Raw genomic sequence first — 55,423 nt, forward strand, 5'->3', positions numbered from 1 at the left:
CCGGGGTGTTGTCGCCGGCGTACGCATAGGCTTATTCGCATGACACGCGCGACTTTGGACAAGCAGCCGCACGAGGTGGCGGCGATGTTTGACGGCGTCGCGGCGCACTACGACCGTACGAACACGGTCCTGGCCTTCTCCATTGACAAGGCGTGGCGCCGGGCCACCCGGCGGGCGCTGGGGTTGAGCAGCACCGACCGCTGCCTGGACGTGGCGGCTGGTACGGCGGTTTCCACCCAGGAGCTGGCGCTGTCCGGCGCCGACGTGGTCGCCTGCGACTTCTCGCTCGGCATGCTGCGGGCCGGCCAGCACCGCGGCCTGCCGTTGATCGCCGGCGACGCGCTGCGGCTGCCGTTCGCGGATGCCTCCTTCGACGCGGTGACGATCTCGTTCGGCCTACGGAACGTGGCCGACGTGAACGCGGCGCTCACCGAATTCGCCCGGGTGACCAAGCCCGGCGGGCGGCTGGTGGTCTGTGAGTTCAGCCACCCCACCTGGGCGCCCTTCCGGACGGTCTACAACGAATACCTGATGCGTGCCTTGCCGTCGGTCGCTCGGATGGTCAGCAGCAACCCGGACGCGTACGTCTACCTGGCCGAATCCATTCCCGCGTGGCCGAACCAGGAGGACCTGGCGAACCGGATTTCGGCCGCCGGTTGGGGCCAGGTGGCGTGGCGCTCGCTGACCGGCGGGATCGTCGCCCTGCACCGGGCCGTACGCCCCGCCGAGTAGCCGGGCCGCTGCCACTGGGGTAGGCAGGGAAGGGACCCCGAAGCCTGCCCGAGGAGTCCGTTGATCGTGTCAACGCGTCGCGCCACCGCTCCGGCTCTGCCTGAACCGGCCCCACCAGCGCCGATCTCCCCTGCGCCCGTTTCGCCAGCCCCCCTGCCCAACGAGCCGGTCCCGCCGTCGCCCATCTCGCCGATGCCGCTGCCCAACGACCCGCTGCCGCCAGCTCCGGTATCGCCGGTGCCGTTCACGCCCGAGCCGCTGCATCCGATCCCGGCCTACCCGGACGAGCCCGAGCACGATCCCAGCGGCCCGCTGATCCCTGACCCACCCAAGCCCCCAGTCCGCTGACACCTCGCGGGTCAGAGGTCGCAGATTTCGGTGATCTGGGATTGCAGTGTGCGGAAAGGGCGAGGGGCGACGGCTTCACGTACGACGGTGCCCAGGAGATAGGAGAAGAGTGCGTCGGCGCGGCGTGCTGGGTTGTCCACCTCGACCGCCGCCAACAGCTCGGTGAAGATCGCGGTCACCGTCGAGTGCATGCTTTCGATGGCGGCGAGGCGGTTTTTGGTGGTGGCCGAGATCCAGTAGCCGAACCACAGCGTGGCCACGCTCGGCCGCTCCTGGAAGGTGTTCAGGTAGTCGCGTACGACCGCCCAGAACCGATCCGCTGGCTGCTCATGCTTGTCCGCGGCGGTCCTTAGGGTGCGTACGAACGCGTCGATATGCCCGGCCATCGCCCGGTCCACCAGGTCGTCCATGTCGGCGAAGTAGTAGTGGATCGCGCTCTTGGTCAGCGGGCTCGCGTCCGCCACCGCCCGGGCCGTACACCCAGCGAGTCCATCTCGGGCCAGCACCACGCGGGCGGCCTCGATGATTTGCTGCTGCTTCTCGAGCTGGTTGGGCGAGAGCGCCTTGGTCGCCGAGCCGGGGTGCGTCACGAGCCACAGGTTAATCCGCCGCTCGCCATTTCTGTCGCACCCACCGAGGACCCTTGAATTCGGGGGACCCCGTTTTTTGGATCCCCCGAATTCAAGGATCCGTGGGGTGGGCCGACAGTTCCGGGCCGTACGGTCCCTGGCAATGTCAGGACGAGTGGCCTATGATTCAGGACGGTTGTCCTAACCATATAAGGAGCTGAATCTCGTGAGTGCGCCCTTCATGTTCTTCGACCTGCGGACCTCGGACGTGCCGACCGCGCGCGACTTCTACACCGGGTTGTTCGGCTGGACGGTCACCGAAGTCCCCGCCGGCGATCAACCGATTTCTTGCTGCTCACCAACGAAAATGGGCCGTGGGGCGGGTTCACCCCGGTGCCGGCCGGTGACCCGAGGCGACCACAGTGGACGCCGTACGCGGCGGTGCAAAACCTTGACAAAGCGGCCGAGCGCGTCCGCGAGCTGGGCGGCAAGATCCTTCGTGAGCGCACCGAAGTGGCTGGCGGCACGCTCGTGGTGGTCGAGGACCCGACCGGCGCCAGTCTGGTCCTTTGGGAAGCTGCTTAGTCTTCGAGCAGCGCGGCTAGTTCCTCGCGGTTGCGGGTGCCGAGCTTGACGTAACCGGAGTAGAGGTGGTTTTCCACCGTACGACGGGAAACCGACAGCTTTTCGGCGATTTGCTGGTTGGTCAGGCCGGCTGCCGCCAACCGGGCGATCTGCCTTTCCCGGGCCGTCAGCGTGGGCGTCGAAACGGCGGTCAAGGCCGGAGTTTTGGCGCCCTGACAGGCATCGGCGAGGGTGCCGGCCGGCCCGGCCTGCGGCGGCCTGTCCGGACCGGGTGTCGGAGACCGCCCGAAAGGCCGCGGCCGACTGGGTCATCGCCTCCGCCGCGTGCAGCATCATGCCTAGGCCGGCGAACCGGTCGGACACCGCGCCGAGCGCCACGGCGTCGCCGGCCAGGAGGGCGGTCGCGTGGTCGGCGTAAATGGCCGGGCAGGGGCCTTCTGCCCAGGTGGCGAGCTCGGCCAGCCGGGCGGCGGCGCGGTCGGCGGCGCCGAGCCGGACCAGGTCGTGCAGGGCGATCAGCTCGAAGCTGGTGGCCGAGCAGTCGCGGGCCCGCTCGGCGGCCCGCAGGCCCAGTCGTACGGACTGGTCGTGCTTGCCGCCAGCGGCGGCGACCCAGGGCAGCGCGATCTCCAGCCACAGCCCGTGCACCCGCCACGCCGGCAGCGCCCGCTGCCGGGCCTCGGCGGCCAGCTCGGCGGCCGTCTTGTGGTCGCCCCGCAGGGCAGCGGTGTGCGCGGCCTCGGCGAGGCACACCGCATCCATCCAGCCGCGATGCCGCACTGCGCCGGACCACCGGGATCGCCGGCTGCAGGGCCTGCCAAGCGTCCTCGACGCGGCCCTGCAGCCGGTACGCCTGCGCGCCAGCTACCCCGTACCCGATCAGTCCGAGGTCCCAGCCGGGCCAGCGCCGGGCGGCCTGCTCAGCCGCCGCCCACGGTCGGCGCGGTGTTCCCGACGAACTGCTGCGCCCAGGCCCTGGCCAGCTCGTACGCGGGCAGCGCCCACGGTATCTGCGGGTCGGTGCCACCGCGCGGCGCGCATCGATCAAGCACCGCGAGACTGCTCAGCGGCCGGCCGGCGACGGCCAGCGCGGACGCGTAGCCGACGTCCAGTTGCGTACGCAACGGCTGCCGCTCCAGGCCGGCCGCGATCGCCGCCTCGCCCGCCCGCTCGACGACCGCCGGCAGCCGGGCGGCGACGAAGTCGATGGCCGTACGCAGCACGGTGATCCGCTCAACGGACTCGCGGTCGGTGGCGGTCTTCTCCAGATCGGCCAGCAACTCCTGTGCCTGGTCGGCGCGGCCAAGCCCCATCGCCAGGTTCTGCACCCGCGGGAAGGCCAGCGCTGCACGAGCCGCCGGATCCAGCCCTGGCCACAGATCGGTCAGCAGCTCCTCGGCCTCGGCCGGCCGCAGGTCCAGCAGCAGACTCTCCACCAGAGTGCTGCCGGCGGTGGTCGCACCGGCCGCCAACGCGGCCCGGGACAGCTGCTGCGTGAGCGGCAGGTCGAAGGCCGCGTACGCCTGCCGGGCGGCTCTGACCAGCAGGTCCGCCGGAGCCTGCTCGCCGGCCGCCAACAGCCAGCTCGCGATCCGCACGCTGTCGTCGCTGCGCCGGGCGCCGGTGGCGATGCACGCCGCGGCCAGCTCCCGCATCCGTTGGTACGCCCGCGGCTGCGGGCAGCGAGCCCGCAAAGCGTCCGAATAGACCGGGTGCGCCAGCCGGATGGTGGTCCGCCGGCCGTTCTGGAGGACTCGGATCAGACCGCGTTCTTCCAGGTCCTCGAGCACGCGTACGGGCACAGCGGCCTGCAGAAACGGGGCGCCGAGCGGTTCGCCGAAGGCCAGCAGCTCCATCGCGGTCTGCTCGTGGTCGGTCAGCCGGCCGATCCGCTGCGCCATCAGCTCGGCCAGCCGCGGCCCGGGGGCGGGCCGACCGTACAGCGTCCAGACGCCGTCCTTCTCGGCCAGATCGCCGGTGCTCAGCGCGTTGCGGAGCATCTCGGTGAGCAGGAACAGGTTGCCGTCGGTGGCCTGCCAGAACCGGTCCGCGGTGCCGGCGTCCGGCGGCCCGCCGAGCAGCCCAGCGCGAGCGCGCCGCGGATGCCGTCCCTGGCCAGCGGCCCGAGCTCCATCCGCAGCAGCAGGTCGCTGTGCAGGATCCCGGCCACCGGACCGGCCGTCGCGTCCTCTCGTACGGCAGCAGCAGCACCGCGCCGCGGCGATGTCGTACGACCTGCTCGACCACCGCCGCCGACGCGTCATCGAGCAGGTGCGCGTCGTCAATCGCCAGCACCAGCCGCCGGTCGCCGGCCCGCTCGGCCAGCCGGTCGGTGACCTCCCGCATCAGCGCGCCAGCCGCCGGGCGCGCTGGATCCAGCGGCACCAGCGCTGCGAAAACGCCCAGCGGGATGGCCCGCGCGGAGGTGCTGCCGTACGCCCGCACCACCTCGTACCCAGCAGCGCTCAGCTGGCCGGCGGCCTCGGCGAGCAGCCGGCTCTTCCCGATCCCGGCCGGCCCGACGAGCACCGCGCCACCGCCGGCCACGCTCTTTTGGAGCCGTACGAGCTCGTCCTTCCGCCCCACGAACGGCAGCTCGCCGGCGCCGGATGGAGTCATGATCTGCAGCGTAATCGGCGCCGATCCTGCCCGACCGGGCAGCTACCCAGGTGCGAAAAGGCAGCTGACCCCATTGTTATGAGCAAGCCGGCGGTGCGAGGCGGGCGGGCAGGTCCGCGCGGGTGCCGCCGAGCTTGGCGTAGCCGGCCTGCGGTGTTTTTCCACTGTACGGCGGGAAAGCGCCAGCCGGTCGGCGATCTGCTGATTGGTCAGGCCGGTGGCCGCCAGCCGGGCCACGTCCAGCTCTCGGCGAGTCAGCGTCGGCGCGGTGGCGAGCAGCAGAGCGGGCGTACGGGCGCCTTGGGCAACACGCCGCGAGCCGGGCTGCGATCGCTTGGTAGTCGTGGGACCCGGCCGACTGCCGGTGCAGTTGCGCGGCCTGCGCCGCCGCCTCCGCCGCGTAGAGCGCCAGTCCGAGCGCGGTAAGTCGCTCCGACACCGCGATGAGTGCGGCCGCGTCGCCGTCGACCGATGCCCGCGCGTGGTCGGCGTAGAGCCGCGGACAGGGTCCCTCCGCACTCGCTGCCAGCCGGTCCAGCTCGTCGGCCGCCATTCGCGGCTCGCCCAGCCGGACCAGGTCGTAGAGGGCGTCGATCTGGAAGCCGACGGCGCCCAGAGCGCTGGTCTCCTCGACCGTACGCACCGAAAGTTCCACCCGCGCGGGCCGTGTCGCCGCCGGCCACCGCCACCCAGGGCCGGGCCAGGTCCAGCCAGAACGCGGCCCCGCGCCAGCCGGGCACCGCGCGCTCCTCGCAGTGCGCGAGCAGCGCGGCGGCCCGGTCCGCGTCGCCTAGCAACGCGGCGGCATGGGCGGCTTCGGCGAGGCACGCCACGTGCGCCTCCCATGCGTCCGAGACGCGCAGAACCGCCAGTGCTGGCCGCAAAATCTGGTCCGCATCTCTGCGACCGCGCCAGTCAGCCGGAGCGCCGCCGCGGCCATCGCGCCGAACGCGATGGTGCCGAAATCCCAGTCGAGCCACCGATCCAGGGCGGCTTGGGCAGTCCGCCGGGCCGTCGCCGGCTGGCCCAGCCGCAGCTGCGCCCGGATCCGGATGAGCTGCCTGGACGGACCGACCGGCATCTCGGCGCTGACCTGCGGAGCCCGGCGTTCCAGCTCGGTCAACACTTTCAGCGCCCGCTCGGGCTTTCCCACCCCGGTAAGGCAATCCGCGTAAGCATTGCTGGTCAGCGCGTACGCCGGCCCTGGTTCAGCAGCGCCGGCCAGCAGCGGTTCGGCGGTGCTGATCGCGGTCGGATAGTCACCGGTCATGTAGGCGGCGCCGAACCACAGCGACCCGAGCTGGAACACCAGAGCTGGATCGGTCGCGTACGGCTCAGCCTCGGTCACCAGCAGCAGGGCGTCCGCCGGCCGGGCCAGCCCGACCTGCAGGTTGAAGCCGCGAGTGAGGGTCAGTGCGAGCCGGTCGGCCGGCCCGAGGCCTGGCCAGAGATCGGCCAGCAGCCGCTCGGCGTGGTCGGCCTGCAGGTCGAAAAGCATCGCCGCCGCCAGCGTCACCACGGCTTCCACGCCCGGCCGGTCCGCCAGCGCCCGGCGGGCCAGCCGCTGGGCGAGCGCAAGGTCGGAGGCGCCGTACGCCTGCCGGGCGGCCTCGGCGAACACCTCGGCCGGCGCCGGTTCGCCGCTGTCCAGCGACCACACACCGCCATCCGAAGCACGTCACCGCGTCGGTTCGCGCCGGCCGCGCGGACCTGCTCGGCGAGTTCCCGCCGCAGCCGGTTCGCCCGCAGGGTGCCCAGCTCGGCACGTACGGTCTCGCCGTAAAGCGGATGCGCCAGCCAGACCTGCTCACGCTGGCCGTCTTGCGCCACGCGCACCAGGCCACGCCGCTCCAAAGTCCGCGGCAGGTCGCCGGCGGCAAGCGCTGGCACGCTCAATGGCTCGCCGATGCTGAGCATCTCCAGCACCCCGCGCTCAGCCTCGGACAACCCACCCATCTGGCTTCTGACCAGGTCGTTCAGTCGGGCGGACAGGGCCAGCCCGCCGTCCCACCGCCAACGGCCGGCCCGCCTTTGGAGCGCACCACCGGCCCGGCGGCGGCGGCCGCCAGCTCGCGGACCAGCAGCGGGTTGCCGTCGCTGGCGTGCCAGATCCGGTCGGCGGTGGCTTGCTCGACCGGCCCGTCGAGCGTACGTTTCCAGCAGCTCAGTGGTCTGGTCAGGAGGCAATGGCCGGAGATCCAGCCTGGTTAACGTGTCGTCGAAGGCCGCCTCACCGTCTGTTCGTACCGTCAGCAACACCGCGACTTCCCCGCGCCGTACGAGCTCGTCGACCACGGTCGCCGACGCGCTGTCGAGCAACTGCGCGTCGTCGACGGCCACCACGATCCGCCGGTCGGTGGCCACCAGCGCGGCTGTGAGTTCGTCGACCAGCAGCCGTACGGCCGCACCGCCCTCTGCTCGCAACGCCCGCTCCGGCAGCAGCGCGGCGAAGGCTCCCAGCGGAATCCCAGCTGCCGCATGTGTCCCGTACGCCCGATGCACGGTGAACTGGGCCAAATCCAGCCGATCGACAATTTCGCTGACCAGCCTGGTTTTCCCCACCCCCGCCCCCGCCGGACCCGCGACAACCGCACCGCCGTGGTCGAGGCTGGCCCGTACGGCCGCGATCTCCTTCGCCCGCCCCACAAACGGCAGTTGACCCATCCACGAACCCTACCCACGCCCACGCCTTGATTTCGCGAGATTTGGTGGTTCGTCTCAGTGGATCACTGATAGGGCGGCGCAGGCGGGAAATGTCCTCCGTACGGACCTGGAGGCGGTTGTCGGTGTCGGCGGCTGAGCAGGACGACGATGAGAATGACGATGGCGAGGACGACGATGAGGCAGATCCCGGCGCCGATGAGCCAGGGGATGAGGTTGGGGCCGGGGTTGTCGTTGTTGCCGCTCGTTGGTTGACCGCTACTACCGGTTGCTGTCGAGGGCGTCGTCGTTGGCGTACCGCCGCCGAGTGGGTTTGTGGTGACGGTGGGTACATCTTCAGTCAGTGCCCGGTAGGGAGCCACCGTACCGAATCCGAGGTAGATGCTGCGTTTTTTGTCGGATGGTGGAACAGCGGTTTTGATGAGCCGATTGATGACGTTGTTCGCGTCCATGGAAGGAAACTTCGCCCGAATCAACGCCACACACCCCGACACAATCGCCGTCGCTGAACTTGTGCCAGATGGTTGAGCATAACCAGTGGCATAGACTCGACTGGGTACGGGCGCCACGACGTCCACGGCTGGCGCTGAAATGGCAACTTGCGGGCCGTATGCGGATCCGCTCCAGAAGTTTCCCTTCTTGTCGGCGCCGGATACTGCGACTACACCCGGTAGCCCCGCAAGAACGCTGACTGCCGTTCCGGTTTGGTCGACGTTCCCCGCGGCGGCAACAATGACGATATTTCTGTTCTGGGCATACTGAACCGCAGCTGCGATGGCCGGCGCTAGTCGACCGTTCTCACCTAGTGAGAGGTTGACCACGTTTGCGCCGTTGTCGGCCGCCCATCGAATTGCCTGCGCGAGGTCTTGATCAGAGTACTTTTCCGGGACGGCTATGGGGAGGATTTTCGCTGCTGGGGCGATGCCGAGTTCTACGCTCGTGCTCGTGCCGGTGCCTGCGATGGTTCCTGCCATCGCTGTTCCGTGGTTGGCTTGGCGCTCGTGTCGACTGTGCCGTTCGGGCTTTGCGGGATTCCGAACTGCGTTCCTTGCAGGACCTGCCCTTTGAGAGCGGGTACGGTGGCATCGACCCCGCCGTCGATGACGGCAACGGTTATCCCTTGGCCGCGGCTGATTGTTTGGCTTTGGGGGACACGCAGAGCCGTGAGGTACCATTGCCCGGCTTGAACGTCGGCGGCCACTGCCGGCGACGCTGTACCAGTGAGGAATAGGACTGCGAGAGCAGCGGCGGTTGCTGAGACCAGGTTCCTCCGCCAGCTAGATACGTTATGCAATGACAACCCGACGGCCTCTTGCGGTGGTGTTGGTGTGGTGGCCAATTGCGTGTTCACCGGCCAAGAACCGGAGGCGCCGTACGCCTGCCGGGCGGCCTCCGCCAACAGCTCCGCCGGCGAGTTGCTGTCCAGCAGCCACCCCGCTGTCCGTAGGACGTCGCCCCGGCGCCGGCCGCCGGCCGCGCTGACATCGTCGGCTAGCTCCCGCCGCAGTCGGTTCGCGCGAAGTCGCCCCAGGTCTGCCCGTACGACCTCGCCGTAGAGCGGGTGCGCCAGCCAGACCTGCGAGCGGCGGCCGTCCTGCCGTACGCGCACCAGCTCACGCGCTTGCAGCGTTTCGAGCGGACCGACCGCGGTCACGCTCAGCGGCTCCCCGATGCTGAGCATCTCCAGGACCCCGCGTTCGGCCTGGGACAGCTCACCCATCTGGCTTCTGATCAGGTCAGTCAACCGCGCGGACAGGGCCAGCCGGCCGTCCCACCGCCACCGGCCGGCCTGCTGCTCCAGCGCCCCACCGGCCCGGCCGGCCGCCATCAGCTCATGGACCAGCAGCGGGTTGCCCTCGCTGGCCTGCCAGATCGGGTCGGCGGTGGCTGGCTCGACGGGAACGTCGAGCGTGCGTTCCAGCAGCTCATTGGTTTGGTCTGTCGGCAGTGGAGCCAGATCCGATTGGGGTAGGCCGTGATCGGCGGCAAGCCCGCCACCTGTTCGTACGGTCAGCAGCACAGCCGTCCTTTGGCGTCGTACCAACTGCTCCGGCGCGGCAGTCGAGGCGTTGTCGAGCAGCTGCTCGTCGTCGACAGCCACCACAGTCCGCCGGTCCGTAGCGGTGAGTTCGTCGACGAGCAGCGGTACGGCCGCCCCGCCCTCGACCTGCAGCGCCTTTTCCGGCAGCAGCGCGGGTTATCGATAAGGCGGTCCTGGTGGGAAGCCGGTGCCGTACGGACCGGGAGGCGGCGGTCGGCGTCGGCGGCTGACCAGAACGACGATCAGAATGACGATGGCGAGGACGACGATGAGGCAGATCCCGGCTCCGATGAGCCAGGGGATGAGGTTGGGGCCGGGGTTGTCGGTTGTGGGCTGGCTGTTGTTGCTGCCAGGGGCCGTGGAGGGTGTTGTTGCGGGGGTGCCGCCGAGTGGGTTTGTGGTGACGGTGGGGACGTTTTCGGTGAGTGCACGGTAGGGGGCGACTGTTCCGAATCCGAGGTAGATGCTGCGTTTCTTATCAGACGGTGGAACAGCGGTTTTGATGAGCCGATTGATGACGTTGTTCGCGTCCATGGACGGAAACTTCGCCCGAATCAACGCCACACACCCGGAGGTGACGGCGGTTGCGTCGCTGGTGCCTGATCCGGTGATATATCCCGTCGCGGACACTGACGGAATTGTCGGCCCGACCATGTCAACGGCCGGTGCCGCGACGGCTACCTGTGGTCCATATGAGGAACCGGTCCAGAAGTTCCCTTTCTTGTCTGCACCGGACACCGCGACAACACCAGGCAGTGCAGCAAATAAGCTAACAGGCAAACCGCTCTGCGCGACGTTTCCCGCCCCGGCAACGATGACAACGTCCTTCTCTTGTGCGTATTGGACAGCTGCTGGCACGGAGGCGGCGAGCGGGTGGTTTGCATCGTGGGCAATGGACAGATTGATTACCCGAGCACCATGGTCGGCGGACCAGCTGATGGCTCGCGCGCGATTTCTTCATCGCTATTGGCTGCAATAGGTAGAATTTTAACGCCCGGAGCGACACCTAGCTCCAAGCCGTTATCGGAGCCGATACCAGCGATGATGCCGGCCATTTTCGTCCCGTGGCCGTTGCTGGCGGTGTCCACCGTTCCATATGGGCTTTGAGGCACGCCGAATTGAGTGCCTTGGAGAACTTGGCCTTGAAGCGCAGCGACGCTAGGGTCGACGCCTCCATCAATGACCGCCACTGTGATGCCTTGCCCGCGGGTGATTAGTTGGGCCTTCGGGATGTTGAGGGCAGACAGGTACCACTGGCCTGACTGTACGTCGGTGGCGAGTGCCGGGGAGGGCCCACCGGCTAGTGCGACAGTAGTGAGGACGGTGACGAATTGCGCCACTAATCTCCAGCATGACTGGCCGCGATGGATTCGAGGCATGCGAGTAGGGCTTGAACGCTCTCGGGTGGCGCGCAATTTCGGGTTCACCGGCCGAGAACCGACGGAGGCGTTTCCGTCGCCGCCCCAAGGATCTTCGTCTTCGTAAAGCCAACCGGTCTCAGAATCGTCGTCCTTGCCCTCGGCTTCAGCGGAGCGACCTGCCCTGAGCAGGCTGGTGCCCTTGCGGCTGCTGCTCTGGGCACCACCCCCACCCGCGCCGCCGCGACCGACACCAGCCAATCCTGAATTGGAAGGCGTGACTGGTGCGCCGGCCGAACCTCCACCTGGAAGTCCAGGTGTGCCGGCCGGACCAAACGGTGAGTTACCGGCTACTGAGCCAAGCCCCCCGGTAGCCGATCCGATGCCGCCACCAACGCCACCACCTGCACCGCCTAGGCCGGCGCCGGCCAAGCCGCCGCCACCTAAGCCGGCCAGGCCGCTGCCGGACGGCAACGACGATCCTTTGAGCCCGCTAGACATACCACCGCCCACGGGCGAGAACGGGTCTGTGTTGCCCAGCTTCGATCCGTCAAAAGAACCGGCGCCTGAGTCCGACGGCAACTTTCAGTAGTACCTCCTAAGCCGCGAACTCCGGAACCAGAGGGGAGCCCGCCCGCACTCCCGCCGCCGACTCCCGTTGAACTAGGGGCTCCCGACGCCTGTGGGGTCCCATACGGCGATCCTGCCGGATCGACGTTCGGGTTTGCGGGCGAGGCGGTGATGTTGGGGATGGCGGTGGCTGTTTGGGTGGCGGCGCCGTTTGCGGCGTCGTAGACGCCGGCGGCGATGTGGGCGTATTGGTTGAGGTGGTTGGTGAGCCACTGGGTGGCTTGTTTTACGCCTGGGAGGTTGCTGACTCCGGAGAAGAGTTCGGCGGGCACGTTCGCCATTTGGATGAAGGCGCGTCGGAAGGCTCCTTCGTGGATGGCGTTGTGGTTTTGTCGGGCGTCGACGACGGGTCCGACCATGTTCGCTGGGATGGGCATTTTGCTTTGGTAGTCGGCGAGTTGGCTGGCGGCGGTTTCCAGGGTGGTGCCGATGCCGCCGTTGGCCATGAGCGGTTGCAGGACGGCGTTGTTGTCTGGTCTGAGGCGATGGTGGTGATGTGTTTTTCGTACGCCTCGTACGCTGGCCCGGACCAGACCTTGTCGTTTTTCAGATCGGCCGGATGTTTGGTGAGGGCGATGACCACTTCGTTGAGTCCGCCGGTGACCTGTTTCCACCCCACCCCGGCTTTGCGTACGTCCGCTGGCCAGCCGGCGACAACGACCTGGTTGACCTTTTCCTCCCAGGTGGTGGCATATCCCTGTGCGTTCGTGTCGCCCGAGGCAAGCCCGGACGTGCTGACGTTGCTGGGGAGTTGGCCACTGCTGCCCGAAGGTGAACCGGTGGACGTGGAGCCCCCGGAGGGTTGGGTGTGGTCGTAGCTTCCGCTGCTGCTCGTCATCGCTGCGTCACCCCTGCCCGTCGTATCCACCGCTGGTGGACGTGCCGTCGGAACCCGAACTATTGCTGCTGGTGGACGAGCCGTCGGTACCTGAACTGTTGCTGGAGTCGGGGCTGGACGAGGACGCGCTGGGGAACGTGCTTGCGGAGGCGGTGGCCGAACCCCCCTGGTCGGTGAACAGTTTTTCGATGTCCGCGGCGTTGGCTTTGTTCAATGCCTCGGTGGTCGTGTAGTTCTGCACGATCTGTTGGGTGACAGCGATCGCGGCGGCCACCTGACTGGAAGTGGCATTCAGCTGGCCGTCCAGTGCGATGTACGCCTGTTGTGCCTGCGCATAGACACGATTGGCGCCAGGGTAGGTGCCGGTCGCCTGTACGCCGTCGGTGCCCAGGTCGTTAGCCAGTTGAGGCATCATGCCGTGTAGTCGATCGACGTATTCCTTGATGTTGGTGAGCCAACCAGGAACCTTCGACATCGAGTCAAGGTCCACCTCGAAGCTGTGCGCCGGCGCGGGTGGCTGGTCGGACGGGCCGGTGGTGGAGCCGGTACCAGAACCAGTGCTGCCGGAGACCGGCGGTTGCGGGTCATGCAGCGTGAACCCGCCTTGCCGCAGGGGATGGCCCGGCGGTGCTAAGCCCCGAAAGATCGCTGTTATTGCTCATGACAAAACCCCGTTTACATATCGAAGACGGCTCACATCGACCAAGCCACCCTACCGGGAGTGGTCATGGGGACACAGGCTCTTGTACGTACCCGAATGGTCGACTAGGCACATAAAATTAGGGTCGCCTTACCTAAGTTTTCTTATGGTGGCCGGGAATTCGCCGGTGGCCGGCGGGACAGGGCAAAATGGCGGGACTACACTCAGCCTGATGACATCGTGAAGCCGTTCACAAGCGCACGAGCGAGGGTTGTCAGAGGAACAGCTAGCCGATCCCGCCTAGCAACAAAGAGGACGATGTGAGCACCGCCGAAAGTTCCCCAACAGGGACCGCAGACGTCATCGTCGTAGGCGCCGGACCGTCTGGTTCGACCGCGGCCTTCTATCTGGCGCAGGCCGGGCTCGACGTGTTGGTGCTGGAGAAGACCGAGTTCCCGCGCGAGAAGGTGTGCGGCGACGGGCTCACACTCCGCGGGCGGTCAAAGAGCTCGTCAAAATGGGCATCGACATCGACGAGAACAAGGGCTGGATCCGCAACAAGGGCTTGCGGGTGATTGGCGGTGGCGTGCGGCTTGAGTTGCCGTGGCCGGATCTCGCCAGCTACCCCGACTTCGGGTTGGTACGCACCAGGCTCGACTTCGACGACATTCTCGCGCATAACGCGGTGAAGGCCGGCGCTCGCCTGCAGACCTCCAGCAATGTCACCGGGCCGGTGCTCAACCGGGCCGGTCGGCTGATCGGCGTCAAGGCGAAGATCGGCCCGGACAAGCAGGAAGTCACGTATCACGCACCGCTGGTGATGTCCGGCGAGGGCGTCAGTGGCCGGCTCGCGATCGCGCTGGGTCTGCAAAGGCGAGAAGACCGGCCGATGGGCGTGGCCGTACGCCGTTACTACAACTCGCCGCGGCACGACGACGACTACTTGGAGTCGTGGCTGGAGCTGCGGGATTCCAGCAGTGACAGCGATGTGCTGCTGCCCGGCTACGGCTGGATTTTCGGGGTTGGCGACGGTCGCTCGAATGTCGGTCTCGGGGTGCTGAACTCGTCGTCGTCCTTCCAGGGCACCGACTTTCGCAAGATGATGGTCAGCTGGCTGGACGGGCTGCCGGAGGAGTGGGGCTACACCGAGGAGAACGCGACCGGCCCGATCCGTGGCGCGGCGCTTCCGATGGGCTTCAACCGGACCCCGCACTACACCCGCGGCCTGGTGTTGATGGGCGACTCGGGCGGCATGGTGAACCCGTTCAACGGCGAGGGCATCGCGTACGCGATGGAGTCCGCCGCACTCGCGAGCGACCTCGTCATCCAGGCGCTGGCCCGGCCGGCCGGACCGCAGCGGGAGCGGGTTCTGCAGGCGTACCCGAAAGTTCTCAAAGACACGTACGGCGGCTATTACCGGCTGGGCAAGATTTTCGTTGACCTGCTCGGTTATCCAGCGACCATGAAACTCGCGACCAAGTACGGCATGCCGCGGCCGGTGTTGATGCGGTTCGTGCTGAAGCTGCTCGCGAACCTGACCGATCCGCACGCGACCGACACCTCCGACCGGATCATCAACGCGCTCAAGAAGATGGCTCCGGCGGTATGAGCGCCACCCCGATGATCACCCCTGTGACCAGCGGTCATAGGCTCCGAAATCGACTTCGTTCCACCATGCTGAAGGGGCGCGTGGCATGTCGCTGACGCCGTACCTCCCGATCGCAGTGCTTTTCGTGCTGTCGTTCGGATTCGCACTGCTCTCGGTCTACGGCATCTCCACCATGACCGGCCCGAAGCGCTACAACCGGGCCAAGTACGAGCCGTACGAGTGTGGCATCGAGCCGACGCCGCAGCCGGTCGGCGGCGGCAAGTTCCCGATCAAGTTCTATCTGACCGCCATGCTGTTCATCGTTTTCGACATCGAGATCATCTTCCTCTACCCGTGGGCGGTGGCGAACAAGTCGCTGGGCGTCTTCGGTTTCGTCGAGATGGTGCTTTTCATCGTCACGGTCCTCGTCGCTTACGCGTACGTGTGGCGCCGTGGCGGCCTGGACTGGGACTGATCCGAGGTAGGGACGGGAAACGGTTTTCCATTATGGGAATTGAAGACAAACTGCCGAGCGGATTCCTGCTCACCAACCTCGAGAAGCTGGTCAACTGGGGCCGTAAGAGCTCGATGTGGCCGGCCACCTTCGGGTTGGCCTGCTGCGCGATCGAGATGATGGCTGTGGGTGGCTCGCGGCACGACATCGCCCGGCTCGGGATGGAGCGGTTCTCCGCGACCCCGCGCCAGGCCGACCTGATGATCGTGGCCGGCCGGGTCAGCCAGAAGATGGCGCCCGTGCTGCGGCAGATCTACGACCAGATGCCGGATCCCAAGTGGGTCCTGTCGATGGGGGTGTCTGCGCGTCGAGCGGCGGCATGTTCAACAACTACGCGATCGTCCAGGGCGTCGACCACGTGGTGCCGGTGGACATGTATCTGCCCGGCTGCCCACCGCGGCCGGAGATGTTGCTGGACGCGATCCTGAAGCTGCACGAGAAGGTCATGCACGAGCCACTCGGGCCCAAGCGCAAGGCCGAGCAGGCCGAGCAGCGCGCGGCCGGAACCCTTGAGCGGTACGGCACGATGCCGTCCTCGTTCCGCTTCGACAAGGTCAAGAAGAAGCAGTGGCTGGAAGCCGCGGCTGAGGGTCGCGAGGAACAGTTGCGGATCGAGAGCGAGTACAGCCGGTGACCGAAGAGAATTCCGACCGGCTCCCGGTGCCGCACGGCATCGGCCTCCCGGACGGCGAGAACATCGTGTCCTCAGGGCAGGGCATGTTCGGCGTCACCGGCAGCGGTGACACCTCCGGGTTCGGTGGCCTGGTGCGTACGCGCGCGGTCCTGCCACCGGCGGAGCGTCCTTATGGCGGCTTCTTCGACGAGGTCGTCGACGCCCTGACGGAGTCATATCCCGCCTTCGCGGATGCCGTGCTCAGGGTCGAGATCGACCGTGACGAACTGACCATTCACGTACGCCCGGAAAAGGTCGCCGAGGTCTGCCAGGTGATGCGCGACGACGAGTCGCTGCGCTTCGAGCTGTGCTCCTCGGTCTCCGGTGTCGACTACGGCCCAGCTGAGCCCGACCGGTTGCACGTCGTGTACCAGCTCACCTCGATGACCTACCGGCGGCGCGTACGCCTGGAGGCCTCGGTCGGGACCGAGAACCCCCATGTCGCGTCCGTGACGGCCGTCTACCCGACGGCTGACTGGCAGGAACGCGAGACCTGGGACCTGTTCGGCGTCATCTTCGACGGCCATCCCGGCCTCACCCGGATCCTGATGCCGGACGACTGGGAAGGCCACCCGCAGCGCAAGGACTACCCGCTCGGCGGCATTCCGGTGGAGTACAAGGGCGCCGAGATCCCCGCCGCCGGACGAACGGAGGGCGTACCGATGAGCACCCCGACATCAACTGACCCGTACGCAGCGTCCGCGCGGGAGACCACCGAAGGCCGCGTCTACACGATCACCGGTGGCGACTGGGACGACACCACCGCCAGCCAGTTCGAGGACGAGCGCCTGGTCCTGAACATGGGCCCGCAGCACCCGTCCACGCACGGCGTGTTGCGGCTGGTCCTGGAGCTGGAAGGCGAGACGGTCACCGAGGCCACCGCGGTCGTCGGCTACCTGCACACCGGCATCGAGAAGAACCTCGAATACCGCACCTGGACGCAGGGCACCACGTTCGTCACCCGTGCCGACTACCTGTCGCCGATCTTCAACGAGACGGCTTATTGCCTCGCGGTGGAGAAGCTCCTTGGCGTCGAGGTGCCCGAGCGGGCCACCCTGATCCGGGTCATCATGATGGAGCTGAACCGGATCTCCTCGCACCTGGTGTGGCTTGCCACCGGCGCTAACGAGCTCGGCGCGACGACGCCGATGACCGACGGCTTCCTGGACCGCGAATACATCCTGGACATCTTCGAGAAGGTGTCCGGGCTGCGGATGAACATGGCCTACATCCGGCCAGGTGGCGTGGCGCAGGACTTCCCGCCCGGCACCGAGGAACAGATCCGCGACCTGTGCAAGCACCTGCGCAAGCGGGTCGACTGGTATCACGGGCTGCTCACCGGCCAGCCGGTTTTCCAGGCCCGGATGAAAAACGTGGCCTACCTGGACGTGCAGGGCTGCGTGGCGCTGGGGGTCACCGGGCCGATGATCCGGGCTGCCGGGCTGGCCTGGGACCTGCGCAAGACAATGCCGTACTGCGGCTATGAGACGTACGACTTCGAGGTCGCGACACACACACCGACGCGGACTGCTGGGCGCGGTATCTCGTACGCATGGACGAGATGCGCGAGTCGACGAAGATCATCGACCAGGCGCTGGACCGGCTCGCGCCGGGACCCGTGGTGGTCGGCGACAAGAAGATCGCGTGGCCGGCACAGCTCGCGGTGGGCATGGACGGGATGGGCAACTCGCTCGATCACGTCCGCAAGATCATGGGCCAGTCGATGGAGGCCCTGATCCACCACTTCAAGCTGGTCACCGAGGGCTTCCGGGTGCCGGCCGGGCAGGTCTACACCCGCGGTCGAGTCGCCCCGCGGCGAGCTCGGCGTGCACGCGGTGTCCGACGGCGGTACGCGACCTTTCCGCGTCCACCTGCGCGAGCCCAGTTTCATTAACCTGCAAGCCATTCCGGCCCTCACCGAGGGCGGCCTGCTCGGCGACGCGGTGGTTGCGGTCGCCTCTCTGGATCCCGTCATGGGTGGGTGTGATCGCTGATGCCGTTGACCGACCAAACCCGCGAGAAGGCCCGCGCGATCATCGCGCGGTATCCGAAATCGCGCTCTCGCGCTGCTGCCGATGCTGCACCTGGTGCAGGCCGAAGAGGGGTACGTGAGCCCCGAGGGCATCACGTTGTGCGCCGAGGAGCTGGGTCTGACCAAGGCCGAGGTTTCCGCGGTGGCGACCTTCTACACCATGTACAACAAGCGCCGCCCGGTCGGCGACTACCTGGTGAGCGTCTGTACGAACACACCATGTGCGGTGTGCTCGGCGGCGACAAGGCGTACGAAGCGGTGTCCGAGCACCTTGGCGTTGGCCATGACGAGACCACCGAGGACGGCAAGTTCACCCTTGAGCACGCCGAGTGCCTCGCGGCCTGCGACTACGCGCCGGTCATGACGATCAACTACGAGTTCTACGACCAGGTCGACGCTGACGCGGCGGTGGACATCGTGCGCCGGCTGCAGAGTGGTACGAGCCCGCTGCCCAGTCGCGGCGCCCGGCTCTGCACGTTCAAGCAGATCGAGATGCAGCTGGCCGGTTTCCAGGATGATCGTCCCTCGACCACCGGCGAGGGGCCGGCTGGCACGCCGACGCTCGCCGGGGTCCGGCTCGCCGACTCGGTGGGCGTGAGCGTCCCCGGTTATGACCCGAACACCCCGATCCCGGCCGTACGGCCGAAAGATCCGCCCCCGGCACCTGCGAAGAAGAACGAGAAGGGGGCCAAGTAGGTGAGCGCCATCTCCGTGGCACAGGACGTGCTGACCCCGGTGCTGACCAAGCGCTGGCTGACCTCGGACGCCTGGACGATCGACACGTACGAGCTGCTCGACGGCTACCGGGGGCTGCGTAAGGCCTTCACCGCGACGCCGGACGAGTTGATTCAGCTGGTCAAGGACTCGGGCCTGCGCGGCCGTGGCGGCGCCGGCTTCCCGACTGGGCTGAAGTGGTCCTTCATCCCGCAGGGCGACGGCAAGCCGCACTACCTGGTGGTCAACGCCGATGAGGGCGAGCCGGGTACGTGCAAGGACGTGCCGCTGATGATGGCCGATCCGCATTCGCTGATCGAGGGCATCATCATCACCTGCTACGCGATCCGCTCGAACTTCGCCGCGATCTACATCCGCGGTGAGGTCGTGCACGCGATCCGGCGGGTGCAGAACGCGGTCCGTGAGGCGTACGCGAAGGGCTATCTCGGCAAGAACATCCTCGGCAAGGGCTTCGACCTGGACGTGGTCGTGCATGCCGGCGCCGGCGCGTACATCTGCGGCGAGGAGACGGCGCTGCTGGATTCGCTGGAGGGCTACCGCGGCCAGCCGCGGCTCAAACCCCCGTTCCCGGCGACCAACGGGCTCTACTCCAGCCCGACCGTCGTCAACAACGTCGAGACCATCGCGAGCGTGCCGTTCATCGTGCTCGGCGGCGCCGACTGGTGGAAGTCGATGGGCACCGAGAAGTCGCCCGGCCCGAAGATCTACTCGATCTCCGGCCGGGTCAACCGCCCCGGCCAGTACGAGTGTGGCCTCGGTACGACGTTGCGGCAGCTGATCGAGCTGGCCGGTGGCATGAAAGAGGGCCACCAGCTGAAGTTCTGGACGCCCGGTGGCTCGTCGACGCCGATGCTGACGGCCGAGCACCTGGACGTGCCGCTGGACTTCGAGGGCGCGGCGGCCGCCGGTTCGATGCTCGGTACGACCGCCGTGATGCTTCAGCGACCAGGACGACCCGGTCTACGCGGCCTACCGGTTCACTGAGTTCTACGCCCACGAGTCGTGCGGCAAATGCACGCCGTGCCGCGAGGGGACGTACTGGATGGTGCGTACGCTGCACCGTATTCTCGCTGGTCAGGGCGTCGACAAAGACGTGGACACGTTGCTGGACACCTCCGACAACATCTTCGGCCGGTCGTTCTGCGCGCTCGGCGACGGCGCGGTCAGCCCGATCATCTCCAGCATCAAGTACTTCGAGCAGGACTACCGCGACTACATCTCCGGAGTGAAGGCGCCTTTCTTCACCGGTGCCGCGGCCGAGCTGGCGGGAGCTCACTAGTGACCATGGCCCCTGAGAAAGTCGACACTGTCACGTGCAGCATCGACGGTATCGACGTGACGGTCCCCAAGGGGACGTTGGTGATCCGCGCGGCCGAGCAGATCGGTGTGCAGATCCCGCGGTTCTGCGACCACCCGCTGCTGGAGCCGGCCGGGCGCGTGCCGGCAGTGCATGGTGGAGGTGTCAGTTGGTGGCCGTCCGATGCCCAAGCCGCAGGCGTCCTGCACACTGGCCTGCTCCGACGGCATGGTGGTCAAGACCCAGCTGACCAGCCCGGTCGCCGAGAAGGCGCAGCGCGGCACGCTGGAGATGCTGCTGATCAACCACCCGCTGGACTGCCCGATCTGCGACAAGGGCGGCGAGTGCCCGCTGCAGAACCAGACGCTCGCCAACGGCGACTCGGACTCCCGGTTCCTGGAGCAGAAGCGCACCTTCCCGAAGCCGATCGCGATTTCCTCGCAGGTGCTGCTGGACCGCGAGCGCTGCGTACTTTGCCAGCGTTGTACGCGATTCAGCGACCAGATCGCCGGCGACAAGTTCATCGACCTGCTGGAGCGCGGCGCGAACCAGCAGATCGGCATCGACCAGCGCGAGCCCTTCCAGTCGTACTTCAGCGGCAACACCGTGCAGATCTGCCCGGTCGGCGCGCTGACCGGTGCCGCGTACCGGTTCCGGGCCCGGCCGTTCGACCTGGTGAGTACGGACAGTGTCTGCGAACACTGTTCCGGCGGTTGTGCGCAGCGCACCGACTGGCGGCGCAACAAGGTGACTCGTCGGCTTGCCGGGGACGACCCGGAGGTCAACGAGGAATGGAACTGCGACAAGGGCCGGTGGGCGTTCACTTATGCCACCGCCGACGATCGCCTCACGTCTCCGTTGGTACGCAACGAAAAGGGCGAGCTCGTCGCTGCCTCCTGGACCGAGGCCTTTGAGAAGGCGGCCGAGGGACTGCGGGAAGCGCGGGACAACGGCCGTGGCGTGGGGGTCCTCACCGGCGGCCGCCTGACGTACGAAGATTCGTACGCGTACTCGAAATTCGCCCGTGCCGTGCTCGGCACGAACGACATCGACTTCCGAACGGGCGCCCATTCGGACGAGGAGCTCTCGTTCCTGGCCACCCGGGTTTTGGGTGTGACACCGGAAAACGGCGGGGTGACCTACCGCAAGGTGGAGAGCGCGCCGGCGGTGCTGCTGGTTGGCCTGGAGGCCGAGGAGGAATCGCCGATCCTGTTCCTGCGGCTGCGCAAGGCGTGGCGCAAGAAGGGCCTGCGGCTGTTCTCGGTGGCGCCGTACCGGACCCGCGGCCTCGCGAAGGCCGGCGGCACGCTGCTGGAAGCCGTTCCCGGTGCCGAGCCGCTGGTGCTGAACGCGCTGGCCGGCGGCAAGACTGGTGCACACGACCTGGTCGGACAGGCTTCGGAGGCCCTTCGGGAGCCCGGCGCGATCATCCTGGTCGGGGCTCGGCTGGCCGCTTCGCCCGGTGCGTTGACGGCGGCCGCCCGGCTGGCCACCGCGACCGGCGCGCAGCTCGCGTGGGTGGCCCGGCGGGCCGGCGACCGCGGGGCCGTGCAGGCCGGCGCGCTGCCGACCCTGCTGCCCGGTGGCGCGGCGGGTTTCCGACGACGACGCGCGCGCTGAGCTGGAACGTACGTGGGGCTGGGACGCGGGCGCGCTGCCCGGCGCGAGTGGGCGCTCAACCGTACAAATCATCGACGCGCTGCACGAGGGCGCGCTGTCCGGCGTGATCGTGGCCGGCGTGGACACCGCCGACCTGCCCGACCCGGCGGCCGCCGAGGCGGCCCTGGAAGCGGCCGGGTTCGTGGTCAGCCTGGAGCTTCGCGAGTCCGCGGTGACCCGGCGCGCCGACGTGGTCTTCCCGGTCGCCGCGGCCGCCGAGAAGGCCGGCACCTTCCTGAACTGGGAGGGGCGTAGCCGCCCGTTCCCGGCCACCCTGCCGGCCGCTGGCACCCTGCCGGACGCGGCTGTGCTGGACGAACTGGCCGAAGAGCTGATCGGCGAGGCCGCCCCATTGGACCTGGCGAACCTGCAAACCCTGCGAGCCCAGCTGACCGCCCTGCCCGAGCCCGGGCCGCGCGCGGTCACGGTGCCCAAGGCGGTCGAGACGGCGGCGCCCACGCCGAGCGCTGGCGAAGCGGTGCTGGCCACCTGGACGCAGAACCTGGACAACGGCCGGCTGCAGGACAACGAACCGCACCTGGCTGGTACGGCCAAGGTGCCGGTGGCCCGGATTTCGGCTGGTACGGCCGCTGAGATCGGCGTCGCCAACGGCGGCAACGTGCGGGTGAGCACCGATGCTGGCAGCATCACGCTGCCGGTGCTGGTGACACCCATGCCGGACCGGGTGGTCTGGCTGCCGACGAACTCGCCGGGCTCCACGGTCCGCCGCAGTCTGGCGGTTGGCGCCGGCGCGGTCGTACGACTGGCCGCCGGACTCAATGTCGAGGGGGAGCTGTGATCATCGCGGATCCGGTGCCGCCGATCTCGATCGACCAGTTCGGCTCCGAGCCGATCTGGATCGTGCTGATCAAGGTCGTGGCCGTCTTCGCGTTCCTGATGGTGATGACGATCTTCATGATCACCTTCGAGCGCAAGCTGATCGCCCGGATGCAGTTCCGGCTAGGCCCGAACCGGCACGGCCCCGAACGGCTGGTTCCAGTCCATCGCGGACGCGATCAAGCTGCCGTTCAAGGAAGAAGTCATTCCGGCGATGGCGGACAAGTTCGTCTTCGCGCTGGCGCCCGTACTGGCCGCGTTCCCGTCCTTCCTGGCGCTCGCGGTGACGCCTTTCGGCGGCACCGTGAACATGTTCGGCTACCACGTGGCCCTGCAGCTCACCGACCTTCCGGTCGCGGTGCTGTGGGTGCTGGTCTGCTCCTCGATCGGCGTGTACGGCGTGGTGCTGGCCGGTTGGTCGTCCAACTCCACGTACTCGCTGCTCGGCGGCCTGCGCTCGGCGGCCCAGATGATCTCGTACGAGGTCGCCATGGGCCTGTCCTTCGTGGCGGTTTTCCTTTACGCCGGCACGCTTTCCACCTCCGGCATTGTGGACGCGCAGGCCAAGGGCGGTTGGTGGTACGCGATCATCCTGCTGCCGTCCTTCGTGATCTACGTGATCTCGGCGGTCGGCGAGACCAACCGGATCCCGTTCGACCTCCCGGAGGCCGAAGGCGAGCTGGTCGGTGGCTACCACACCGAATACACCTCGCTGAAGTTCGGCATGTTCTTCCTCGCCGAGTACGTGAACATGGTCGGCGTCTCCTCGCTGGCGATCACGCTGTTCCTCGGCGGCTGGCACGCGCCGTTCGGGATCGCCACCCTGTGGCCGTTCCTGGACACCGGATATTGGGGCCTGCTCTGGTATTTCGCCAAGCTGATGGCCTTCATGTTCTTCTTCGTCTGGCTGCGTGGCACGCTGCCGCGGCTGCGGTACGACCAGCTGATGCGGCTGGGCTGGAAGGTCCTGGTGCCAATCAACCTGGCCTGGATCCTGGTGGTGTCCGGTGTGCAGACCTTCGCGCTGGCCAGCCACACCACCCCTCAGCAGCGGCTGATCTACATCGGCGTGGTCGTCGTGGTGGTCATCATCGCGGTGCTTTTGTGGCCGTCGAAGAAGGAAACTCCGGCGGAGGCCGAGTCCCTGGAGGCCGGCGCGCCAGTGAAGACGAACTACCCGATTCCGCCGATGGACCTGGTGGTGCCACCGTCGCCACGGCTGGCTCGTACCGCGGTGACGGCCGCTGCCACCACCGCAGAAACGACCGAAGCAGGGAAGGCCTAACACATGCTGGACTGGGCCAAAGGGTACGGGCTGACTTTCGCCGCTATCTTCCAGAAAGTCGGCACGTACCAGTACCCCGAAAAGGGCAAGCCGGTCGAGGCGCGTTACCACGGCCGGCACGTACTGAACCGGCACCCGGACGGGCTGGAGAAAAAATGCGTCGGCTGCGAGCTGTGCGCGTGGGCCTGCCCGGCGGACGCGATCTACGTCGAGGGCGGCGACAACACCGAGGCGCAGCGGTACTCGCCCGGTGAGCGGTACGGCGCGGTTTACCAGATCAACTACTCGCGGTGCATTTTTTCTGCGGGCTGTGCATCGAGGCGTGCCCGACCCGGTCGCTGACCATGAGCAACTCGTACGAGGCTGGCGCTGGACAACCGGCACGACCTGATCTTCACCAAGGAGCAGCTGCTCGCGCCGCTGCTGCCGGGCATGGAGCAGCCGCCGCACGAGATGCGGTTGGGTGACAACGAGAAGGACTACTACATCGGCGCGATGACGAACCCCGGCGCCTCCAAGGGTGCCGAGCGTCCACAGTGGACCGGCGTGGTGGAGGAGACGGAGTAATGGGCACCGTCGAAACGGTACTTTTCTTCATCATTGGACCGGTCGCGCTGATCGGCGCGATCGGGATGGTGCTGGCCCGCAACGCGGTGCACTCGGCGCTGTTCCTGGTCCTGACCATGGCCAGCCTCGGGGTTTTCTACCTGATCCAGGCCGGGCCGTTCATCGGCATGGTGCAGATCATCGTCTACACCGGCGCGATCATGACGCTCTTCCTGTTCGTACTGATGTTGATCGGCCGCGATTCCTCCGACTCGGTGGTGGAAACGCTGCGCGGGCAGAAGGTCGCCGCGACAGTGATCGATCGGCATCGCCCTCGCGGGCCTGCTGGGCAGCGCGTTGCTGCGCGGCCTCGGCTCGGTCAAGGCGGTCGGGCTGGCCAGCCAGAACGCCAACGGGCAGAACGTGAACGCGTTGGCCAACCTGATTTTTTCCAAGTATGTCTTCGCTTTCGAGGTCACCTCGGCGCTGCTGATCACCGCCGCGGTCGGCGCGATCATCCTCGCGCACATCCAGCACGCGCCGGGTGAGAAGCGGACCCAGAAGGAACGTTCGCAGGCTCGCTTCGCCGAAGGCTCGTACCCGGCACCCAAGCCCGGCCCGGGCGTTTTTCGCGCGGCACGACTCGGTGGCCACTCCGGCGCTGCTGCCGGACGGTTCGGTCGCCGAGGCCAGCCGGAACGCCACCACCAAGCGAGTGGCCGCGGAGCTCGGGCTGCCGTCCGCCGAGCAGTTGGCCGCCTCCGGCGGCGACCTGGAAAGCCACGACGGCCCACCGAACCCGGTCGAAGACCACGAACACCTGCATGGCCACGCGCACACCGGCCACTCCGGTACGGGAAGGGTCTGAAAATGAGCGCAGTGTTTATGGCGCCAATGCCTGGCCCGGGCGCCGGCGTGGATCGCCCTGAGGGGGAAATGTGAGCCCGAGCGTTTACCTGGTGCTGTCAGCGATCCTGTTCACCATCGGTTCGGTTGGCGTGTTGGTACGCCGGAACGCGATCGTGGTGTTCATGTCGGTCGAGCTGATGCTCAACGCGGTTAACCTGTCGCTGATCACGTTCTCCCGGATCAACGGCACCCTGGACGGCCAGATCATGGCCTTCTTCGTGATGGTGGTGGCCGCCGCCGAGGTCGTGGTGGGTCTCGCGATCATCATGTCGATCTATCGCACCCGCAAGTCTGCCTCGGTGGACGACTCCAACCTGCTGAAGTACTGATCTTGAGGAGCACCTCAGTGTTGAGGGGAACGCAGTTTTTCCGGGGAGACCGGGCGTGAGCGGGGACGTGCTGGCCGCACCAGTCGCGTACGGCCAGAGCTCCGGCGTGATGAGCTACCTCTGGCTGCTCATCGCGCTGCCGGCCTTCGGTGCCGCTGTTCTGTTGCTGGTCGGCAAGCGCGGCGACAAATGGGGCCACTGGCTCGGCACTGTCATGTCGGGTGCCGCCTTCGTGCTGGGGCTGATCCAGTTCCTGGCGTTGCGCGGCATGCAGACCCGGTCGGCCGAACAGATCCTGTTCACCTTCATTCCGGTCGGGGACCTGAAGATCGACGCGGGGCTGCTTTTCGACCCGCTGTCCGGTGTCTTCGTCCTGCTGATCACCGGCATCGGCACGCTGATCCACATTTACTCGATCGGCTACATGGCGCACGACGAAGGTCGCCGGCGGTTCTTCGGCTACCTGAACCTGTTCGTCGCCGCCATGCTGCTTCTGGTGCTGGGCAACGGATACCTGATGCTGTACGTCGGCTGGGAGGGCGTCGGTCTGGCGTCGTACCTGCTGATCGCGTTCTGGTATTTCAAGCCGGCCGCGGCCACCGCCGCGAAGAAGGCCTTCATCATGAACCGGGTCGGCGATGTCGGCCTGACGCTGGCGATCTTCATGATGTTCGCGACGTTGGGCACCACGTCGTACGCGGGCGTGTTCAGCAACGCCGAAAAAAACTCACGCCGGTCATCCTCACCGTGATGACGTTGCTGCTTTTGTTGGGCGCGTGCGGTAAGTCCGGCCAGTTCCCGCTGCAGTCCTGGTTGCCGGACGCGATGGAAGGTCCGACCCCAGTGTCGGCTCTGATCCACGCGGCAACCATGGTCACCGCGGGCGTCTATCTCATCGCCCGCTCGGCGCCGCTTTTCAACCTCACGCCGACCGGCCAGACCGTGGTCTGCGCGATCGGCGCGTTCACTTTGCTGCTGGGCTGCATCGCCGGTTGCGCGAAGGACGACATCAAGAAGGTCCTGGCCTGGTCGACGGTCAGCCAGATCGGTTACATGTTCCTCGCCGTCGGGTTGGGCGGTCCGGCGTACGCGCGCTGGGCATCTTCCACCTGCTGTGCCACGGTTTCTTCAAGGCCGGCATGTTCCTCGGCGCCGGTTCGGTGATGCACGGCATGGACGACCAGGTCGACATGCGGCGCTTTGGTGGCCTGGCTCGCTATATGCCGATCACCGCGGTCACTTTCGGCCTCGGATACCTGGCGATCCTCGGCATTCCGCCGTTCGCCGGCTTCTTCTCGAAAGACGCGATCATCGAGGCGGCCTTCAACCGGCCCGGCTGGACCGGCTGGCTGTTCGGCGCGGCCGCGCTGATTGGCGCCGGCATCACGGCCTTCTACATGAGCCGGCTGTTCGTGATGACTTTCCTGGGGAAGAAGCGGTGGACCGACGGTCAGCACCCGCACGAGTCGCCGGTCAGCATGTGGCTGCCGATGGCGATCATCGCGGTCGGCTCGATCGGCGCCGGTTTCGGCCTGAAAGCGCTCGGCCTGCTGGACTGGCTGGCACCGGCTTTCGGTGGTGCCGCTGACCATGTCGAGACCGAGCGCTTCCCGTCCTGGATGGTGGTCAGCGTGGTGACGCTGGTGATCGTGCTGCTCGGCGCGGCACTCGCGTTCTGGCTGTATCTGGCCCGCAAGGTGCGTACGGAAGAGCCGGCGAGCGCGAACCCGTTCGTGCTGGCGGCCCGGAACGCGCTTTACGCCGACACGATCAACCAGTCGCTTTTCGAGCGTCCTGGTCTTTTCCTCACCCGGGCGCTGGTTTACCTGGACAGCAAGGGCATTGACGGGCTGGTCAACACGATCGCCGGTGGGTGGTCGGCGGCGGATCCGGGCGACTACGCCGGATGCAGACCGGTTTCGTTCGAACGTACGCATTAACGATGCTGGTCGGCGCGGTCCTCGTGGTGGGTGCGCTGCTGGCGGTGAGGCTCGGATGAGCAACTTTCCCTACCTCTCGGTCCTGACGCTCTTCCCGCTGGTCGGTGCGTTGGTCCTGATGGTGCTGCCCAAGGGCAACGACAAGCTGGGTCAAGATCGTCGCGCTGGTCTGGTCGCTGCTTTCGTTGGTGCTGACCGGTTTCGCGGCGGTCGCCTTCGTGCCCAGCGGCCCGCGCTTCCAGTTGGTCGAGTCGTACCCATGGATTCCGGCCTTCGGCGTCCACTTCGGATTCGGCGTCGACGGCATCGCGCTGGTGATGCTGGGCCTGGTCGGCGTGCTCACTCCGGTGGTCGTGCTGGCTTCCTGGCACGACGCGGAAAAGTACGCCGGTGCGCCGGGGGTCACCGGAAAGCGCTCCACCAAGGCGTTCTTCGCCCTGATGCTGGCGCTGCAGACCTGCATGGTCGGCGTTTTCGTGGCCACCGACGTGTTTTTCTTCTACGTCTTCTTCGAGGTCATGCTCGTCCCGATGTATTTCCTGATCTCCTCGTACGGCGGCCCGCGCCGGCAGTACGCGGCGGTCAAGTTCTTCCTTTACTCGCTGCTCGGCGGACTCTTGATGCTGGCGGCGGTAATCGGGCTTTACGTGGTGGTCTCGATCAACCACGTGACGCACATCGGCACCTTCGACTTCACCGCGCTGACCAAGCTGATGATCGACCCGGGCATGCAGAAGGCGCTGTTCCTGGGCTTCTTCGTGGCCTTCGCGATCAAGGCGCCGCTGTTCCCCTTCCACACCTGGCTGCCGGACGCCGGCGGCCAGGCACCGGCCGGGGTGGCGGTGCTTTTGGTCGGCGTACTGGACAAAGTCGGGACCTTCGGGTTCCTGCGTTACTGCATCCCGCTGTTCCCGGACGCGTCCAAGTTCTTCGCGCCGTACGTCTTCGCGCTGGCGCTGATCGGTATTTTCTACGGCGCGTTCCTCGCGATCGGTCAGTCCGACCTGAAACGGCTGGTGTCGTACACCTCGGTGGCGCACTTCGGTTTCATCGCGTTGGGCTGTTTCGCCTTCACCAGCCAAGCCGGTGTTGGCGCGGTGCTTTACATGGTGAACCACGGACTTTCCACCGGCGCGCTGTTCCTGGTGGGGATTCCTTCCTGGCGGCACGCCGGCAGTCGGTGTCGGTGGCGGACTTCGGTGGTACGCACAAACTCGTACCGCTGATTTCCGGCGCTTTCTTCATCGCCGGGCTCTCGGCGCTGGCGCTGCCGGGCACGAACTCCTTCGTCAGTGAGTTCCTCGTACTCATCGGCACCTTCACGGTCAACAGCGCGGTGGCGGTGATCGCCACCCTCGGCATGATCATGGCCGCGCTTTACGTGCTCTGGATGTATCAGCGCACCATGCAGGGGGCCCGCTCAAGGCCGGCCAGCAGCCGATGGTGGACATGAGTACGCGGGAGAAATGGGTGATCGCGCCGCTGCTGGTGCTGATCATCTTCACCGGCGTCTACCCGAAGCCGATCACCGACGTGATCACCCCGGCCATTCACTACACAATGCAGGACGTCGGCAAGTCCGATCCCATGCCCAGTGCGCTCGGAGGCGGCAAGTGACCTTCACAGTCCCGCAGATCAACTACATCGGCCTGTTGCCGATGCTGATCCTGTTCGGTGCTGCCTGCGTGGGGATCCTGTTCGAGGCCTTCCTGCCGCGTACGGTCCGACAGCCCGTCCAGGTCACCCTGGCGCTCGCGTCGCTGGTCGCGTCGCTGGTCGCGGTCATCTACGCGGGCACCACCGAGGTTCCGGAGATCACCGCCGCCGGCGCGGTCGCCATCGACGGCCCGGCGCTGTTCCTGGAGGGCAGCCTCGCGGTGCTGGGTATCGTGAGCATCCTGCTGCTGGCGGACCGCGGACCGTACGACCGAGGCCGGCGGCGCGTTCACCGCGCAGGCCTCGGTCACCGCCGGCACCGAGTCGGACCGCGCGCAGGCCGCCTCGCCGTTCATGCAGACCGAGGTCTACCCGCTGGCGCTGTTCGCGCTCGGCGGCATGATGCTGTTCTGCTCCGCGAACGACCTGCTGGTCATGTTCGTCGCGCTCGAGGTCCTGTCGCTGCCGCTCTACCTGCTCTGCGGGATGGCGCGCCGGCGGCGGCTGCTGCTCTCGCAGGAGGCGGCGGTCAAGTACTTCCTGCTCGGCGCCTTCGCGTCGGCGTTCTTCCTGTACGGCGTGGCGCTGCTCTACGGCTATGCGAACAGCGTACGGCTGGCGGACATCTTCACCGCGGTGAGCAACTCGCCGAGGAGTCCGCTGTTGTTGCTGCTCGGGATGGCGATGCTGATGATCGGACTGCTCTTCAAGGCCGGCGTGGCGCCGTTCCACTCGTGGACCCCGGACGTGTATCAGGGCGCTCCGACCCCGGTCACCGCACTGATGGCCTCCTGCACCAAGGTGGCGGCCTTCGGCGCGATCCTGCGGGTGTTCTACGTGGCGCTGTCCGGCGCTCGCTGGGACTGGCGGCCGATCATGATCGGGATCGCGATCCTGACCATGCTGATCGGCGCGGTGCTCGCGGTCACCCAGACGGACATCAAGCGGCTGCTCGCGTACTCGTCCATCGCCAACGCCGGCTTCATCCTGACCGGCACGGTGGCGCTGACGAAGGACGGCCTCTCGTCCACGATGTTCTATCTCACCGCGTACGGGTTCACCACGATTGGCGCGTTCGCGATCGTCATGCTGGTACGAGACGCCGATGGCGAGGCCACCCACCTGTCCCGGTGGGCCGGTCTGGGCAGGCGGTCGCCGCTGTTCGCGGCGATCTTCACCTTCTTCATGCTCGCCTTCGCCGGTATCCCGCTGACCAGCGGTTTCACCAGCAAGTTCGCGGTGTTCTCGGCGGCTGCCGGGGGCGGCGCGGTGCCGCTGGTGATCCTCGGTGTGCTGGCGAGTGCCGTCATCGCGTTCCCGTACCTGCGGGTGGTCGTGCTCATGTACGGCTCGGAGCCGGCCGCGGATGCGCCAACTGTCACAGTGCCGGGCGGGTTCACGTCCGCATCGCTTACGCTTGGCGCATTGGCCACCCTGCTGCTCGGGGTGGCGCCGCAGCCCCTGCTGGACCTGGCCTCGCAGGCCGCGACGTTCGTCCGATAACGCTCATAAGGAGCTAGACCTTGGTGCGCCGCCCGACTTCGCTGACCGAGATCGTGCTGAGCGATCCGGAGCTCGAGGCGTCCATCAAGACCGGCCTGGACGCCGTGGAAGAACGGCTGCGCGAAGCCGTACGCGCCGCCGACCCGCTGGTCAACGAGGCGGCGGCGCACCTGCTGGACGCCGGCGGCAAGCGCTTTCGGCCGCTGCTGGTGCTGGCCGCCGCGCAGTTCGGCGACCCGGAGCTGCCGGCGGTGCTGGAGTCCGCCGTGGTCGTCGAGCTGACCCACCTGGCCACGCTCTACCACGACGACGTCATGGACGAGGCGGACGTACGCCGCGGCGCCCCCAGCGCCAACGCCCGCTGGTCCAACTCGGTCGCCATCCTGACCGGCGACTACCTTTTCGCTCGCGCCTCCGACGTGGTCGCCGACCTCGGTCCGGAGGCGGTCCGGATCCAGTCCCGGACGTTCTCCCGGCTGGTCACCGGCCAGATCCGGGACTGCCGGCCCGCTGCCCGGCGTCGACCCGGTCGAGCACTACCTGGGCGTACTAGCCGACAAGACTGGCTCGCTGATCGCCACCTCCGGGCGGTTCGGGGCGATGTTCTCCGGCGCTTCGGCTGAGGTAGTAAAGACGCTGACCACCTACGGCGAGACGATCGGGGTCGCCTTCCAGGTCTCCGACGACCTGCTCGACATCGACGCGGATCCTGACGAATCCGGCAAGACTCCCGGGACCGACCTGCGCGAGGGTGTGCCGACTCTGCCGGTGCTCTACGCCCTCCAGTCGTCGGATCCTGCTGAGGCCCGGCTGCGCTCGCTAATCAGCCGGCCGTTGACCGAGGACGACGAGGTCGCCGAGGCGATCGAGCTGCTGCGCAAGTCGCCCGCGATGGACGCCGCCCGACAGACCCTTCGTACGTACGCGGACCGGTCACTGTCACTCGTGTCGAGCCTGCCCGAAGGCCCGGCGAAGACCACCCTGCAGTCGCTCGCCGAAGTCGTCGTCGGCCGTACCGGCTGAGAAATAGTTAGCCCTTGCGCTAAGTGTTTTGTCTCCGCATACTTAGCCTCATGGCACAGTATTCGGCCGACCTTGACGGGCTGTTCGTCGCCCTCGCCGACCCGACCCGGCGCGATGTCATTCGTCGCCTGGGTCGCGGCCCGACGACCGTGGGCGATCTCGCCCGCGAGTTCCCGATGACGCTTCCGTCGTTCATGAAGCACGTACGAACACTTGAGTCGAACGGCCTGATTCGTACGGCCAAATCCGGCCGGGTGCGTACGTGTGTGCTCAGCCGTGAGCGGCTCGCCCTGGTGGATGACTGGCTCGCGGAACAGCGCCGGATCTGGGAAGCCCGTACCGACCGGCTGGAAAGCTTCGTCACCGATCAGAGGGAGAAGAACGATGAATCCTGACCTCGACCTGACTCTGGAGCGGGTCATCCGCGCTCCGCGCGCCGCGGTCTGGAGCGCGTGGACCGATCCGGCCCGGCTGTGCAAGTGGTGGATCCCGGCGCCGATGACCTGTCGCGTCGACCGCCTGGAGGTGCGGCCTGGCGGCGGTTTCGTGACCGAGATGAGCCAGGACGGAGTCGCCTTCGTACCGCACCTCAACGCGATCTTCCTGGTCGTGGACGAGCTGGAGCGGATCGTGTTCACGAACGCGATCGACAGCGCCTGGCGCCCCGCCAAGCCCACACCGGTTCCGATGACCGCCGAGATCACGCTGGGCGACCACCCGGACGGCACGGACTACCGGATCATCGTCCGGCACGGCGACCCAGCGGACCGCGCCCGGCATGCGGACCTCGGCTTCGCCGAAGGCTGGGGCCTGGTCACCAAGCAGCTCGCCAGCGTCGCCGAAAGCGTCGCTCGATGACGATGGGTTGTGGACGGCGGTTGGGGCGAAAGCGGCATACTGTGGATAAGTTTTTGATGAGGGTGGCTGTGATGTCGCCAGGCTGGTGGGGACCGAGAGGAGCCAAGCCATGGCATTGCCGATGAGTTATGCCGGACAGCGGATGACTTTGGATGAGTTCTTCGCGCTCACTGGCGACGAGTTCCGTCGCAGCGAGCTGCAGGAGGGCGTCCTCGTCATGTCCCCGAGTCCACGAGTGGCCCACCAGTGGGCTGGGTTCGCCCTGGCGCGACAGCTGGCTGACCAACTGCCACCGGGGTGGCGGCCCATTCTGGATCTCGATGTCATAGTCGAGAAACATGAGCCCGCCACTGTCCGGCAACCCGATGTTTTGGTGGCGAGATTCGACAACACGGCCTTACGTTTGCCGGCCAGCGAGGTCGTGTTGGCGGTCGAGATGATCTCGCCGGGTTCGCGCAAGATTGATCTGCGTTTGAAGCCGTACGAGTATGCCGAGGCCGGGATTGCGCATTACTGGGTGGTTGACCTGGATCCGCCGGCGCCGTCGATTACGGTGTTCCATCTTGGTGCCCCCGGCGAGGGCTATGTCGAGGCCCCCCCTGCGGTGACAGGTCGGTTGCTGACGACCGAGCCGTTCGCGCTGGACATCGACATCACCGCCCTGGTCGTCGACTGACGCCTCCACGGCGTCCTCGCGGGAAGCTGATCTTTGCCACGAGGGTGACGTTTTGGGGTGGAGAATGGGGCAAAACATCCCCAGAACGTCACCCTCGGGGGGGGGGGGGGGGGGGGGGGGGAATCAGGTGGAGCGCCAGGCGATGTAGCCGTCGGGGCGGATGAGGGCCGAGCCGGAGCCGTAGCGGCTGGGCCACTGGGTTTCGAGATCGATGAGGTCCCGGCCGATGCGGTAGATGCGTACCGGAGCGCTGAGGTCCGGCAGCGGGCCGGTGTCGGAGTCGGTGAGCAGCACGTACGTGTCGCGGAACAGGTCGTGGACGGCGATTCGCTCGCCGTCGCGGCCGAGCCACAAGTGCGGCGCGCGGCCACCGGGTGGGGCGAGGATTTCGCGATTATCTGACCAATAGCGATAGTCCAGGATCTGGGTGGGCGGTCCTCGGGCTCGGTGGCGCCGCTCATCCGGGCCTGTTGGTGGCGCACGATCGCCGGCGCGAGGTGGGCGGCGAGCGGCTGGCGTTCGGCTTCGTACGAGTCGAGCAGGTCGGCGGGAGCCCAGCCTTTTAGTACGTGCGCGAGCTTCCACGCCAGGTTGTGGGCGTCCTGCACGCCGGTGTTGGCGCCCAGCGCGCCGGCCGGCGGCCAGGTGTGCGCGCTGTCGCCGGCCAAGAAGACGCGGCCGTCCCGGTAGCGTTCGGCCACCCCGACGCCCTGCTCCCAGGAAGCCACGTTTTCCACCTCCGCCGGCACATCGTCACGGCCGATGGCGCCGCGAATGAGTCGCAGGCAGCGTTCGTCCGAAAAATCGGCCTCCGACTCGGTTTTTGGGTCGTACGAGACGGTCAGTTGCCACCGGCTCGGATCGGCGGTGCTGACCAGTCCGCCGAAAACGCCCGCCGCCGGGTTTGCGATCATCCAGAACAATGCCCGCCGCTGCACGAACTCCGACAGATCGGCGCGAAAGACGATATTCATCGAGAGTGCAGGAAAGTGTAGGCGTCCGGCCGTGCGATGCCGAGTTTTTCCCGGATCGGGCTGCGATTCCCGTCCGCGGCGATCAGGTAGTCGGCGCGTACGGTGCGGCGCTCCCCGGTCACCCGGTCCTGAATTCGCGCGGTGACGCCATTTTCGTCAGAATCGAAAGAAAGGAGCTCGGTGTTGAAGCGGTGGACGGCACCGGTGTTGACGGCCGCGTCGATCAGGATCGGCTCGACGGTGTTTTGGTCCGCCATACAGAATTCGCCGGCGGTGAGATCCGGCCAGGCTCGCGGAGCCTCTTGCTCGTACAACCACTCCCAGGGCCCGGCGAGGGTTTCGCATCGAGCCACGCCGGCCTCGTCGTCAAAAGGAGCGCCGGCTTTGAGTACGTCAGCTTCGATGCCAAAGGCCCGGTAGATCTCCATGGTCCGCTGGTTGATGCCACGAGCCCGGCCGTGAATCGAGACGCCCGGATGCCGGTCCACCAGCAGTGATCGGATGCCCTGACGGGCCAGGAAAAGCGAGGCGGCGAGTCCCACCAAGCCGCCGCCGGCGATCAGAACCGGTGTGCGATCGTCAAAGGTCTCCATCTTCGGTGTCTCCTTGTTTGTGTTTGAAGGCCGCGTAGTTTTCCTGCAGCCACTCCCAAGTCCAGGTGATTCGGCCGGATTCCAGGTCGGAAATCACCGTACGAAGCCATTTCAGCTCGGCCGACAAGACCGCGTGCCGGTATTCCTCTTCGAGCACATACAGTCGGGGCACGTCGTCGGATCCGCCGAGCCACGGGGCGATTTCGTTGATCTGGATGGCAATCGCGTCCGCTCGGGCTTGCAGGTCCCGCTTCGCCTCCGCGGGTGTCAGGGCCATGATGAAAGAGACACCGACCGGGAATTCCGGGAATTCGTTCTCGGTGGCGATCAGCATTTCGTGAATCCACTCCCTTGCCGTTTCCATGCCCGCGTCGGTGATCGCGTAAACGGTCCGCTCCGGCCGGCTGTCTGGCCGCGCGGTGGCTTGGACCTCGATCAGCCCGAGCCGGAGCAGCCGCTCGATGGCCTGGTAGATGCTGGCCCGCTGGCGGACATTCACCACCCGGTCCTTGCCATGCTCCTTGATCGTCTTCTGGATCCGATACGCGTGCATCGGCTCCCCGGCGAGCGTCCCCAGCACGGTCAGGCCCAACGTCGAACGCTTGCTGCTCATAGTCATGAACTTACTAGTCATGTTATGACTATGTCAAGAACCGGTGACATCTGTGAATTCCAGGCGCTCGTACGCGCAGGTAACGTGAATCCTTCTCGTACGACGACAGGAAATCGCTGATGGCATCGGGATCTCTCGTCGCGTTGGACGTCGACGGCACCCTCACCATCGGCCGGCATCCGCCGAGCCGGGCGGTACGGCTCGCCGTGCGGGAAGCCGTCGAGCGAGGCGACCACGTGGTGCTGGCGACCGACCGGCCGGTCGCTGCGCTCGGTATCGCGGGTGATAGCCGATTTGGGGCTGTCGCAGGGATATGTCGTGTGCTCCAACGGGGCCGTCGTGGTCGACCTCAAGACTGGGCTGCCCGTGGAGGTCCAGCGGTTCGCGGCCGGGCCGGTGGTGGAGGCCGTCGACGGGTGCTGCCTGGCGCGCTTTTCGCCGTCGAGGTGATCGGCGTGGGGCATCAGGTCAGCGACGAGTTTCCGCTCGGCGTACTCACCGGCGAGCTAACCGTTGCTCCGCTGGAAAAGATGATCGCCGAAACGGTTTGCCGGCTGACCGCCTGGTGGCCGTCGCGGTCGCCTGCCCAGGTCGTGGACCAGTTGGGCGCGACCCGGTTGCCGGGCGCGGACGGGAGTTTCGACGTGGGCCGGCCGTGGATGGTGGCGTTCGCCGCCGGAGTGTCCAAGCGGGCCGCGTTGGAGCGGCTCCGGGTGCGCCTTGGCGTGGGAGCTGAGGCGACTCTCGCGGTCGGTCGGTGACGGCGACAACGACATCGAGATGTTGCGGTGGGCGGCGCATGGCGTGGCGATGGGGCAGGCGCCTCCACTCGTACGCGCGGCGGCCGACGCGGTGACTGGGACGATCATGGAAGATGGGCTCGCGTCAGCGCTGGTGGCCTGGTCAGAGACGCGGTTGTTTTAGATACAGGCATGTACGTATGATTAACCGGTGATGCGAAGGACCGCCGACGAGGCCGCCGCGACCCGAGAAGCGCTGTTGGATGCGGCGCTTCTGGAGTTCGCTGAGCGGGGATACCAGGCCACCAAGCTGGCCGACATCGCGGCCCGCGCCGGCGTGACGCGTGGCGCCGCTTACCACCATTTCGCCGACAAGGCGCAGTTGCACGCGGTCACGCTGTCGACCGGCTGGGACCGCGTCACCGTCGAGGCGTGGGCGGCGCTGGACGCCGATGGCGAGCCAGCCGAACGGCTGCGCGCCTTTCTGCTGGACTTTCTCCGGCTCGTACGCACAGACGACGAACGTTTTCGTGCTCTTTTGGTGGTGGGTATGGTTTTCCCGAGCGATCCAGCAGCGCCAGGCAAGCTCGACGACGCCACTCTGGCGGACAAGTCAGCCGGGCTTTACGCGTGGGCCAACCGCATCGCGGCGGTGTGTGCGGAGGCCGGCAGTGCGCACCCGGCGCGGGCCGCTGCCCGCATTCTCACCTGGATCAACGGGGTCGCGGTTTCGGCCGCCTTCAGCCCGGTCTTGTTGACGCGGCTGGGCGAACCGGCTGCCACCGTCGACTACTTTTTCGAAGGACTGCTGTGAAACGTTCCGCTGCCCTGATCGTCACCTCGGTGGCGCTGGCAACCGACATGCTGGTGTACGGCATCGCGATCCCGGTGTTGCCCCGAATCGCCAGCTCCAGCGGCGCATCCGCGTCCGCCGTCGGGGTGCTTTTCGCCTGCTATGCGATCGCGATGGTGATCGCCACCCCGGTGGCTGGGGTGCTGGTCGACCGGCTGGGTCATCGGGTTCCGATGCTGGCCGGACTCTTCGCGCTGGCTGGCTCGACCGTGCTTTTCGCTGTCGTACAAGCACTTCCGGCGCTGATGGTGGCGCGCGCCCTGCAAGGTGTCGCGGCCGCGGTGTCGTGGACGGCCGGCCTCGCGCTGATCGCGTCGGTCTATCCGGCCGCCGAGAGGGCGAAACCGCTGGGCTTGGCGCTTTCCGCGAGCGGGTTGGGAGTGCTGCTCGGCCCGGCGATCGGCGGATTTCTGGCCGATCACTGGGGAACTCGGGCGCCGTTCATGCTGGCCGCGGCGGTGGCCCTGCTGGACGGGGTGGCGCGGGTGGTGCTCGTACGCGATGGCGAACACGTACCAGCGGAGCGTCCAGGTCGGGTCTGGCGGCACCCGACCACCGGCCTGATGTTCGGCCTGACCGCGCTTGGCGCCGGGCTGATCGCCTTCCTGGAACCGATCCTGCCGCTCCGTGCCGCGGCCGCTTTTTCGGCCAGCACCCCAACACACCATCGGCCTGCTTTTCGCGGCGGCCGTGCTGGCCGGCGTGATCGCGGCCTCGCTCAGCGGTTTCGTCGCGGACAAGGTGCCACGTACGGCGTTGGCCGCAGTGGGTGCGGCGGTCGTCGCGGCCGGCGGCTTGGTCCTCGTCGCGATGAGCGCCGCGCTGTGGATGCTCGGCGCCGGTCTGGTGTTGGTCGCGATCGGCTCGCAACTGGTCCTCGTCCCGACCATCGCGCTGATCTCCGGGATCGCCGACGAGCAGTCGCCACCGGCGTACGGCGCCGCCTACGCGCTCTACAGCATCGCCTACACGACCGGGTTGATGATCGCGCCGCTGCTCGCCGCCGCCCGCAGCGCCGTCCTTCCGTTTGCCGTTTGTCGGGCTCGCCGCCGCGGCCCTCGCCGCCGTGCTGGCCGTTGCCACCGCCCTCGCCGGCCGCCGCCGACCCGCTCTCGCCGGTACAGGCACTGAACCCATCCACTAACCCTGTGCGACAACGCACGTACGGCGGTTGCCTGTGTGGACCGTGCGGGCGAGGTGGTTGAATGACGGCTTGGTTGGCCGGGGGAGGAAAGTTGCGGCAGGACGAAGACGCGGCGGAGCCGGTGGCGCGGGCGGGGCACTTCGGCACGATCGATCTCGCGGCGGTGGAGCGGCGATTGCGGCTCGCGGACGAGACGATCGCGGCGGCCACCCGGCGGCTGGAGTTGCTGGAGTCGATGGACTTCGACTTGGCGCTGGAAGAAGAGCTCGGTGCGGACTCGTCGGCCCGGCTGGCCTCGGTGAACGCTCGGGCGAAGATCGCCGCCTCGCCGGCCCAGCCGAGCCAGGAATAGCCGAAGCGAGCGCTTCGACGTACCGTCTTTCAGCTGGTACGTACGGTTCCGTGGAGGTTTTGCCTGTGAAGCTCGGCCTGCATTACCTGAAGTTCTCCATCCCCGACGACCCGGCGCGGATCGCGCCCACGCTGGCCGAGACGGCCCGGATCGCCGACGAGGCGGGGCTGAACTCGTTCCTCCCGATGGACCACTACTTCACGATGGCAAGGAAACCGGGCAGCCGGGCCGACCTGCCCATGCTGGAGGGCTACACCACGCTCGGATATGTGGCCGCACTGACCAAAAAGATTCAGCTCGGCCTGCTGGTCACCGGTGTGACGTACCGATATCCGGGTCTGCTGGCCAAAATCGTCACCACTCTTGACGTACTTTCCGGCGGCCGCGCGTTCCTGGGCATCGGCGCCGGTTGGTACGAGCGGGAGCAGCGCGGCCTCGGTGTGCCGGTGGTTCCGGTGGCGGAAAGGTTCGAGCGGCTGGAGGAGACCCTGCAGATCTGCCTGCAGATGTGGAGTGACAACAACGGTTCGTACGACGGCCGGCACTATCAGCTCGAGGAGACGCTGTGCGTGCCGGCGCCGCTGGGTCGGCCGCGGCCGCCGATCATGATTGGCGGTGGGGGTGAGAAGAAGACTTTGCTGTTGGCCGCCCGATACGCGGATCACTGCAACCTGATGGCGAAGGATTATGAGGCCACGGCTCACAAACTGAACGTGCTACGGGACCATTGCGCGAACGAGGGCCGCGACTACGACGTGATCGAGAAGTCCACGATGTATGGTGGCCCGATCGTGGATGATCCCGATGCTTTCCTGGTGGAGGCCGAAAGATACGCGAAACTGGGCCTCACCGAGCTGATGGTGATCCCGGACCGCCATCCGGTGGAATATGTGGAGCTGCTCGCCGAGCGGATCGCGCCCCGGGTCGCCCAACTCGGGTAGGTTACAGGACGAGCCAGCCGGCGGAGCCGTGCCAGTGGCGGCCGGCCTTCAGATGGTCGGCCACCGCTCGCCGCAGCGTGGTGTCACCCGGCAGCTCGTCGAGTGTGAGGTCCGTACGGCCAAAGACGAACAGTTGTGTGGTCGCGTCATCGGCTTCAGGTTGGTACGCCTGCTGGAAACGGCGTTGGAAGCGGATGATGTTCGCGTCCGCCGGCAGGTAGTCGGCGAGCTGCGGATCAAGCAGCCAGGAGTGACACACCGCGGTCCGGTAATGCTCGTCCGGGAAATAGCGGGCGAAAGACTCACCAGCGGCGCGGAAAGAGTCGTCGCAGGCGGCCGGGGTGAGTGGGCCGTAGCGGGAGGGAATGTGGACCGCGAGCGTCAGATCCCCAGGGCCGAACGGCTCACCGGCCGCCTGGACCGCTTTCCCGGTCCGGGTGCCCAGCGTTGCCCGCTCAAACTGCAGCCGCCCGATTTGATAGATCACACCACGAAAATGCGACATCAACCAGTCGACCGTACGCAGCCCGCCAACCCCGTCCTGTTGCCGGTTGGCGGCCATCGTGCGGCCGAGATCGGCCAGCGTCAGTCGGCTGATCTCGGCCGGGATTCCCAAGCCGAGATGGAAAGCCTTCACGTGCGGCAGGATGGCCAGGAAGACGAACACGAAGAGGTAGCGGGCGAGCGGATCGCCATCCTTGGCAGGGCTCGGGAAACAAGGGGCCGCGGCCGCGGCACCTCGCCCATCGTGCGTACGAGGGAGTGCATGCTGCGCCGCAACAGCCAGCGTAGCCGTGGCCGCTCCCACATTTTTGGTGCCATCGCACAGAGAATGTCGATGTCCTCGTGCGGGACGGCCAGCTCCAGCAGAGTCGGAGCCAGGTTCTCCGGCAGTGCGACGACGAAGTCCGGGTCGCCGATCTCCTCGAGATGCGCCAGCCAGATCTTCGTCGCCGCCCCGTCGACCAGCAGCTCCTCGACCGTCCTTACGGTCCCTCCTTCAGCCATAACCCCAACGTATCCTGGCGAGGGCGTGCCTCCCAACCTCAGGCGTCGACTGCCGAGTCCGCCAGCTCGCGGAGGTGGTCAAGCATCGACGGCCAAAGCTCGCGGGGCAGGTCGTGGCCCATGCCCGGATAGGTGACCAGCCGCGCGCCCGGGATCGCCTTCGCGGTCTCGACACCCGCGATCAGCCGCGCCATCGGGTCGGCTTCGCCGTGGATGATCAGTGGGCAAGCGTACGTGCGAAAGTCTCTCCCGACGATCGCCAGAAGCGGCGGCCGCGGCGGTCTGGCGCTGGCTGGCGGCCAGATCGAAACCGTCCGCATACGCTTCTTCGCTGTCCTGCCGTACGAAAGCCTGGTCCACTGGATAGGCCGGCGACCCGACGATCGCGGCCAATCCCAGCTGAAATTCGACGAAATCGTCGACGCTGGTGATCTTCTTCTTTGCTACTTTGACAATCTTCATGAGCGTCGCCGCGGTCGGCTTGCCGACTTTGCCGGACGGCCCGGAGCTGATGGACGTGAGCGTACGCACCCGGTCCGGCTTCTCGATCGCCATCGTCTGGGCGATCATGCCACCCAGCGAGACGCCAGCCACGTGCGCTGACAGGTAGTCGTTCGCGTCCAGCACGGCGAAAGCGTCGGCTGCCATATCCTCCAGCGTGTAAGCGGCTTCGGATGTGGGCCGCAGCCACATCTTCAGTTGGTTGGGCGCACCGCGGTCGGTGAACCGAGTGGACCGGCCGGCGTCCCGGTTGTCGAACCGGATCACCCGGAAGCCGCGATCGGCCAGTGCTCGTACGAAATCCGGGTGCCAGCTGCGCATCGAGCCGCCAGCGCCCATGATCAGCAACAACGGCTCGCCGGAGCCAACCGACTCGTACGCGATTTCCACAGTGCCTCGGCGGATTTTCTCGACAGTCATGGGTTCCTCCTTGTGGCCAGGTCAAAAATGGTCACCAGCTCGCTGGCGAAGGCGGTCAGGTCAAGGTCCGGATGGGCGACGAGCTGCAGCAGGGCGCCGTCGATGGCCTGGCTGATGGCCACCGCCATCGGCCGGGCAGGGAATTCTCGAAACTCGCCACTTTTCTGTCCACGAACCAGAAATCGCTCAATCGAGGTCAGGGTCGGCTCACCCGCGCCGGCCAGCGCCATCCGGCCGTCCGGTCCGCGGTAGCTCAGCCAGATGTCCATCAACGCTCGCATGTGGTCCAGATGGGTTTGGCCAGAAAGCCAACCCTCGCCTCGATATACGTCCGGAGGTGCCCGCGAGCCGTGGTTTCGGCCTGAAGTTTGGGCACCAACTCGGCTGTCGCGACCTTGAACACCTCGGCGACGACCTGCTCGATCAGCTCGTCCTTGCCGGCGAAGTGGTAAAGGATCACGCCTTTGCTCGTACTGGCCCGAGCGGCGATGTGCGCGAGCGAGGCGTTCGCGTATCCCTTCTCGGCGATGACCTCGATGGCGCACGCGACGATCTGGGCCCGCCGGGCCTCGTCGAGGAACGTACGCTTATCCGTTGACCGCATGGTCCAAGGGTAAACCGATCGGTCAAAACTGTCCAGGCGTCATCAGGGACTAATGTCCTGCGTCTGGCGCTCAGGGAATAAGGTCGGCCAGCCGGGCAGCCCGATCCTGCGCTGAGCGGCGCGGGCAGCTGGTGCACAGGGCATTACCTGGCACGAGATAGATCAGGCAGCAGGATGTTCGGTGCACGAAACGTTGGCAGCTTTCGTGGTTTTTGTACGGGATGTCAACGAATCTCGGCTGGGGTAGCGGATCGCCGATCGCGCTGGCGATCTCGACGGCGACTTGTGACCCGCGGGCGATGTCGCCGACAGCGGTGCCGGCAGCCAGTGCCTGGGTGGCCAGCGAGTCGGCCGCGATCGCCCACAATGGACGGTCGCGCTGCTTGGTGACCTCGCAAATTGCCGTTATGACGTCCTGAAAAAGCTCTCGCAGTGCGGCCGGCAAGTCGTCTTTTTCGAGCGTACGAACGGAATGGGTGGCGCTGACGAGGCCGCCGGGGCGTACGTGCAGGAAAGTCGCGTCCAGCGCGGGGTCGACCGGGTAGCCGGTCGCCAGCAGGGTGGCCAGCGGGCCGGCCAGCATCGCCCAACTCGCGGCGTACCACCACATCGTGCCCGCCACCCGCGCGTCCGCGGTGCGGTATGTGCTGGCTGCGGCCGCGATCTGCTGGTCCAGCCAGGCCGGATCGGTGCTGGCGCTGGCGGGCGTCAGCGACTCACCGGCCGCGGCGGCGACCGGCAGCGGGCCGCTGCGGCGGGCAGTCAGGGGGCGTAGACCTCGGCGACATCCATCGTGTCCGGACTCTAACTCGGCTGTTCGGGGGACGCGCCGCATGAGGCGTTCGGCCCGGGCGCGGCGGCCGGAGAGGCGATGGCCGGACCGGCCCGATCTGCTCGAAACTGGGGCGATGATGACGCAGGCGTCCTTCCTGGCCGATCCGCCGCCGAGTTCGCCGGTGACCGCGGCCTACGCGGACGATCTGGGTTCTGACGGATATATCAGCAATCTGACGCGGGTGTGGTGCTGGCGTCCGGACGTGATGACGCTGTTCCAAGCCGTACGTTCCGGCTTGCTTGCGGAGTCGTCCCTGTCAACGCGCGAGGTGGCCGTGATGACGACGGCTGCCGCGGCCGCGCGGGGCGACGCCTACTGCTCGCTGGCGTGGGGGCGGCGATTGGCGGAGCTGGCGGACGAGGGGTCGCCAGCTCCGTCATCGACGGCACCGACGCGGATTTGTCCGACCGGGAAGCCGCGCTCTCACGCTGGTGTCGGCAGGTCGTACGGGACCCGAATGTCACCACTGACGGTGACGTCGACCTTCTCCGCCAGGCCGGGTTGTCTGACCGGGAGATCTTCGAGGCGACGGCGTGGATCGCTTTTCGGCTCGCCTTCTCGACGCTCAACGCGGCGTTGGGGGCGGTGCCGGACCGGCAGCTCGCCGAGCTCACGCCGCCGCGGGTCCGGGCCGCGGTCACCTTCGGCCGCTCCGCTCCCTCCGCCCCCTGACTCTTGTTCGCTCCCCGCCGCCCGCCCTTTCACCCCGTCACTCTCCGCAGTCCCCGCATGGGGGGGAGAGGGTGATCGTGGGTGGGGGCGCCTAGAGTGGTCCCATGTCTTCGACGCGTCATGTTCTGGTGCCGTGGGCGCAGCTCAGCGACCGGATGGGCGGCCAGTGGCCGGCCGGGTTGAGAGTTGACGTCTACGACGGGGATGGCGAGCCGCCGGACGGACGGCGTGGATGACGTCGAGTTGTATGTGATGCCGTACACGAAGCCCGGCGCGTTGGCGCTGCTGGACAAGCTGCCGTCGCTGCGGGTTCTGCAGGTCCTCACGGCCGGCGTCGACGCGGTGATCGGACGGATCGGGCCGGACGTACGGCTCCACAACGGACGTGGGCTGCATGACGCGAGTACGGCCGAACTCGCGCTCGGGCTGATGCTGGCGGCGCAGCGTGAGATCCCGCACTGGGTGGACAACCAGCGGCAGGCGAACTGGGCGCCGCATTTCACCCGTTCGCTGGCCGACTCGGTGGTGGTCATTCTCGGATACGGCTCGATTGGCGCGGCGCTGGAGCGGCGATTGCTGGCCTGCGAATGCGAAGTCGTACGGGTAGCCAGCCGGCCGCGGCCCGCGGAGAACATCTACGGGCCGGAGTCTTTGCCTGAGTTGCTGCCAAAAGCGACGATCGTCGCGGATATCCTGCCGTCCACACCGGCGACCGCGAAGTTCCTCGACGCGCGGCGGCTCGCGATGCTGCCAGACGACGCACTGGTGGTGAATGTCGGTCGTGGCGCGACCGTCGACACCGAGGCATTGCTGACGGAAACCGCTTCCGGCCGGCTGCGTGCGGCGCTGGACGTGACTGACCCGGAGCCGCTGCCCGCCGACCATCCGCTCTGGTCGCTGCCGAATGTCTTGATCAGCCCGCATGTCGGCGGCGGATCGTCGACTTTCTATCCGCGGGCGGAGAAGTTCGTCGTCGATCAGCTGCGCCGCTTCGCGGCCGGTGCGGAGCTGGTCAATCTCGTGCCGCGAAACTGAATCGCTGGTGAACGCCCGTTCGTCCAGCGTTTAGGCAATGCGGAAGGAATTTGCTTTTGCTTTGAATACAGTGCTGCGCGATCTCGCTTATGCTGGCGTTCTGTACCCTGTCGTACGAGCGTGCGGTGTGGCAATGTCGGCGATTCGGCCGGGGATTTCGGCCCGATCGGAGCGCTTGACCAAGATTTCCTGACGGACACCCGATAGCCATGTGAAAACGACCAGGCTGTCACTTTCTGGCGTGACCATGAGGTGTGACCGCAGTGTCTCGACCACATTTGTCATGACCGGCAGGAGACATCAGCATGCTCAATGCCGTGCAACCGGGCGGGTCCACGCTCGCGACCGCGCCATCGCCTTTTCCTTACGAGGTCACGGTTTCCCGGGAGCCGCTGGAAGTACGGGCGGCGCAGCGGCTGCGCCACCAGGTGTTCGCGCTGGAAATGGGCGCGACGCTCGCCGACCGACAGCCGGGCATCGACGCTGATGACTTCGACGCGTACTGCGACCACCTGTTGGTCCGGCATCGTGCCAGCGAGGCCATCGTCGGGGGACCTACCGCTGCTGCTGCCGCCCGAAGCCGCCGCGCGCGCCGGCATGCTTTATTCGGACGGCGAATTTGACCTGACAGCACTGGAAAAATGCCGGCCGGCGCTGATCGAGGCGGGCCGCTCGTGCGTTCATCCGGATCACCGCAACGGCGCCGTGATCGGCCTACTGTGGGCCGGCATCGCCCGCTATCTCGTCACCTCCGGCGGCCGCTGGCTGGCCGGCTGTGCGTCCGTGTCGCTGGACGACGGCGGGCTGCTCGCCGCCGGTGTCTGGGGAACCGCGCGGGAAATGCACCTCAGCGATCCTGAGCTCAGAGTTACTCCGCACCACCGGTGGAAAGTCGGTGCCGGGGTGCCGCCCCTGAGTAACGCGGGCCTGCCCCCGTTGCTGCGCGGTTATCTGAGGCTGGGCGCGAAAGTCTGCGGCCCACCGGCGTACGATCCGGATTTCCACACCGCCGATTTCTTTGTGTTGCTGGACATCGAAGAGGCCAACCCGCGCTACCTGCGCCGCCTGGTGGACGGTCTGCGATGAGCCACCCGCGGCCGGCGCCGACCGGATGGGCGCCGCATTCGCCATGCCAGCCTGGTCGCTGCCTGCCGGCGGCGACCAACGCGCGGCAGGCGGCTATGCCCCGCCGGATCGGCCGGCTGCTGGCAGCGTTGTTGCTTATTCTCAGTGGCTTTGTGTTTTCGCCGCTGCTGGTGGTTCTGAGCCGTCGCCGCCGGCTGGCCGCTGTCCGGATCGGTGCCCGCCTTCTGTTGCACAGTCTCGGAATTGCCCTGACCATCCGCGGCCGGCTCGCTCGGCCCGGCGGCCAGGCGGTGCTGTACGTCGGCAACCACACGTCCTGGATTGACATTCTCGCGATGATTGCTGTTCAGCCATGCCGCCACGTGGCCAAAAGTGGGGTACGCGGTTGGCCGGTGATCGGTCCGATCGCGACTGCCGCCGGCACGGTGTGGATGGACCGCGACAAGCTGTCCACGCTGCCGGCCGCGGTCGAGCGGGTCGCCCGCGCGCTGCGGATCAGCGGTGCGGTCGCTGGCTTTCCGGAAGGAACCACGTGGTGTGGCCGCGAACGCGGTCCTTTCAAGCCGGCGATTTCGAGGCGGCCGTACGAGCCGGTGCCCTCGTCCAGCCGGTCGCCCTGCAGTTCGCCGACGGTCGGACGGCTTTTGTCGGCGACGACACGCTTGTCGCGTCGGTCTGGCGGACGGTCAGCCTCCGCCGGCCGCGGCTGGTCGTGCTGGCGATCACCCCACTGGACGCCACCCAGGTCCGTTCCCGCGGCGCCCTCGCCGACGCCACCGCGACCGCGATCGCCGGTGCTTTGCGGGAATCCCCGGTCCGTACGCCCGCCACCGCCCCCACCCGCGTCCGGCCCGCCCTGCCCGCTGGCTCTCCGTCCCTGGCCTGACCGCCGAAAAGTCCGCAACGCCCTGTTGCTTGCACCCCGCGCAAGCAACAGGGCCTAAACACTGATCGGGGTCAGGTGGCGGGCTTTCCTTCAAGGGCGGCAGCAGCGGCGGCGCCGGTGCTTTGGTCCGCGTCGACGGGTTCGGTGGCGGCGGCCACTTTGGGCATGACCAGCAGGGCGATCATCGCTAGTACGCAACAGCCGATGATGAAAATGCTGATGCCGGTGGATGACTTGGTGTTTTCCAAGATGGCGGCCGCGATCAGCGGTGCCGGGCCGCCGGCGACGACCGACGCGAGTTGGTAACCGAGGCCGGCGCCGCTGTAGCGTACGCCGGTGCCGAAGCCCTCGGCGATCAGCGCGGCCTGCGGGCCGTACTGAATGTCGTGGAAAATCAGCGAAACGACAACGGCGGTCAGCATCAGCGCGGGCATTCGGGTGTTCAGCAGCCCAAAATAGGGGAAAGCGAAGAGTGCGGTCGCGACAATCCCGATGCCGTAGATCAGTCGCCGGCCGAAGAGGTCGGAGAGATAGCCGGCGAGCGGGTTGGTGACCAGGCCGACGGCGGCGGCAATGATGGTGAAGTTCAGCATGGCGCTGCGGGTCATGCCGAGGGTGGTGGTTCCGTACGCCAGCACGAAAACCGTGAAGAGATAGAACGGCGCCTGCTCTGACATCCGCACGAAGGCGCCGGTGGCGATCGCCAGCGGCTGGGTCTTGATGACCTCCCAGACCGGCAGCCGTACGACCTTCTGGTCCTTCTTGAGGACAGCGAAGGCGGGGCTTTCCAGCACCCGCAGCCGTACGTACAGGCCGATGCCGATCAGCAGAAAGCTCACCAGGAACGGGATCCGCCAGGCCCAGACGTCGAATCCGGAGCCGGTGAGGTTGCTGACGATCAGGAAGCAGCCCGTCGACGTGATGAGGCCCAGTGGCACGCCGAACTGTGGCCAGCTGGCCATCAGGCCGCGCCGGTTCTGCTTGCCCCATTCCATCGACATCAACACCGAGCCGCCCCACTCGCCGCCGACGCCAATGCCCTGCACGATCCTCAGCACCACCAGCAGGATGGGCGCGGCCACCCCGATGGTCGCGTACGTGGGCAGCAGGCCCATCAGAAACGTCGCCACGCCCATCAGCATCAGGGTGGTGATGAGAGTCGTTTTGCGGCCGATCCGGTCGCCGTAGTGACCGAAGATCGCCGCGCCGATCGGCCGAGCCGCGAAGCCGACGAACTGGGTGCCAAAGGCGGCCAGGATGCCGATGTACGGCGACTGCCCCGGAAAGAAAAGCTTGGGGAAGATCAGCGCGGCGGCCGTGTTGTAGAGGAAGAAGTCGTACCACTCGATGGTGGTTCCGACAGTGCTGGCGACCACTGCCCGCCGGCGCTGGCTGCGGATCAGGTCAGGACTCGCGGTGCCGCTCATCGCCCACACTCCAGGGAGTAGTGATGTCGATCATGCAGCGTGCATCCAGTATGCCGGTGGCGTCAAGGATTCCTGGTCACCGAAAAGAAAATACCCGTAAAAAACCGAATGGGACCCTTTCCGGCTGGAAAGGGGCCCATTGTCGGGAAAGCTAGTCGACGGTCCAGGTGTCCTGGCCCCGCAGTAGCGATCCGAGCTCGGAGGTGTGGTCGCCGGCCAGCTTCGCCTCGGCGGCGGCCACCTGGCCGCGCAGCTGGTCGTCGTACGTCGGATGCTCGACTGACCGGAAGACACCGATCGGGGTGTACGGCAGGTCCTTTGTGGACAGCCGGGAAAGTGCGTACGCGTAAGCACTGTCCTCGGCGTGCGCGTCATGTACGACGATCTTGTCCTTGCCGACCTCGTTGACGTCGGCGACGGTCAGCATGCCGTTTTCCGGGTCCCGGATGACTCCGCGCGAGGAGTCGGTACCAAAGACCAGCGGCTCGCCGTGCTCCATCCGCACGGTCCAGTCGGCGCCGTTCGTACGATCCTTGATCAGGTCGAACGCGCCGTCGTTGAAGATGTTGCAGTTCTGGTAGATCTCCACCAACGCGGTGCCGCGGTGCTCGGCCGCCGCGCGCAGCACCGAAGTGAGGTGCTTGCGGTCGGAATCGATCGTACGAGCCACAAAAGTCGTCTCCGCGCCCAGCGCGAGCGACACCGGGTTGAACGGGTTGTCCAGCGAGCCCATCGGCGTCGACTTGGTGATCTTGCCGACCTCGCTGGTGGGCGAGTACTGGCCCTTGGTCAGGCCGTAGATCCGGTTGTTGAACAGCAGGATCTTCAGGTTCACGTTGCGGCGCAGCGCGTGGATCAGGTGGTTGCCACCAATCGACAGCGCGTCACCGTCACCGGTCACCACCCAGACGCTGAGATCTTCGCGGGCCGACGCGAGGCCGGTCGCGATCGCCGGCGCACGGCCGTGGATCGAGTGCATCCCGTACGTGTTCATATAGTACGGGAAACGGGAAGAACAGCCGATCCCGGAAACGAAAACGATGTTTTCCCGGGCCAGGCCCAGTTCCGGCAGGAAACCCTGCACAGCGGCCAGCACCGCGTAGTCACCGCAGCCCGGACACCAGCGCACTTCCTGGTCGGTCTTGAAATCGGCCGCCCGCTGCGGGATGTCGGTCTTTGGAATGCTGCCCAGCGAGGGAAAACCCAGCTCGACGACGTCGGTCACGATCCGTCAACTCCCGCGATGACATCGCGGTCAGCACCCCGGCGAGCTCTTCGGCCCGGAACGGCATGCCTCGCGTTTTTGTTGTATCCCATGGCATCGACCAGATAGCGCGCCCGGATGAGGGTGATCAGCTGGCCGAGGTTCATTTCCGGGATAATTACTTTTTCATACCGCTTCAGCACCTCTCCCAAGTTTGTTGGGAACGGGTTGATGTGGCGAAGATGGCCCTGCGCGATGGAATGGCCGGCCTTGCGTACCCGCCGGCAGGCGGCCCCGATCGGCCCGTACGTGGAGCCCCAGCCGAGCACCAGCACCTTGGCGTCGCCGTTCGGGTCATCGACCTCAAGATCGGGGATCGAGCGGGCGACTCCGTCGACCTTGGCCTGGCGCGTACGCACCATCAGGTCGTGGTTGGCCGGGTCGTACGAGATGTTGCCGGATCCGTCGGCCTTCTCGATGCCGCCGATCCGGTGCTCCAGCCCCGCGGTGCCGGGAATCGCCCACGGCCGGGCCAGCGTCTCCGGATCCCGCAAATACGGCCAGAACTCCGGGTTTCCCTTGGCGTCGGTGTGGTTTGGCTCGGTGGCGAACTCAACCGACAGGTCCGGCAGCCCGGCGATGTCCGGAATCCGCCAGGGCTCCGACCCGTTGGCCAGGTATCCGTCGGAGAGCAGGAAAACCGGTGTCCGGTAGGTCAGCGCTATGCGGACCGCTTCCAGCGCCGCGTCGAAGCAGTCGGCCGGTGACTGCGGCGCGACGATCGGCACCGGAGCCTCGCCGTTGCGGCCGTACATGGCCTGCATCAGGTCGGCCTGCTCGGTTTTGGTGGGCAGCCCGGTGGACGGGCCGCCGCGCTGGATCGCGCAGATGACCAGCGGAAGTTCCAGCGACACCGCGAGGCCGATGGTCTCGCTCTTAAGCGCGACACCGGGACCCGAGGTGGTGGTGACCCCAAGAGCGCCACCAAAGGACGCGCCGAGTGCCGCGCCGATGCCGGCGATCTCGTCCTCGGCCTGGAAAGTCTGCACGCCGAATCGTTTGTGTTTGCTCAGCTCGTGCAGGATGTCGCTGGCCGGGGTGATCGGGTACGCGCCGAGGAAAAGCGGCAGCCCGCTCTGCACCGACGCGGCGACCAGGCCGTACGCCAGCGCGAGGTTGCCGGAGATGTTGCGGTACGTGCCGGCCGCCATCGCCGCCGGCTTCACCTCGTACGAAACCGAGAAGTCCTCGGTGGTCTCGCCGTAATTCCAGCCGGCTCGAAAAGCCGCGACATTTGCGTTCGCGATGTCGGGCTTTTTGGCGAACTTGCTGCGCAGGAAGTCGATGGTGCCCTCGGTGGGCCGGTTATACATCCACGAGAGCAGGCCGAGCGCGAACATGTTCTTGGCTCGCGCGGCTTCCTTGCGGCCGAGGCCGAACTCCTTGACCGCCTCGACCGTCATTCCGGTGAGGTCCAAGGAATGCACGTGATACGCCTCAAGCGACCCGTCTTCGAGGGGGTTCTCGTCGTACCCGATCTTGCCGAGGTGCGCTTGGTGAAGTCCGCGGAGTCCACGATGATGGTGGCCCCGTGTGGGGTCTCGGGCAGGTTCGCCTTCAGCGCCGCCGGGTTCATCGCCACCAGCACGTCCGGCCGGTCGCCGGGCGTCAGGATGTCGTGATCGGCGAAGTGCAGCTGGAAGCTGGAAACCCCGGGAAGGGTGCCGGCCGGAGCCCGGATCTCGGCTGGGAAGTTGGGAAAAGTCGACAGGTCGTTGCCGAAGGATGCGGTTTCAGATGTGAACCGGTCACCTGTCAGCTGCATTCCGTCGCCGGAATCTCCGGCGAATCGGATGACGACCCGATCGAGCTGCTGAATCTGCTTTGACTGTGTACTTGACACGTGCAGGCACGACCTTCCGACGACATACGACCCCAATGTTACGACGCCGTAGGTAGCGAATCTTGGAGCCGTGCGTCACAGTGGCCAGTTTGCCTGGTCTATCCTGCCCGGTTGGTCAGTCCCGCTGGGCCAGTTGGCTGACCGGTGCGGACTGCGGACTCGTGGAAGTCGCGAGCGTGGCCGATTCGGAATCGGTACGGATCTTGCGCCGCCGGGTGAGCGCCACGCCGCCGAGCACCAGCAGCATGCCGCCGATGGTCACCGCGTCCAGCTGTTCGTTCAGGATGAGGGCGCCGAGCAGCACGGACACCGCCGGCATCAGGTAGCCGACGGTGGACGCGAGCGTCGGGCCGTCGTCGGCGATCAGCCGGTAGTTGAGCAGGAAGCCGAGGCCGGTGCCGGCGAGCCCGAGCACCGTCACGCTCACCAGCACGGGCCAACTCAGCCGCACCGTGGTGAGGCCGGCGAACGGGGTGATGACGATCATGATGATCGCGGCCACCGTGAGCTGGCTGGCGGCCAGCGCGGCCGGCGCCACCCGGCGGCTGAGGAAGCGGCCGATGAAGATGAAGCTGACCGCGTAGAGCGCGGCCGCCGCGACGCACGCAAGGGCGCCTGCGAGCGTACCGCCCGATGCCCGCCACGCTCTCCAGGATCACCATGGTGCCGGCGAACCCGACCCCGATGCCGGCGAACTGCGCCCAGCTCGGGCGGCGCTCGGCGCCGGTGACGACGGCCAGCAACGCGACCAGGACGGGGGTCGTCGCGTTCAGCACACCGGCCACGTTGGAGTCGATGCTGCCTTCGCCGATGCCGAAGAGCGTGAAGGGAATCACAGCGCCGGCGACCGCTGGTACGGCGATCAGCGCCCACGTTTTGAGATCCTTCGGCAGCGCCAGCCGCGTGACGAGGCAGAAGGCGAGCATCACGGCGGCGCCCAGGACGAGGCGTACCAGCGTGATCTGGATCGGCGAAAGCCCAGTCAGGGCGATCTTTATCCACAGGAAGCTGGATCCCCAGCACAAAGCCAGCAAACCCAGCCGTAACAGGCTCCCGAACCGCATATGACCAGCCTGCGGTCTCCGAAGCATCAGTTCAAGCGAATTGTTCTACAGTCATTGGTAAGTGGCACTGTACGATTACGCTGTGCTTGATTTGCGCCGGTTAAGAGTCCTCAGCACGGTCGTGTCGGCCGGGTCGATGGCGGCCGCCGCGGAGCGGCTGTCGTACACGCCGTCGGCGGTCAGCCAGCACCTCGCCGCGCTCGAGCGGGAGGCGGGAGTGCGGCTGCTGGAGCGGGTCGGCCGGGGCGTGAGACCGACCGCCGCCGCCGGCCGGCTGCTGGCCGAGCAGGGCGATGCGGTGATCGACCGGCTGGCGGCGGCCGAGGCGGCGCTCGCCGACCTTCGTACCGGCAGGGCCGGGCTGCTGCGGATGCGGTTCTTCGCGACCGCCGGGGCTTCGTTCGTGCCGCCAGCGCTGGCGATTTTCCGGGGCCGGCATCCCGATGCCGAGCTGGACCTCGCGATGCAGGAGCCGCCGGACTCGGTGCACGCCGTGCGGGCCGGCGAGGCGGACATCGCGATCGCGGTGGAGCCAGTCGCCGGGTCTCCGGAGCGGGACAACGGGTTGTGCTGGACGCAACTTCTCGACGACGAGTATTTCGCGATCCTGCCCGCCAACCATCCGCTGGTGGACCGCGGCGACGTGGCGCTGGCCGACCTCGCGCAGGAGCAGTGGGTCGACACCGAGCCGCAACCCAGCCCTTGCAGCGAGATCCTGACCAGCAGTTTCGCCGCCGCCGCCGGGTTCAGTCCGCAGGTCATTTGTGGCCACCGATGACTACCCGACCACCCAGGGCATGGTGGCCGCCGGCCTCGGCATCTCGCTGGTGCCGCTGCTGGCCCTGGACCGACCGCATCCCGGTGTGGTGGTGCGCCGGCTGCGGTCCAACCCGCCGATCCGCCGGATCCTCGCGGTGGTCCGCGCCGGCGCCCAGGATGAGCCCTTCGTCCGTACGATCACCGAGGCACTGCGCACGGTCGCCGACAGCCACGTCCTGCGTACGCCCTCCCGAGCTTGACCTTTTTGTCGCCTTTGTCGCCATCGAAAACGTCGAGTTCGCGGAATCCGACAGGGTGCGGCGCGAAATTGTCGTAGGTGTCTGTTTTTCTTTCCCCCTCCCTTTGAACGGGCGGGGGGTGGGTCGAGAGGTGGACCTTAATTTTTAGTTGGACATTGGTCCTCGAACCCGCCCCCCACCCGTCACTGGGTGGGGGCAAATCTGCCGGAGGGGTACGACAGTTTCGAGCCGCAGGGGGTGTCAGAGGCGGTGCAGGATCAGGTCCAGCGCGAATTCGATGTGTTCGCGGGCGGCGGTGGCGGCCCGGTCGGGGGAGCGGGCGCAGACGGCGGCGATGAGGGTGTCGTGTTGTTCGGTGGAGACGGCCAGGTCGGCGTCGGTGTAGAGGCCGGCGACCGTACGGTTGAAGAAGTAGAGGCGACTGGTACGGGCCTGCCGCAGCAGGGTCGCGTTGTGGGACATCCCGATGATCGAGTCGTGCAGGTGCGCGTTGAAGTCGACCCTGGTGACCGGCGACTGGCTACCGCGCACGACCGGACCGCCGGGGACAGACTTGCTGCCGGGGCGACCGACCGTGTTGCCGGGGAAGACTTGGCCGCCGCGCAAGGCGGCCACCGAGGCGAGTTCGTCGTCGGTGGCGCGCTGGGCGGCCAGCCGGGCTGCGTAACTTTCCAGCGCGGCCCGCACCTCGTAGATCTCCGAAATCTCCGCCTTGCTGTGCTCGTAGACGACCCAACGCCGCCGGTGCGACGTGATCAGGCCTTCGGACGCGAGCCGTTGCAGGCTCTCCCGCACGGGCGTGCGGCTCACGTCCAGCCGCTCGGCGATCTCGACCTCGGACAGTGACTCGCGTGGTCGCAGGTCGCCGTGCACGATCTGCTGGCGCAACCGCCGGTAGACCTCGTCGGAGAGGTTGGGACCATCCACGACGGCGATTTTGTCAGTAAACCGGCCGCTCGGTGTCGCCGGCCAGCGCCCGGGTCCACGCCGGCACCGGTGGCACGTGGTCGATCAGGTGCGGCACCTCGACGTCGATGTAGACCGAGGTCCCGGTTCGTACGGCCTCCGCGACCGCGGTTTTCACGTCGGCGAGGTCTCTCGCGCGTACCCCCCGAATGCCGGACGCTTCGGCGATTTTGGCCGCGTCGACAGTGCCGGGATCGACGCCGAAATACCTTCCTCCGCTGTAAAGATGCTGAAGCATCTTGATCCATCCCATGCTGTGGTTGGTGAATTGTACGAAGACTATCGGCAATCCCAGTCGGGACACCGTTTCCAGCTCGCCGCATGCCATGTTGAAGCTGCCGTCAGCGGTTAGCGCGAGCACCGGTTTGCCGGGCCGGGCCAGCGCGATCCCGACGGCGGCTGGGATCGCGTAGCCCATCGGGCCGTGCCCGCGCGGCACGATGACCGTCCGGCCGGCCTCGCTGACCTGCCAGTACGTCACGACATTGGGCGTCGGGGTGCCCGGATCGGCCACCACGACGGCTGGCCCGCCGATCGCCTCCTGAGCCACCCGGATCACGTCCGCCGGCAGCAGTTGGCCAGCTGGCAGCGAGACCGGTTTCAGGCTCGTACGTCCGCACCGGCTCGTGATTTTTGGTCAGGGGGGGCAGGGCATCCGCGAGTTGGCCGAGGATCTGGTCGGCGTCGCCGACGAGATCGAGGGCGCCCGGATAATTGCGGCCGGCCCGCGAGGCGTCGATGTCGATGGCGACAATTTTCGCGCTGTCCCTGGAAGGTGCGGTGAAGCCGTCGGTGTCGGTGGCGTTTGCGCGGGTGCCGACCAATAGAACCACGTCGGCTTCGCGCAAGTATGCGTTCACCTCCTCCCGACCGCCGTTGTTGCCGGCCCCCGATGCTCCAAGGGCAGTCGTCCGGCAGGACACCACGGCCATGGATCGTGGTGGCGACCGGGATACCGGCCTTCTCGGCGAGTCGGCGCAGGTTGGCGTACGCTCCGGACAGGTGCACGCCGGAGCCGGCCAGAATCGCCGGTTTTCGTGCCCTGGAAAGAATGTGTACGGCCCGATCGACGGTGGCGGCCGGCCGGGACCGGGCAGGTTGGCCAGCCCTGCCAGTCCGTCCAATGTGGACTCGTCGACAACTACCCGTTCGTCGAGCACGTCCTCGGGCAGGATCACCACTGCCGGGGCGGGCCGTCCCGAGGTGATCTCCGTCAGTGCCTTCTCCATGGCAGCCGGTATTTCCGCGGCTCGCGCCACTCGTACGCGGTATTTCGTCACCGCGGCGAAAAGTGCTTCCTGATCGATCTCGGTCAGTGCGCCGGTGCCTCGGCTGGCGGTGTGGATGTCGGAGGTGAGAACCAGGATCGGGACGCCTGCCGCGTACGCCTCGCCCAGGCCGCCGATGACGTAAGTAGTGCCGCCGCCGCTGGAAACCTCGACAACGCCGACGGAGTTGCTGACCCGGGCGAAGCCGTCGGCCATTGCGGCCGCGTGCCGTTC

53 protein-coding genes and 22 pseudogenes (1 of these 75 cut by a window edge) are annotated in these 55,423 nt (G+C 67.0%); 41 read left to right on the forward strand and 34 right to left on the reverse strand.

From position 1 onward, the window contains the following. Nucleotides 1–39: 39 nt before the first annotated feature. Nucleotides 40–732 (forward strand): demethylmenaquinone methyltransferase, encoded by a 693-nt coding sequence (locus GNX96_RS18165; RefSeq protein WP_163569014.1) that lies wholly within the window; start codon nt 40–42, stop codon nt 730–732. Nucleotides 733–924: 192 nt separating this feature from the next. Then, nucleotides 925–1,080 (forward strand): hypothetical protein, encoded by a 156-nt coding sequence (locus tag GNX96_RS18170; RefSeq protein WP_163569015.1) that lies wholly within the window; start codon nt 925–927, stop codon nt 1,078–1,080. Nucleotides 1,081–1,091: 11 nt separating this feature from the next. On the opposite strand, the gene GNX96_RS18175 is transcribed toward GNX96_RS18170, so the two are convergent. Beyond that, entirely contained in the window at nt 1,092–1,670 is a 579-nt protein-coding gene (locus tag GNX96_RS18175) for a TetR/AcrR family transcriptional regulator (RefSeq protein ID WP_279580711.1), read from the reverse strand. Between the two features lie 372 nt (nt 1,671–2,042). On the opposite strand from GNX96_RS18175, the gene GNX96_RS63940 reads away from it, so the two are divergent. After that, a complete protein-coding gene (locus GNX96_RS63940) occupies nt 2,043–2,234 on the forward strand; it encodes a VOC family protein (RefSeq protein WP_390624057.1) in 192 nt (63 codons plus the stop codon). On the opposite strand, the gene GNX96_RS63945 is transcribed toward GNX96_RS63940, so the two are convergent. The 9 genes and pseudogenes from GNX96_RS63945 to GNX96_RS61200 form a co-directional block, all read right to left on the reverse strand. Beyond that, nucleotides 2,231–2,428 carry a response regulator transcription factor gene (locus GNX96_RS63945; RefSeq protein WP_163569017.1) on the reverse strand — a complete coding sequence of 66 codons (198 nt, stop codon included), beginning with the start codon at nt 2,426–2,428 and terminating at the stop codon, nt 2,231–2,233. The two genes, GNX96_RS63940 and GNX96_RS63945, sit on opposite strands and share 4 nt — an antisense overlap. A gap of 726 nt (nt 2,429–3,154) precedes the next feature. Further along, nucleotides 3,155–4,498, reverse strand: coding sequence for an ATP-binding protein (locus GNX96_RS18190; protein ID WP_279580713.1), 1,344 nt, complete (start codon nt 4,496–4,498; stop codon nt 3,155–3,157). 13 nt (nt 4,499–4,511) lie between these two features. Continuing rightward, nucleotides 4,512–4,853, reverse strand: a pseudogene (locus GNX96_RS63950) (ATP-binding protein); the annotation flags it as partial. Nucleotides 4,854–4,895: 42 nt separating this feature from the next. After that, on the reverse strand, nt 4,896–5,699 hold the full coding sequence (locus GNX96_RS18195) for a response regulator transcription factor (RefSeq protein WP_279580715.1): 804 nt from the start codon (nt 5,697–5,699) through the stop codon (nt 4,896–4,898). Next, a complete protein-coding gene (locus GNX96_RS18200; RefSeq protein WP_163569018.1) occupies nt 5,644–6,474 on the reverse strand; it encodes a hypothetical protein in 831 nt (276 codons plus the stop codon). Before GNX96_RS18200 ends, GNX96_RS18195 begins: the two co-directional genes overlap by 56 nt. Beyond that, the gene (locus GNX96_RS18205; RefSeq protein ID WP_163569019.1) at nt 6,366–7,517 is read right to left on the reverse strand and encodes an ATP-binding protein; all 1,152 of its coding nucleotides are present in this window, start codon (nt 7,515–7,517) and stop codon (nt 6,366–6,368) included. Before GNX96_RS18205 ends, GNX96_RS18200 begins: the two co-directional genes overlap by 109 nt. Nucleotides 7,518–7,579: 62 nt before the next feature. After that, entirely contained in the window at nt 7,580–8,689 is a 1,110-nt protein-coding gene (locus GNX96_RS18210; protein WP_279580716.1) for a S8 family serine peptidase, read from the reverse strand. Nucleotides 8,690–9,711: 1,022 nt separating this feature from the next. Continuing rightward, the gene (locus GNX96_RS18220; protein WP_163569058.1) at nt 9,712–10,494 is read right to left on the reverse strand and encodes a S8 family serine peptidase; all 783 of its coding nucleotides are present in this window, start codon (nt 10,492–10,494) and stop codon (nt 9,712–9,714) included. Next, entirely contained in the window at nt 10,461–11,414 is a 954-nt protein-coding gene (locus GNX96_RS61200; RefSeq protein ID WP_313885698.1) for a S8 family serine peptidase, read from the reverse strand. The genes GNX96_RS18220 and GNX96_RS61200 overlap by 34 nt, the downstream gene beginning before the upstream one ends. 440 nt (nt 11,415–11,854) lie before the next feature. Here GNX96_RS61200 and GNX96_RS18230 point away from each other — a divergent pair, with 440 nt between their 5' ends. Beyond that, nucleotides 11,855–12,361 carry a hypothetical protein gene (locus tag GNX96_RS18230; RefSeq protein WP_163569023.1) on the forward strand — a complete coding sequence of 169 codons (507 nt, stop codon included), beginning with the start codon at nt 11,855–11,857 and terminating at the stop codon, nt 12,359–12,361. A gap of 27 nt (nt 12,362–12,388) precedes the next feature. On the opposite strand, the gene GNX96_RS18235 is transcribed toward GNX96_RS18230, so the two are convergent. Then, nucleotides 12,389–12,871: a hypothetical protein gene (locus GNX96_RS18235; protein ID WP_279580717.1), complete on the reverse strand. Its 483-nt coding sequence runs from the start codon at nt 12,869–12,871 to the stop codon at nt 12,389–12,391. Between the two features lie 470 nt (nt 12,872–13,341). Between GNX96_RS18235 and GNX96_RS63955 the strand changes: the two genes are divergently transcribed. The 10 genes and pseudogenes from GNX96_RS63955 to GNX96_RS18275 all read left to right on the forward strand — a co-directional run bounded on the left by GNX96_RS63955 (nt 13,342) and on the right by GNX96_RS18275 (nt 22,318). Continuing rightward, nucleotides 13,342–13,596 carry an FAD-dependent oxidoreductase gene (locus tag GNX96_RS63955; protein ID WP_390624050.1) on the forward strand — a complete coding sequence of 85 codons (255 nt, stop codon included), beginning with the start codon at nt 13,342–13,344 and terminating at the stop codon, nt 13,594–13,596. Beyond that, nucleotides 13,539–14,630 carry a geranylgeranyl reductase family protein gene (locus GNX96_RS18240; protein ID WP_279580718.1) on the forward strand — a complete coding sequence of 364 codons (1,092 nt, stop codon included), beginning with the start codon at nt 13,539–13,541 and terminating at the stop codon, nt 14,628–14,630. The genes GNX96_RS63955 and GNX96_RS18240 overlap by 58 nt, the downstream gene beginning before the upstream one ends. Before the next feature lie 91 nt (nt 14,631–14,721). Then, entirely contained in the window at nt 14,722–15,084 is a 363-nt protein-coding gene (locus GNX96_RS18245; RefSeq protein WP_279580757.1) for an NADH-quinone oxidoreductase subunit A, read from the forward strand. Nucleotides 15,085–15,116: 32 nt separating this feature from the next. Beyond that, nucleotides 15,117–15,652, forward strand: a pseudogene (locus GNX96_RS18250) (NuoB/complex I 20 kDa subunit family protein); the annotation flags it as partial. Between the two features lie 170 nt (nt 15,653–15,822). Further along, nucleotides 15,823–16,425 (forward strand): annotated as a pseudogene (locus GNX96_RS18255) (NADH-quinone oxidoreductase subunit C); the annotation flags it as partial. Nucleotides 16,426–16,458: 33 nt separating this feature from the next. Further along, a pseudogene (locus GNX96_RS18260) lies at nt 16,459–17,790 on the forward strand (NADH-quinone oxidoreductase subunit D). Between the two features lie 81 nt (nt 17,791–17,871). Then, a pseudogene (locus GNX96_RS63960) lies at nt 17,872–17,976 on the forward strand (NAD(P)H-dependent oxidoreductase subunit E); the annotation flags it as partial. A gap of 71 nt (nt 17,977–18,047) precedes the next feature. Then, the gene (locus GNX96_RS52845) at nt 18,048–18,524 is read left to right on the forward strand and encodes an NAD(P)H-dependent oxidoreductase subunit E (protein WP_279580719.1); all 477 of its coding nucleotides are present in this window, start codon (nt 18,048–18,050) and stop codon (nt 18,522–18,524) included. Between the two features lie 15 nt (nt 18,525–18,539). Beyond that, a pseudogene (gene nuoF, locus GNX96_RS18270) lies at nt 18,540–19,842 on the forward strand (NADH-quinone oxidoreductase subunit NuoF). After that, nucleotides 19,842–22,318: pseudogene (locus tag GNX96_RS18275) on the forward strand (NADH-quinone oxidoreductase subunit G). Before nuoF ends, GNX96_RS18275 begins: the two co-directional pseudogenes overlap by 1 nt. Here the strand turns inward: GNX96_RS18275 and GNX96_RS18280 are convergent. Further along, the gene (locus GNX96_RS18280) at nt 22,296–22,436 is read right to left on the reverse strand and encodes a hypothetical protein (RefSeq protein WP_163568975.1); all 141 of its coding nucleotides are present in this window, start codon (nt 22,434–22,436) and stop codon (nt 22,296–22,298) included. The pseudogene GNX96_RS18275 and the gene GNX96_RS18280 sit on opposite strands and share 23 nt — an antisense overlap. Between GNX96_RS18280 and nuoH the strand changes: the two are divergent. From nuoH to GNX96_RS18335, 11 genes and pseudogenes are all read left to right on the forward strand, one after another. Then, nucleotides 22,372–23,641 (forward strand): annotated as a pseudogene (nuoH, locus tag GNX96_RS18285) (NADH-quinone oxidoreductase subunit NuoH). The gene GNX96_RS18280 and the pseudogene nuoH overlap by 65 nt on opposite strands. 3 nt (nt 23,642–23,644) lie before the next feature. Beyond that, a pseudogene (gene nuoI, locus GNX96_RS18290) lies at nt 23,645–24,208 on the forward strand (NADH-quinone oxidoreductase subunit NuoI). After that, nucleotides 24,208–24,953 (forward strand): annotated as a pseudogene (locus tag GNX96_RS52850) (NADH-quinone oxidoreductase subunit J); the annotation flags it as partial. The pseudogenes nuoI and GNX96_RS52850, both read left to right, overlap by 1 nt. A gap of 172 nt (nt 24,954–25,125) precedes the next feature. Next, a complete protein-coding gene (gene nuoK, locus GNX96_RS18300) occupies nt 25,126–25,425 on the forward strand; it encodes an NADH-quinone oxidoreductase subunit NuoK (protein ID WP_163569026.1) in 300 nt (99 codons plus the stop codon). 109 nt (nt 25,426–25,534) lie between these two features. Then, nucleotides 25,535–27,424: pseudogene (gene nuoL / locus GNX96_RS18305) on the forward strand (NADH-quinone oxidoreductase subunit L). Continuing rightward, a pseudogene (locus GNX96_RS18310) lies at nt 27,421–28,982 on the forward strand (NADH-quinone oxidoreductase subunit M). Before nuoL ends, GNX96_RS18310 begins: the two co-directional pseudogenes overlap by 4 nt. A 41-nt stretch (nt 28,983–29,023) precedes the next feature. Beyond that, nucleotides 29,024–30,524: pseudogene (gene nuoN / locus GNX96_RS18315) on the forward strand (NADH-quinone oxidoreductase subunit NuoN). A 23-nt stretch (nt 30,525–30,547) separates the two neighbouring features. Continuing rightward, nucleotides 30,548–31,547: pseudogene (locus tag GNX96_RS18320) on the forward strand (polyprenyl synthetase family protein). Nucleotides 31,548–31,597: 50 nt separating this feature from the next. Next, nucleotides 31,598–31,942 carry an ArsR/SmtB family transcription factor gene (locus GNX96_RS18325; protein WP_163569027.1) on the forward strand — a complete coding sequence of 115 codons (345 nt, stop codon included), beginning with the start codon at nt 31,598–31,600 and terminating at the stop codon, nt 31,940–31,942. Then, complete coding sequence (locus GNX96_RS18330; RefSeq protein ID WP_163569028.1) at nt 31,932–32,405, forward strand: SRPBCC domain-containing protein; 474 nt, start codon at nt 31,932–31,934, stop codon at nt 32,403–32,405. The genes GNX96_RS18325 and GNX96_RS18330 overlap by 11 nt, the downstream gene beginning before the upstream one ends. A 109-nt stretch (nt 32,406–32,514) precedes the next feature. Next, complete coding sequence (locus GNX96_RS18335; RefSeq protein ID WP_279580722.1) at nt 32,515–33,081, forward strand: Uma2 family endonuclease; 567 nt, start codon at nt 32,515–32,517, stop codon at nt 33,079–33,081. A 123-nt stretch (nt 33,082–33,204) separates the two neighbouring features. Here GNX96_RS18335 and GNX96_RS63965 read toward each other — a convergent pair whose 3' ends face one another. The 4 genes and pseudogenes from GNX96_RS63965 to GNX96_RS18350 all read right to left on the reverse strand — a co-directional run bounded on the left by GNX96_RS63965 (nt 33,205) and on the right by GNX96_RS18350 (nt 35,261). Then, complete coding sequence (locus tag GNX96_RS63965; protein WP_390624051.1) at nt 33,205–33,666, reverse strand: aromatic-ring hydroxylase C-terminal domain-containing protein; 462 nt, start codon at nt 33,664–33,666, stop codon at nt 33,205–33,207. Then, nucleotides 33,636–34,055 (reverse strand): annotated as a pseudogene (locus GNX96_RS52865) (FAD-dependent monooxygenase); the annotation flags it as partial. The pseudogene GNX96_RS52865 and the gene GNX96_RS63965, both read right to left, overlap by 31 nt. Continuing rightward, the gene (locus tag GNX96_RS18345) at nt 34,052–34,648 is read right to left on the reverse strand and encodes an FAD-dependent monooxygenase (RefSeq protein WP_163569030.1); all 597 of its coding nucleotides are present in this window, start codon (nt 34,646–34,648) and stop codon (nt 34,052–34,054) included. The pseudogene GNX96_RS52865 and the gene GNX96_RS18345, both read right to left, overlap by 4 nt. After that, a complete protein-coding gene (locus tag GNX96_RS18350; RefSeq protein ID WP_163569060.1) occupies nt 34,635–35,261 on the reverse strand; it encodes a PadR family transcriptional regulator in 627 nt (208 codons plus the stop codon). The genes GNX96_RS18345 and GNX96_RS18350 overlap by 14 nt, the downstream gene beginning before the upstream one ends. Before the next feature lie 119 nt (nt 35,262–35,380). On the opposite strand from GNX96_RS18350, the gene GNX96_RS67255 reads away from it, so the two are divergent. The 7 genes and pseudogenes from GNX96_RS67255 (at nt 35,381) to GNX96_RS18380 (ending at nt 39,291) form a co-directional block, all read left to right on the forward strand. Next, on the forward strand, nt 35,381–36,022 hold the full coding sequence (locus GNX96_RS67255; RefSeq protein ID WP_163569031.1) for an HAD family hydrolase: 642 nt from the start codon (nt 35,381–35,383) through the stop codon (nt 36,020–36,022). A gap of 19 nt (nt 36,023–36,041) precedes the next feature. Next, a complete protein-coding gene (locus tag GNX96_RS18360; RefSeq protein ID WP_163569032.1) occupies nt 36,042–36,185 on the forward strand; it encodes an HAD family hydrolase in 144 nt (47 codons plus the stop codon). A 30-nt stretch (nt 36,186–36,215) separates the two neighbouring features. Then, nucleotides 36,216–36,815, forward strand: a complete 600-nt coding sequence (locus GNX96_RS18365; protein ID WP_279580723.1) for a TetR family transcriptional regulator — start codon at nt 36,216–36,218, stop codon at nt 36,813–36,815. Nucleotides 36,816–36,844: 29 nt separating this feature from the next. Next, nucleotides 36,845–37,429: pseudogene (locus GNX96_RS63980) on the forward strand (MFS transporter); the annotation flags it as partial. A 127-nt stretch (nt 37,430–37,556) separates the two neighbouring features. Further along, nucleotides 37,557–37,985: a hypothetical protein gene (locus tag GNX96_RS63985; protein ID WP_390624059.1), complete on the forward strand. Its 429-nt coding sequence runs from the start codon at nt 37,557–37,559 to the stop codon at nt 37,983–37,985. Between the two features lie 74 nt (nt 37,986–38,059). After that, complete coding sequence (locus tag GNX96_RS18375; protein ID WP_163569035.1) at nt 38,060–38,350, forward strand: hypothetical protein; 291 nt, start codon at nt 38,060–38,062, stop codon at nt 38,348–38,350. A gap of 65 nt (nt 38,351–38,415) precedes the next feature. Further along, nucleotides 38,416–39,291: an LLM class F420-dependent oxidoreductase gene (locus tag GNX96_RS18380; protein ID WP_163569036.1), complete on the forward strand. Its 876-nt coding sequence runs from the start codon at nt 38,416–38,418 to the stop codon at nt 39,289–39,291. 1 nt (nt 39,292) lies between these two features. Here GNX96_RS18380 and GNX96_RS52870 read toward each other — a convergent pair whose 3' ends face one another. The 7 genes and pseudogenes from GNX96_RS52870 to GNX96_RS18405 form a co-directional block, all read right to left on the reverse strand. Further along, a complete protein-coding gene (locus tag GNX96_RS52870) occupies nt 39,293–39,958 on the reverse strand; it encodes an acyltransferase domain-containing protein (protein WP_313885696.1) in 666 nt (221 codons plus the stop codon). After that, the gene (locus GNX96_RS52875; RefSeq protein ID WP_313885697.1) at nt 39,925–40,299 is read right to left on the reverse strand and encodes an acyltransferase domain-containing protein; all 375 of its coding nucleotides are present in this window, start codon (nt 40,297–40,299) and stop codon (nt 39,925–39,927) included. The genes GNX96_RS52870 and GNX96_RS52875 overlap by 34 nt, the downstream gene beginning before the upstream one ends. Before the next feature lie 38 nt (nt 40,300–40,337). Then, nucleotides 40,338–40,619, reverse strand: a complete 282-nt coding sequence (locus GNX96_RS63990) for an alpha/beta fold hydrolase (RefSeq protein ID WP_390624052.1) — start codon at nt 40,617–40,619, stop codon at nt 40,338–40,340. Beyond that, nucleotides 40,525–41,220: pseudogene (locus GNX96_RS18390) on the reverse strand (alpha/beta fold hydrolase); the annotation flags it as partial. The pseudogene GNX96_RS18390 and the gene GNX96_RS63990, both read right to left, overlap by 95 nt. Beyond that, nucleotides 41,217–41,489: a hypothetical protein gene (locus tag GNX96_RS18395; protein WP_163569038.1), complete on the reverse strand. Its 273-nt coding sequence runs from the start codon at nt 41,487–41,489 to the stop codon at nt 41,217–41,219. The pseudogene GNX96_RS18390 and the gene GNX96_RS18395, both read right to left, overlap by 4 nt. Beyond that, on the reverse strand, nt 41,489–41,824 hold the full coding sequence (locus GNX96_RS18400; RefSeq protein ID WP_163569039.1) for a TetR/AcrR family transcriptional regulator: 336 nt from the start codon (nt 41,822–41,824) through the stop codon (nt 41,489–41,491). The genes GNX96_RS18395 and GNX96_RS18400 overlap by 1 nt, the downstream gene beginning before the upstream one ends. 70 nt (nt 41,825–41,894) lie before the next feature. Then, nucleotides 41,895–42,659: a (2Fe-2S)-binding protein gene (locus GNX96_RS18405; protein ID WP_163569040.1), complete on the reverse strand. Its 765-nt coding sequence runs from the start codon at nt 42,657–42,659 to the stop codon at nt 41,895–41,897. Between the two features lie 327 nt (nt 42,660–42,986). Here GNX96_RS18405 and GNX96_RS52880 point away from each other — a divergent pair, with 327 nt between their 5' ends. From GNX96_RS52880 to GNX96_RS52900, 7 genes and pseudogenes are all read left to right on the forward strand, one after another. After that, on the forward strand, nt 42,987–43,331 hold the full coding sequence (locus GNX96_RS52880) for a carboxymuconolactone decarboxylase family protein (RefSeq protein WP_279580724.1): 345 nt from the start codon (nt 42,987–42,989) through the stop codon (nt 43,329–43,331). 104 nt (nt 43,332–43,435) lie between these two features. Beyond that, on the forward strand, nt 43,436–43,567 hold the full coding sequence (locus tag GNX96_RS52885; RefSeq protein ID WP_279580725.1) for a hypothetical protein: 132 nt from the start codon (nt 43,436–43,438) through the stop codon (nt 43,565–43,567). After that, the gene (locus tag GNX96_RS18415; RefSeq protein ID WP_279580726.1) at nt 43,560–44,366 is read left to right on the forward strand and encodes a 2-hydroxyacid dehydrogenase; all 807 of its coding nucleotides are present in this window, start codon (nt 43,560–43,562) and stop codon (nt 44,364–44,366) included. The genes GNX96_RS52885 and GNX96_RS18415 overlap by 8 nt, the downstream gene beginning before the upstream one ends. Before the next feature lie 305 nt (nt 44,367–44,671). Next, complete coding sequence (locus GNX96_RS52890; RefSeq protein ID WP_279580727.1) at nt 44,672–44,989, forward strand: GNAT family N-acetyltransferase; 318 nt, start codon at nt 44,672–44,674, stop codon at nt 44,987–44,989. After that, entirely contained in the window at nt 44,964–45,452 is a 489-nt protein-coding gene (locus GNX96_RS52895; protein WP_279580728.1) for a GNAT family N-acetyltransferase, read from the forward strand. Before GNX96_RS52890 ends, GNX96_RS52895 begins: the two co-directional genes overlap by 26 nt. A gap of 95 nt (nt 45,453–45,547) precedes the next feature. Next, nucleotides 45,548–45,961, forward strand: a pseudogene (locus GNX96_RS63995) (lysophospholipid acyltransferase family protein); the annotation flags it as partial. A gap of 26 nt (nt 45,962–45,987) precedes the next feature. Next, a complete protein-coding gene (locus GNX96_RS52900) occupies nt 45,988–46,338 on the forward strand; it encodes a hypothetical protein (RefSeq protein WP_279580729.1) in 351 nt (116 codons plus the stop codon). Between the two features lie 71 nt (nt 46,339–46,409). Here GNX96_RS52900 and GNX96_RS18430 read toward each other — a convergent pair whose 3' ends face one another. The 6 genes and pseudogenes from GNX96_RS18430 to GNX96_RS64000 form a co-directional block, all read right to left on the reverse strand. Beyond that, nucleotides 46,410–47,765: an MFS transporter gene (locus GNX96_RS18430; RefSeq protein WP_163569042.1), complete on the reverse strand. Its 1,356-nt coding sequence runs from the start codon at nt 47,763–47,765 to the stop codon at nt 46,410–46,412. 151 nt (nt 47,766–47,916) lie between these two features. After that, nucleotides 47,917–48,993, reverse strand: coding sequence for a 2-oxoacid:ferredoxin oxidoreductase subunit beta (locus tag GNX96_RS18435; RefSeq protein WP_163569061.1), 1,077 nt, complete (start codon nt 48,991–48,993; stop codon nt 47,917–47,919). Beyond that, entirely contained in the window at nt 48,987–50,456 is a 1,470-nt protein-coding gene (locus GNX96_RS18440; RefSeq protein ID WP_279580730.1) for a 2-oxoacid:acceptor oxidoreductase subunit alpha, read from the reverse strand. Before GNX96_RS18440 ends, GNX96_RS18435 begins: the two co-directional genes overlap by 7 nt. After that, on the reverse strand, nt 50,429–50,872 hold the full coding sequence (locus tag GNX96_RS52905; protein ID WP_279580731.1) for a 2-oxoacid:acceptor oxidoreductase family protein: 444 nt from the start codon (nt 50,870–50,872) through the stop codon (nt 50,429–50,431). The genes GNX96_RS18440 and GNX96_RS52905 overlap by 28 nt, the downstream gene beginning before the upstream one ends. 115 nt (nt 50,873–50,987) lie before the next feature. Beyond that, nucleotides 50,988–51,479 (reverse strand): annotated as a pseudogene (locus GNX96_RS52910) (DMT family transporter); the annotation flags it as partial. Between the two features lie 103 nt (nt 51,480–51,582). Next, a pseudogene (locus tag GNX96_RS64000) lies at nt 51,583–51,963 on the reverse strand (DMT family transporter); the annotation flags it as partial. 55 nt (nt 51,964–52,018) lie between these two features. Between GNX96_RS64000 and GNX96_RS18450 the strand changes: the two are divergent. After that, on the forward strand, nt 52,019–52,714 hold the full coding sequence (locus GNX96_RS18450) for a LysR family transcriptional regulator (protein ID WP_279580733.1): 696 nt from the start codon (nt 52,019–52,021) through the stop codon (nt 52,712–52,714). Next, the gene (locus tag GNX96_RS52920) at nt 52,701–52,955 is read left to right on the forward strand and encodes a LysR substrate-binding domain-containing protein (RefSeq protein WP_279580734.1); all 255 of its coding nucleotides are present in this window, start codon (nt 52,701–52,703) and stop codon (nt 52,953–52,955) included. The genes GNX96_RS18450 and GNX96_RS52920 overlap by 14 nt, the downstream gene beginning before the upstream one ends. A gap of 240 nt (nt 52,956–53,195) precedes the next feature. Here the strand turns inward: GNX96_RS52920 and GNX96_RS18455 are convergent, their stop codons facing one another. The 5 genes and pseudogenes from GNX96_RS18455 to GNX96_RS64015 form a co-directional block, all read right to left on the reverse strand. After that, nucleotides 53,196–53,882, reverse strand: a complete 687-nt coding sequence (locus tag GNX96_RS18455) for a GntR family transcriptional regulator (protein WP_163569043.1) — start codon at nt 53,880–53,882, stop codon at nt 53,196–53,198. 13 nt (nt 53,883–53,895) lie between these two features. Then, nucleotides 53,896–54,363, reverse strand: a complete 468-nt coding sequence (locus tag GNX96_RS18460; protein ID WP_279580759.1) for a thiamine pyrophosphate-dependent enzyme — start codon at nt 54,361–54,363, stop codon at nt 53,896–53,898. After that, complete coding sequence (locus GNX96_RS64005; protein ID WP_390624060.1) at nt 54,263–54,853, reverse strand: hypothetical protein; 591 nt, start codon at nt 54,851–54,853, stop codon at nt 54,263–54,265. Before GNX96_RS64005 ends, GNX96_RS18460 begins: the two co-directional genes overlap by 101 nt. 13 nt (nt 54,854–54,866) lie before the next feature. Next, nucleotides 54,867–55,193, reverse strand: a pseudogene (locus tag GNX96_RS64010) (hypothetical protein); the annotation flags it as partial. Between the two features lie 77 nt (nt 55,194–55,270). Continuing rightward, nucleotides 55,271–55,423: pseudogene (locus GNX96_RS64015) on the reverse strand (thiamine pyrophosphate-binding protein); its annotated part runs 81 nt beyond the window's last position; the annotation flags it as partial.

The organism is Fodinicola feengrottensis (assembly GCF_010993775.1).
Lineage (GTDB): Bacteria > Actinomycetota > Actinomycetes > Mycobacteriales > HKI-0501 > Fodinicola > Fodinicola feengrottensis.

Coding starts and splice junctions, on each gene's coding strand:
- GNX96_RS52845 (WP_279580719.1), top strand. CDS start 18,048: ATGTGCGGTGTGCTCGGCGGCGACAAGGCGTACGAAGCGGTGTCCGAG.
- GNX96_RS52890 (WP_279580727.1), top strand. CDS start 44,672: ATGCTCAATGCCGTGCAACCGGGCGGGTCCACGCTCGCGACCGCGCCA.
- GNX96_RS18400 (WP_163569039.1), bottom strand. CDS start 41,824: ATGCGGTCAACGGATAAGCGTACGTTCCTCGACGAGGCCCGGCGGGCC.
- GNX96_RS18210 (WP_279580716.1), bottom strand. CDS start 8,689: ATGGTACCTCACGGCTCTGCGTGTCCCCCAAAGCCAAACAATCAGCCG.
- GNX96_RS18205 (WP_163569019.1), bottom strand. CDS start 7,517: ATGGGTCAACTGCCGTTTGTGGGGCGGGCGAAGGAGATCGCGGCCGTA.
- GNX96_RS18350 (WP_163569060.1), bottom strand. CDS start 35,261: ATGAGCAGCAAGCGTTCGACGTTGGGCCTGACCGTGCTGGGGACGCTC.
- GNX96_RS18165 (WP_163569014.1), top strand. CDS start 40: ATGACACGCGCGACTTTGGACAAGCAGCCGCACGAGGTGGCGGCGATG.
- GNX96_RS18280 (WP_163568975.1), bottom strand. CDS start 22,436: ATGAAGATCGTCATCACCATCAGGAACGCGAAGACGGCCACGACCTTG.
- GNX96_RS61200 (WP_313885698.1), bottom strand. CDS start 11,414: ATGTCTAGCGGGCTCAAAGGATCGTCGTTGCCGTCCGGCAGCGGCCTG.
- GNX96_RS64005 (WP_390624060.1), bottom strand. CDS start 54,853: ATGGCCGTGGTGTCCTGCCGGACGACTGCCCTTGGAGCATCGGGGGCC.
- GNX96_RS18405 (WP_163569040.1), bottom strand. CDS start 42,659: ATGCGGCGCGTCCCCCGAACAGCCGAGTTAGAGTCCGGACACGATGGA.
- GNX96_RS18325 (WP_163569027.1), top strand. CDS start 31,598: ATGGCACAGTATTCGGCCGACCTTGACGGGCTGTTCGTCGCCCTCGCC.
- GNX96_RS52885 (WP_279580725.1), top strand. CDS start 43,436: ATGTCTTCGACGCGTCATGTTCTGGTGCCGTGGGCGCAGCTCAGCGAC.
- GNX96_RS18195 (WP_279580715.1), bottom strand. CDS start 5,699: ATGGGAGGCGCACGTGGCGTGCCTCGCCGAAGCCGCCCATGCCGCCGC.
- GNX96_RS18395 (WP_163569038.1), bottom strand. CDS start 41,489: ATGGACATCTGGCTGAGCTACCGCGGACCGGACGGCCGGATGGCGCTG.
- GNX96_RS67255 (WP_163569031.1), top strand. CDS start 35,381: ATGGCATCGGGATCTCTCGTCGCGTTGGACGTCGACGGCACCCTCACC.
- GNX96_RS52875 (WP_313885697.1), bottom strand. CDS start 40,299: ATGGCTGAAGGAGGGACCGTAAGGACGGTCGAGGAGCTGCTGGTCGAC.
- GNX96_RS52895 (WP_279580728.1), top strand. CDS start 44,964: ATGCTTTATTCGGACGGCGAATTTGACCTGACAGCACTGGAAAAATGC.
- GNX96_RS18330 (WP_163569028.1), top strand. CDS start 31,932: ATGAATCCTGACCTCGACCTGACTCTGGAGCGGGTCATCCGCGCTCCG.
- GNX96_RS63990 (WP_390624052.1), bottom strand. CDS start 40,619: ATGCGGACGGTTTCGATCTGGCCGCCAGCCAGCGCCAGACCGCCGCGG.
- GNX96_RS18335 (WP_279580722.1), top strand. CDS start 32,515: ATGGCATTGCCGATGAGTTATGCCGGACAGCGGATGACTTTGGATGAG.
- GNX96_RS18360 (WP_163569032.1), top strand. CDS start 36,042: ATGTTGCGGTGGGCGGCGCATGGCGTGGCGATGGGGCAGGCGCCTCCA.
- GNX96_RS18170 (WP_163569015.1), top strand. CDS start 925: ATGCCGCTGCCCAACGACCCGCTGCCGCCAGCTCCGGTATCGCCGGTG.
- GNX96_RS18375 (WP_163569035.1), top strand. CDS start 38,060: ATGACGGCTTGGTTGGCCGGGGGAGGAAAGTTGCGGCAGGACGAAGAC.
- GNX96_RS18345 (WP_163569030.1), bottom strand. CDS start 34,648: ATGGAGACCTTTGACGATCGCACACCGGTTCTGATCGCCGGCGGCGGC.
- GNX96_RS18240 (WP_279580718.1), top strand. CDS start 13,539: ATGGGCATCGACATCGACGAGAACAAGGGCTGGATCCGCAACAAGGGC.
- GNX96_RS18190 (WP_279580713.1), bottom strand. CDS start 4,498: ATGACGCGTCGGCGGCGGTGGTCGAGCAGGTCGTACGACATCGCCGCG.
- GNX96_RS18430 (WP_163569042.1), bottom strand. CDS start 47,765: ATGAGCGGCACCGCGAGTCCTGACCTGATCCGCAGCCAGCGCCGGCGG.
- GNX96_RS18365 (WP_279580723.1), top strand. CDS start 36,216: ATGCGAAGGACCGCCGACGAGGCCGCCGCGACCCGAGAAGCGCTGTTG.